Genomic DNA, 47,689 nt, shown 5'->3' on the forward strand with positions numbered 1-47,689 from the left:
GGGAGCTGGCTTGCCTGCGATGCAGACAACTCGGTCTCTCAGGTACACCGAGGTGAGGCCATCGCAGGCAAGCCAGCTCCCACATTTGACCGTGCCCGCTGTAGATTTTGATCTTGATGTTGCCTTTGCTTCACACCACTCAAGCCGGCCTGTAGGCCGCTGTGCTGTTGATCTGCTTTTGATCTTGATCTTAGGCGCCCCGTTAAACCACGCTGGCCGAACGCAGGTAGTACGGAGCGGGTAAACCGGCAGGACGCCGGTTTAGCCGCGACGGGGCAGGGACGCCCCGTCGCGGCGGCCCGCTTCGTGCTGCCGGAGTGAGGGCACACCGAGCATTAGCGAGGTGCCGAGTGGTGGGGCAAGAGCCCTTTTGGTTACTTTTGGGGCTCTTTTCCAAAAGTGACCCGCTGTAAGAGCGGAACCCATATCAGCCCCGACCGCAACACCGGATATGTACTCCAGCAGGTCAGAAATTCTGCCCCATGGAGAACTGGAACACCTGCCTGGTCGCATTCTCCGGTGTGCGAACCGGCAGCGCCAGGTTGATACTCAACGGCCCCAGCGGGCTGTACCACGTAGCCCCGACACCCACAGAAGCGCCCAGCTGACTAAGGTCAACCCCGTTGCACCCCTGGGTAGTACTCAGGGCGCACTTGTTCGAGTAAACGTTGCCCACATCCCAGAACACCGAAGTACGCACCGATTTGTTGTCCTTGAGAAACGGCATCGGAAACAGATACTCCGCCCCGCCTGTGATCAGGATATTGCCCCCCAGCGCCTCAGCATCCCGGTCGGTGTAGTACTGCTGCCCCGCACTGGCATACGCGCCAGTGGCTGGCGTACTGCGCGGCCCAAGCGTGCCACTCTCAAACCCACGCACCGAACCCTCGCCCCCAGCGGTGTAGTTTTCATAAAACGGCAATCCGTCAGTCGAGCCATATCCGTTGGCATAACCCAGCTTGGTATGAAAACGCAGCGTAGTAGAGGTAGTGACCGGCACGAACGTCTGCCCGGAGTAGTCGAGTTTGTAGAAGCTCAAGTCACTGCCCGGAAGCGTCACCGTCAGGTTCAAATTCTGCGAGTAGCCACGGGTCGGCATCACGCCTTTGTTCAACGTCGACTCCGACCACCCCAGGTTCGCCTTGAAGTTGGTGAACTCGCTGCCTTCACGCTGCAGAAAGTCGTAGATCTCATCAGAGCTGTAGATCCCCGGGTCGATGCTGTCGTGTTGCACGGTCAGGCCGAAACTCAACCGCGAGGTTTCATTGATCGGGTAGCCGATCGTGGCACCGAGGCCGTAGCTGTTGATGGAGTAGTAGGAAACCCCGCTGCCATCGTCGTAGTAGTTGTTGTAATCGGTGGCGCTGTAGAACGCGTTATAGCCCAGGCTCACCCCGTCCGGTGTGAAGTAGGGGTTGGTAAAACCGATGTTGTACTTGCTTTGATACTGCGAGCGGGTCAAGCCCAGGCTGGCGTAATTCCCGGTGCCCAGGAAGTTGTTCTGGGTGATCGAACCGCCGAGGATCAGCCCGGCATCCTGGGCAAACCCGACGCTGGCGGTGATCGAACCGGACGCCTGTTCTTCGACGGCGTAGTTCACATCCAGCTGGTCATCGACACCCGCCACGGCCGGGGTTTCGACGTTGACCTCTTTAAAGAAGCCCAGGCGCTCCAGGCGAACCTTGGACTGGTCGATCAGGTAGGTCGAGGCCCAGCCGCCTTCCATCTGGCGCATTTCCCGGCGCAGTACCTGGTCGTCGGTCTTGGTGTTGCCCCGGAAGTTGATGCGGTTCACGTAGGCGCGCTTGCCCGGGTCGACGTTAAAGGTGATGTCCACGGTGTGGTCGTCATCGTGGGGCGTGGGCACGCCGTTGACGTTGGCGAAGGTGTAGCCGTCGTTACCCAGGCGCCGGGTGATCAGGTCGGAGGTGGTGGTCATCAGCTTGCGCGAGAACACCTGGCCTTTCTGCACCAGCAGCAGGGACTGGACCTGGTCCTGGGGCACTTTCAAGTCGCCGCTGAGTTTCACCTCACGCACGGTGTACTTCTCGCCCTCGTTGACGTTGACGGTGATGTAGACGTGCTTCTTGTCCGGAGTAATGGACACCTGGGTCGAGGTGATGTCCATGTTGATATAGCCACGGTCCAGGTAATAGGAGCGCAGGCGCTCCAGGTCGCCGGTGAGTTTTTCACGGGCGTACTTGTCATCGTTGGTGAAGAACGACAACCAGTTGCTGGTCTTGAGGGTGAAGGTCGTGGCCAGTTCCTTGTCGGTAAACACCGTGTTGCCCACCACGTTGATGTGCTGGATCGCCGCCACCGCGCCTTCGTCGATCTTGATCTTCAGGCCCACGCGGTTACGCGGCTGTGGCAGCACTTCGGTGTCGACGGTCGCCGCGTAGCGACCCTGGGCCACGTACTGGCGCTGCAGCTCGTTGCGCATGCCTTCGAGGGTGGCGCGCTGGAAGATCTCGCCCTCGGCCAGGCCCGACTGCTTCATGCCTTTGAGCAGGTCTTCGGTGGAGATAGCCTTGTTGCCTTCGAACTCGATGCTGGACACCGACGGGCGCTCGACCACATTGATGATCAATACATCGCCGTCGCGGCTCAGCTGGATGTCCTGGAAGAAGCCGGTCTTGAACAACGCGCGGGTGGAATCCACCAGCCGTCGATCATCCGCCTCGTCCCCCACGTTCAGCGGCAAGGCACCAAACACGCTGCCCGCAGAGACCCGTTGCAGACCGTTGATACGGATATCCGAGATTTTGAAGGCTTCAGCGTGTGCAAGTGTGACATTGAGCAGCAGCGCAACCGAGCAGAGCAGGCGCGAAAAATTCATCAAGATCTTTTCCAGAACACATCGACAAGCAGCGCAAGCGCGCACGGATGACTCGCCGCAGGCGGGTCACCACGACGCGGCCAGACGGGTGGACGGCAAGCATAAGAGCGCCGGGGGTTTGGTGCGGTTAACCAAGTGTCAAGTTAGGTAAAGGTTGGCCCCGGGGCGGTGACGCTGGGCGATACTGTGGCCAGACCCCTTCACGAGCTCGCCATGATCCGCGTATTGCTAGTCGACGATGACCAGGAACTGACTGAAATGCTCGGCCAATACCTGGAGCATGAAGGCTTTGAGGCGACCTGCGTGCACACCGGCGAGGAGGGTGAAGTTGAGGCGTTGTCGGGGCGCTACAGCATTGTGGTACTGGACGTGATGCTGCCCAGGCTGTCGGGCATAGAAGTGCTCAGGCGCATCCGCGCCAGCAGCCAGGTGCCGGTGGTGTTGCTCACCGCCCGTGGCGACAACATCGACCGCATCACCGGGCTGGAGCTTGGCGCGGACGATTACGTGCCCAAGCCCAGTTCCCCGGGTGAACTGGTGGCGCGCCTGCGCGCGATCATGCGCCGGGTGCAACCCGTGGGCCAGCCGACCGGGGAGGTCATAACGACCGGCGCCCTGATGCTGTGGCCCGGCAAACGCCAGGCCCGTTGGAACGGTTGCGAGCTGGGGCTGACCAGTACCGAATTCAGCCTGCTTGAAGTGCTGGCCCGGTGCGCCGGCCAGGTGGTGAGCAAAAAGGACCTGTCCCTCAATGCCCTGGGCTGCCCGTTGACCCGTTACGACCGACGCATCGACGTGCACATCAGCAGCATTCGCCAGAAGTTGGGCCCGCGTCCGGATGCCAAGGCCTGGATCCAGAGCGTGCGCGGCCTCGGTTACCTGTTGATCGCCGAATGATGAAGCCCAGCCGGCTGTTCTGGAAGCTGTTCCTGGCCTTTTGGCTGGCCACCAGCCTGACGTTCCTGGTGGGGTTGAGCATTCTCGTGGCGGGCAGCCTTGGCCCCGGGGATCACCATCTGGATGCGATCCTGGCCAGCGAAGAACAGTTGCTGGAACAGTACGGTGTCGAGTCGGGCCGCCAGCTCCTGGCGGTGTGGCAGCCACCCCACGGCCAAGCCATTGGCGTGTATGACAGTGCCGGTCAATTGCTGGCCGGCACGCCGGTCTCGCAGGCGGCCTATGAAAAGTCGCTGATCAGCAAGGACGGGGCCGCGCTGTCGCTCAGGTCTTCCCAGCCTCCCCACGAACCCGGGCGGCTGGGTCATTGGATTCCGTTGATCATCGGCACCGTAATGAGTGCGCTGTTCAGCGGGTACATGGCCTATTACCTGGCGTGGCCGCTGGCGTACCTGCGGCGGGCGATGGGCGACGTGGCCCGGGGACACTTCGAAACCCGGGTGCGGCCGATGATGGGCAAGCGCCGTGATGAAATCGTCGACCTGGCCGAAGACTGCGACCGAATGGCCAACCAGCTCAAACTGCTGGTGGAGGCCCAGCAACAGCTGCTGCACGACATCTCCCACGAACTGCGCTCGCCGTTGACGCGCATGCAAGTGGCCATCGGGCTGCTGCTGCAAGACCCGGCACGCCAGGAAATGCTCGGGCGCATCCAGCGTGAATCGGCGCGCATGGACACGCTGATCGAGGCGCTGTTGACCCTGGCGCGCGTGCAGGGCCGCCCCGAAAGTATCGAGCGCGAGCCGGTGGATATCATCGAGCTGCTGGCCGTGATTGTCGAAGACGCGCAGTTCGAGGCGGGCATCAAAGGCTGTCGTGTCAGCTTGCAGGCGTGCCCTGACTTTGTCAGTCGTGCCAGCGGCGAGCTGTTGTATCGGTGTTTCGAAAATATCGTTCGAAATGCGGTGCGCTACACGCGACCGGATACGACGGTGCTGGTCACGGCGCAGATCAACCCCTACACACCCTGGCTGAGGGTCTTGATCAGTGACCAGGGGCCGGGGGTTGAACCGCTGCGGTTGCCGCGTATTTTCTGGCCCTTCGAGCGCGGCCCGAATGACGCCGATAGCGGTTTCGGACTGGGCCTGGCGATCGCCTTGCGGGCCGTGGAAATGCATGGCGGCACCATCGTGGCGTACAACCAGCCACCCGGCGGGTTGACCGTGGAGATCAACCTGCCCCGGGTGGGATCTTTACACGATATTACATTGGCTTGACCGCCCTGTACGCCCTGCGCCTTTAGACTTTTCCTCTGCGTAAGCTGATGTTCAGTGACGCCATTGGCGTGGAGGTGGCGATGTTTCAGGTGCATAAAAAAGGCTTCGTGGCCGGCAAGAAAATGGTCGATGGCCTGGTGCCTTACGATTTCTTCTGCGAAGACAGCCCGGCGATCAACCTGTTCGTGTTTACCGGCTCTGCCGCCCTCGGCGAAACGGTGGAGGAGCAGACACTGTGGGGCTTTACCCGGCTGGAACGGTTTGAAGCCATGACCGGCGCCCTGGTGGCGAACCGCAAGAACGACGGCTGGTTTCAAAGTGTCAGCGTGCTCACCGGGCCCAACCAGAACGGCACCCAAAGCGTGAAATTCCAGCGGGTGCTGAAAATCATCCGGCATGTCACCGCCAGCAAGTTTGAATACGAGATCCATACGGATGAAGGCGACACCTACTTCACCCGTCGACCCGCTGCACCCGACAGCGCACAAACCGTCATTTATGCAGCGGATCAATAGCCGCACGCCGGCCCGGGGGCTCAGGCCGGCAGCACCTGCGGGCTGCCACTCTCCACCACAAACTGCTTGAGGGTCGAGACCGTGGCATTCGGGTCCAGCCGATCCGAGATCGCCTGCATCCGCACCTCCAGCCGTTCCGGCGTCAGCTCCAGTGACAGGTACCCGCGCGGGCGGCTGTCGTAGAAGCGAATCTGCGGGTTGTCCGGCAGGATCGATTGCACCGCTTCATAGCTGGGCCCGTTGGAGGTGATGGAGGTGCCGACAAATTCCGCGGCCACCAGCCGTGAGTCGGGGTCTTCAGGCCGTTCGTAGAGGTGGTTGGCCCAGAAGGAGTGGTAGTCGCCGCTGAGCACCACCGGATTGGCCGCGCGGCTGTCCCACAGGTTGTCAATCAGGCGGCCCCGCGCGGCCTGGAAACCATCCCAACTGTCGGTCCAGTAACGGGCGTCATCGCTGCCGGGTTTTTGCGCCCGCAGCGGGGCCACCAGCAGGTCCTGGGCCAGCAGGTTCCAGCGGCTGTCGCTGCGGCGCAGGCCGTCATACAGCCAGCGCTCCTGCTCGAAACCCAGCAGGGTGCGCCTGGGGTCGGCGAGGTCGACGCAACGGCTCAATTCCATATGGCCCTTGCCGAAGTTCGGTGCCTGGTAGCACGGCTGGCGCGAGCGATATTGTCGGCCATCGAGCACCGGGATGGCCGCCAGGTCGCCGTAGGTAAACCGCCGGTAAATCTGCGGGCTGCCATTGCTGCCTATGGGCGGGCGACGCACCGGCATGTTTTCCAGGAACACTTGATATGCCGCCGCTCGCCGTTGCTGGAACGCGGCCACAGTGACGCTTGGGTCCTGGGAGGAAAGGCCCGAGTAGTCGTCCTGTACTTCATGGTCGTCCCAGGTGGCGATCCACGGCGCGGCGGCGTGCAGTTGTTGCAGGTCCGGGTCGGTCTTGTGCAGCGCGTAGCGATAGCGGTAGCCGGCGAGGTCGGTGGCCTCCGGCGCCCCATAGCTGCGGGCCAGGCCCGGGGTGCCGGGCTTGTTGGTGTATTCGTAGATGTAGTCGCCGAGAAACAGCACCAGGTCGGGCCGTTCATTGGCCATGTGCCGATAGGCGCTGAACAGGCCACGCTCGTAATGCGCGCAGGAGGCCACGCCGAGTTTCAGGCGGTCGACCCTGGCGTTGAGCGCCGGCAGCGTCAGCGCGCGGCCCGTCGGACCGCGTTCGCCCAGCGCGATAAAGCGGTACCAGTATTCTCGCCCCGGCTGCAGGCCGTGCAGTTCCACATGCACGGCGTGGCCATTGATCGCCAGGGCCTGGGTGCGACCGCGCTGGGCGATGCGGCTGAAGTTTTCGTCCAGGCCCACTTCCCAGTCCACCGGGATGCTCGCCGGTAACGCGTACTCGTTGCCGGGGAACAGCGGCAGGGTGCTCAGGCGGGTCCAGATGACAAAGCCGTCCGGCCAGGGATCGCCGCTGGCGACCCCCAGGGTAAACGGCGTGGCCACGCCGGCCAAAGCACTGCCGTAGCGCAGGATTAGCGGGGCGGCAGCCGCTCCGGCCAACAGGCGCAAGGCCTGTCGGCGATTGAGATCAAACGTCATGACAGGTCCTCAGAATGTGTAGCTGGCCTGGACGCCCACGGTGCGTGGCTCACCCGGCGTGGCGATCTGTGCGTTGGACAGGAACGAGCCGTGGTACAGGTCGTACTGCTTGTCGAACACGTTGCGGGCCCACAAGGCACCCGACCAGTGACTGCCTTTGGGCGTGATGCCCAGGCGCGCATTCGCCAGCCAGTATTTCTGGGTGGTGGTGCCGTTGCTGCCGACGATGCGGTCGTGGAACGAGTAATCGCTCTCGGCACTGAAGGTGAAGCCGCCGACGTCCCACACATATTGCAGTTGGCCGCCGTAACTGATTTTCGGGAAGTTGGTCAGGCTGGAGCCGGAGAAGTCGGTGTACACCGGATAGGCAAAGCCCACGGCCCGCGTGGCGGTGCTATCAAGGCCCTTGTAGTCGAGGTATTTGCCCTTTTTGGTGCCGAAGTATTGGCCCAGCGTCAGGCCTGGCAGCGGCTCCCATTGCAGCTCGAATTCATAGCCGTAGATTTTCGATTTGGGAATATTCACCAGTCGCCCGACGTTGCCGATCTGCTGGCTGATCCACACTTGGGATTGGTACTGCTGGTCGCGGTAGTCGTAGTAGAACGCCGAGCCGTTGATGCGCAGGGTGTCGCTCAAGTCGCTTTTGAAGCCCAGCTCATACGCCAGCAGTTTCTCCGGTTTGACCGGCGCGATCTGCTCGGCGTAGCTGGAGTTGTAGGCGGTGAAACCGCCGGATTTGATCCCGCGGCTGACCGTGGAATACAGCAGGGTCGAAGGTGTGACCTGGTATTCCAGGCCCAGCTTCCACGAGGTGGAGTTGCTGTCGAGGTCGCTGTCGGCGGCCGGGAAACTCAGTTGGCCCAGGCTGTAGACGCCGCTGTTTACCAGGATCCGCTGGGTGCTGAAGTCTTGCAGTTCGCGGTGTTCTTTTTCCTGGCGCAGGCCGACGATCAGTTTCCAGTCGTCGGTCAGCTGATAGTCGCCCTGGGCGAAGGCACTGTAGGTGTTCGACTTCTGGGTGTACGAGGTGTAGGTGCCGTAGCCGAGGTTGGCGCTGAAGTCCGAATAGAAGTTTTCGTCGAGGCGGTCCTGGGCGAAATACAGGCCGGTCTGCCAGTTGAAGCGCTCGTTGTCGTGGGACGCCAGGCGCAATTCCTGGGAGAACACCTCGATTTTCGAGTCGAAATATTCGTCGGATTGCGGGATCACCGAGGCGTCCCAGTCGATGTATTCACGCCGGCGGAAACGGTCGGAGGCGGTGATGCTGGTGACACTCAAATGGTCGTTGAGGTCGAAGGTGCCGGTGAGGGCGAAGCCGGTGTTGTCGTTGTCGCGATGGGGTTTGTCACCGACCGACAGGCCCGTGAGCCTGGCAAAACCCGGGGTCAGGCCCCAGCCGGTTTTGCTTGGGTCGCTCTCGGCACCAATGGCCGAGTAGCCCCGGCCATTGGTCGCATTGGGTTTGAGGCCCTGATACAGGTAGGAGCCCAGGCTGTCGGACTTGTCCTGGCCGGCATGCAGGGTCAGGTTGAAATTGATATCCGGGGTGGCGTCCCAGTCGAACTGGCCGCGCACCGAGGTGTTGTCCTTGTCCCCGAGGCTCTGCCCGGTCACGCGGTTTTCTTGCCAGGCGCCGCCTTGTTCGGTGATGAAGGCGAGGCGGGCGCGCAAGGTGTCGGTCAGCGGGCCGGAGAGAAAGCCTTCGACGTTGCTGGCGTTGTAGGAGCCGTAGTTGGTGGTCAGCCCGCCGTGGAATTCCCGGGTGGGTTTGTTGGTGATGAAGTTGATCGCGCCGGCGGTGCTGTTGCGCCCGTACAGCGTGCCCTGGGGGCCGCGCAAGACTTCCACGCGCTCCAGGTCGAAGAGTTGGCCCTGGGTCTGGATCGGGTAGGGCAACGCCACCTGGTCGAGGTACACGCCGACGGTGGAGGTGTTGTTGCTGCCGTAGTCCTTGAGGCCCACACCGCGTATGCGGAACAGCGGGTTGCCGCCGCCGTACTGGGGTGCGATGTCGAGGTTGGGCACGTAGTTTTGCAGGTCGTTGACCTTGGTCACGCCCTTGTCTTGCAGGTCCTGGCCGCTGAGGGCAGTGAGGGCGATACCCACGTCCTGGGCAGATTCTTCGTGGCGTTGGGCGGTGACCGTAACCTGGGGCAGGGCGGTGGTGACAGGTTGTTCCGCGCCTAAGGCGTCCCCCGCCAGCAGGACCATGAACGGCGCACTGGCGAGGATGAATGGGCGCGTGGGTTTGGTGGGGCGCGGGTAACGGAGCAGAGGGTGCATGGCAAGGTCCCTTAAGAAATTCGATTCTTGAGCGTGGGGCCGGCGGGGTGCCGTCCCGTCACGCAGGGGCCGCTCTTTGAAGAGTAAGCTGAAGGGTTGATAGCAAGCTATATGCCATCATTTTGTCATAATTAAGTATTTGATTTTATTGATGAATTTTTTGGTGGTGCGAGAGGTTCGCTGAAAAAGCAACAATCAGAAGGCAGGTTGTTCGGGAATCAACAGGGTGCGTACCCGCTACTTGAATAACGGATACGCACCGGCACTGGCGGCCTTTACCGATGCTGAAACCTCGGTAACGCAGCAATCCGCATCTTCGGCTCCTGCAACCTGGCCAGGTCACTGGCAATCTGTGCCCGCCAAAAATGCGCGCCGGCCAACTGCGCATCCACCCACGCCTGGCGCAGCAGCACCTTGGCCTTGTCCACCGCGCCGTACTGCGCCTGGCGCAGAATCAGCTGCGCCTTGATCCGCAGCATCTGCGGCACGAACCAGCGCTCATGCCGGCCCAGGGCCAATTGCAGGGTGTCTTCCAGCACTTCCAGCGCCAGTTTCTCCAGCCCCAGCCGTGCCAGGCCCAGGGCGTATTCGCAGCGCAACAGGCTATACAGCTGGCTATCGCCCTGCCCATGCAAGTGGTGCAACGCCTCACCCAACAGCGGCACGCCTTCCTCGGGCGAGCCCTGGCGGATCAGCAGGATGCTCTCGAAACACAGGCGAAACTGACGCCAAATGTGCAGGTCTTGCTGCGTCGTGCTGTCTTGCAGCAGCCCCAGGTAATAGCGCACCTTGGGCAGGTTGGACGCCAGCAATGCCAGCGGAATCGCCCCCAGGCACAGGGTGTACCAGAGGGTTGCCGGATGATCGAGGGTGATGGATTCATCGACGCAACTGCCGATCAAGCGCAGCGCCGGGTCAACATCGCCCTCCAGCAACTGCACCTGCGCCTTGAGGCAGCGGGCGGCGATGCGCTGGTCAAAATGCACGTCGATAATGTGCGAACGCGGTGCCGAGGGTGACCCCAGCGCCTCGTCGATATTCTGCCGGGCACCGGCCAGGTCGCCCATGTGGAACAACGCCAGGGCGCGCATGCGTTTGCCCAGCAGTTGCTGGTTGCCGCTGTGGCTCAGGGTGATGTAGCGCTCGGCCAGTTCCAGCGCCTCGGCGTATTGGTTGCAGCCGCAACGGTCGCTCCACAGGCCCCACAGCGCCCGCAGCTTGTGTTCGGCGTCGCCCAGGTCGCGGGCATCTTCGCGCACCTGGCGCCAGGCTTCACGCATTGGGCCGCCGGTGCCGTAGGTCAGCATCAGCACGCTGGCCAGGGCGGTTTGCAGCAGCATGCGCTGGCGCAACGGCAGCGGGGTAGTGGCGGCGCTGGCCAGGCCTTTGTCGACCCAGGTGCGGCACTCGCTGACCAGCGACAGGCGCAGCCACAACGGCACGCCGCCCAGGGTCAGTTCGATGCCGGTGGGCAGGTCGCCCGAGGGTGAAAAGGCCCACTCCAGCGCCGCGCGGACCGTGTTGATTTCCGGGCCGTAGAGGCCGACCCAGGTCTCGGGGGAAAGCCCGTCGAGGGTCTGCCCGGCTTCCTGCAAAACCCCGAGGGCAAACAGTGCATGGCGCTGGCGGGTGGCATCGGCTTCGCCGTGTTCGTTGAGTTTCTCCAGGGCGTAGGCGCGGGTGGTTTCCAGCAGGCGGTAGCGCTTGAGCAACCGGGATTCACCGGCGATCAGCAGCGACTTGTCCATCAGGCTTTCGAGCAAGGGCAGGGCGTTGCGCCCATCGAGGGTGCTGCTGGCGGTCATGGCCTTGACCGCGTCCAGGGTGAAGGAACCGGTAAACACCGCCAGTTGGCGCAACATCGCCTGTTCGTCGCCGGAGAGCATCGAGTAGGTCCAGTCCAGGGTCGCGCTCAGTGAACGGTGGCGCGCCAGGGCGGTACGCCGGCCGGTCATTTGCAGGCGGAAGCTGCCGTCGAGCAAACCCACCAGGTCCTGAATGCCGAAGGTACGCACCCGCGCCGCAGCGATTTCGATGGCCAGGGCATTGCTGTCGAGCTTGCGGCAGATGGCGCTGGCAGCGGCGACGTCGGCGTCCTTGAACACGAAGCCGGGGTCGAGGGCCTTGACCCGTTCGATAAACAACGCGATGCCGGACCAGGTCATGGCTTGCTCGGCACTCAGGCTGGCGTCTTCATCCGGCACCAGCAGCGGTGCCAGGTCGTGCACCCGTTCGCCGTCGGCCCGCAGCGGTTCGCGGCTGGTGGTCAGCACGCAACACTGGGGCGCGCAGCGCAGCAGCACTTCGACCGCGTCGGCAGTGGCTTGCAGTACGTGCTCGCAGTTGTCGAGCACCAGCAGCAGCGGGCTGTTGGCGAGCACCGAGGCCACGCTTTGCAGCGGCTCGTCACTTACGCTCTGGATGCCCAGCGCGCTGGCGAGCATGCCGGCCACCCATTGGCCGCTGGTGGCGGGGGCCAGGTCGACGAAGCACATGCCCTGGGGAAAGCGACCCTGCAGCAGTTGCGCCACGGCCAGGGCGACGGTGGTCTTGCCGATGCCGCCGGGGCCGGTGATGGTCACGAAGCGCTGGCTCAGGACCTGGTCGGCAAGGCTCAGTATCAGTTGCTCACGGCCAATCACCGTGCCCGGCGTCGCCGGTTGCAGGTTAGGTACGTCTGCCGTCGGGGCCGGCACCAGGGCTTGGGGCACTGCGTTTTCACTCACTGCCTGCATCGTTACCGGTGCGACAAACCGGTAGCCCCGGCCCGGCACGGTGACGATGTAGCTGAAGTTGCCGTCATCCCCCAGCGCCCTGCGCAGCGCCACGATCTGCGCGCGCAGGTTGCATTCCTCCACCACCACCTTGGGCCAGGCGAAAGAGATCAGCTCGGACTTTTCCAGCAACTCGCCAGCCCGGCTGGCGAGGGCGATCAGCAAGTATAAGGCGCGGCTGCCGAGGGTCACCGGCTCGCCGTTGCGCAGCAATACATGCTGGCGCGCCAACAAGAGAAAGGGGCCAAAACCGATAGCGTTCTCGGTGTGGTCCGGGGCCTGGGGGGCGAGGTCCATAAAGGACGCTGCGGGGTATTTGCTCGAACTCATCAATTTGTCCTTTTTTGTAGTCGGGCTTGTTATTGGCGATCAGGCCATTCGCCCTTTTGGGTGCTTACGTGCGGCAGCAGGCTTGGAGAGTTGAAGTCGATCAAAAGGTGAGAATTGCCGCCCTCCTTTGGGGCATGGACATTGTTATAGGGCGCGGGGCCGTAGGGTTTCAGGCGATGAGACTGTTTCAGATTCGAAACATTTTATTACTAGAAAACCTGATGTAGCAGAATGTATGCCAGTTGGCATGTAACAAAGATGACAACAACCGTATGAAATTTATGGGGATTTCTGAGGTCGTCGGCGGCGAAGGAAGGAAGATGTTCGGAAAGGCGAATATTTCTAATTGTGTCGTTCGGGAAGCCGAATAAAACGGCGGTGGTCTGCGGCGAGCGGGCTTGTTGTGGTGAGCGGGCTTGCCCCGCGCTGGGGCGCGAAGCGGCCCTGAAATCGGCTGTCGCGTGTTGTCTGTTGATAGGCGGTGGTTCTCTATTGGGGGGGCTGCTTCGCAGCCCAGCGCGGGGCAAGCCCGCTCACCACAACAGCCCGGCTCACCACAACGTTGGCTGTGTATCAGACTGTGTCTCAGCACCCACCTGATACACCGGCATGAATAGAAGGCGGGAACGCGACACAGACGGGATACACGCCTGGCTTTAAATCTGTCTACCAGATGGCGCAGGTGGTCACCCACCGCACAAGCGCCCTGGCCACATTCAGTCAAGCCAGGAGTTCCACACCATGAAGCGCCACTACGCGGCCCTTGCCGCCACCCTCGCACTGTCCCTCGGTGCCTTCGCCGCCACCGCCCATGCCGATGAGGCCAAGCCCCAGGAAAAATGCTTCGGCGTGTCCCTCGCCGGTGCCAACGATTGCGCCGCCGGTGCCGGGACTTCCTGTGCCGGTACCGCCAAGGCGGATTACCAGGGCAACGCCTGGGTGCTGGTGGACAAAGGCACCTGCACCCAGATCAAGACCCCCAAAGGCTTCGGCAGCCTGACGGAACAACCATGATTGCCCTGGCCCCTGCGGTGCTCAAGCGTGTGCTGCCTGAGGCGCTGCTGTTGCTGGTGGCTCGCGTGGGTATCGCTTCGGTGTTTTTCCTCTCGGGCCGCACCAAGGTGACCGGTTTCCTGCAGCTCAAGCCGTCGACCTACACCTTGTTTCGCTCGGAATACGCCTTGCCGCTGGTGCCGCCGGATTGGGCGGCACACCTGGCGACCTACGCCGAGCATCTGTTCCCGCTGTTGCTGGTGCTGGGCCTGCTGACCCGCCCGGCAGCCGCTGCGCTGTTGGGCATGACCCTGGTGATCGAGGTGTTTGTGTACCCCGACGCCTGGCCAACCCACCTGACCTGGGCGGGGCTGCTGTTGCCGCTGCTGGCGTATGGCGGCGGGGCCTGGTCGCTGGACCGCGTGTTGTCCGGCCAACGCCGTTAACCCTTTCACAACAATGATCAGGCCCCAAGGCCTGTGGAGAGTCGCATGCGTATTCTTTCTTCCCTGGCGATCGCCATGGCACTCGCTACACCGTTAGTGGCCTCGGCCGCCGATGCAGCCAAGCCTCAGCCGGGCAACGGTAAAAGCGTGGTGATCGTGCCCGGTTCCTTCGTCGACGGCTCCGGCTGGCGAGTGGTGCACGACATCCTGATTCACAAGGGCTACAAGGTCACCGTGGTGCATCAGGGCCATGAAAGCCTTGCCGCCGATGTGGCCGAAGCCCGCGAAGTGCTGGAGCAACAGGTCGGCCCGGTGGTGCTGGTGGGTCACAGTTCCGGCGGCGGGGTGATCTCGATTGCCGGTGACCGCGACAAGGTCAAGTCGATGGTCTATGTCTCTGCCCTGCAACCGGAAGTCGGCGAGAACATGAGCCAGTTGCTGTCGTCGATGCCGGCGCCGAGCAATGACGTCAAGCAGACCCGCGACGGGCATCTGTTCTTTGACCGCACCAAGTTCAACGCCGATTTCGCCGCCGACCTGACCACCAACCGCACCGACTTCATGGCCGCCTCCCAAGTGCCGGCCACCACCGCGCTGTTCGGCGGCACCGTGTGGGCCGCGGCCTGGCACAAGAAACCGACCTACGCCGTGGTGTCCACCGAAGACCGTGCCCTGAGCCCGGATCTGCAGCGCTGGATGTACAAGCGCGCCGGCTCCAAGGTCACCGAAATCAAGGCCAGCCATTCGGTGTACATCTCCCAGCCTGAGGCTGTGGCGAAGGTCATCGAAGACGCTGCATCCGTCATCAAATAAACCCCACCCCGAGGAGTAACACCCATGAGTACGTCCATCAAATCCCGCTTGAGCCTTGCCACTGCTGCCGCCCTGATCGCCATGGCGTCGGCCTCTTTCGCCGCTGCCGCGAGCGCCGCCGACCAGCCGGAGCAGCCAGGCCGCTGCTACGGCGTGAACAACTGCAAGGGCGAAAGCCTGTGCGCCACGGCCAAGAACGATTGCAAGGGCCTCAACAGCTGCAAGGGCCAGGGCGTGGTCGTGAAGACCCCGTCCGAGTGCCTGAAGCTGGGCGGCACCACCACTGAGCCGAAGTAAGGTCGTAATGAACACGCGGGGTGCCTGCGCCCCGCGTTGTTCTCCGGTTTTTCGCGAGCAAGCTCGCCCCCACAGTTTTATAACGGAGACCCCAAGATGCCGACATCCAACCCGCGTTTCCCGGGCTATGGCCTGGGGCTGCGCAAGGAGCACTACAGCGAGTTCCTGGAGGCGCCGGTGGCGGTGGATTTCGTTGAAGTGATCTCCGAGAACTTCATGGTCGCGGGCGGCCAGCCCCGGCATATCCTGCGCCAGATTCGTGAGCGGTATCCGGTGGCGCTGCACGGGGTGTCGATGTCTATCGGCACGGCCGAGGGCCTCGATCGCGATTACCTGAAGCGCCTCAAGTCGCTGGTGGACGAGATCGAACCGCTGTTTGTGTCCGACCACCTGAGCTGGTCCCGCAGTGGCGGCTTCAACTCCCATGACCTGCTGCCAGTGCCTTATACCGACGAGGCACTGGACCGGGTCTGCGCCAATATCGACATGGCTCAAGAGGTGTTGGGCCGCACGATGCTGTTTGAAAACCCGTCCAGCTACCTGGCCTTTGAAGGCGCCTCCATGAGCGAGTGGGAGTTTATCGCCGCCATGTCCCGGCGCACCGGCTGCGAGCTGTTGCTGGACGTCAATAATGTGTTTGTCAGCGCCAGCAACCACGGCTTTGACGCCCTGGCGTTTCTTCACGGAATTCCCGCCGAGCAGGTCCGGCAGATTCACCTGGCCGGCCACAGCCAGGGCCGCGAATTGCTGATCGACAGCCATGACAGCCCGGTGTGTGACGGGGTCTGGGATGTGTATGCCAAGGCCATTGCGTTGCTCGGCCCGGTCGCCACGATGATCGAGCGCGACGACGAGATTCCCCCCTTGGCTGAGCTGCTGGAGGAACTGTCGATCGCCCGGATGCTGGGCGCTTCCGAGGCCTTCAAGCGTGCGCAGGTGCGCCCATGAACCTCGCGCAATGGCAGCAGGCCTTTCACACCTGGCTGGTGAGTGCATCGGCCGAATCCGCCCAAGTGCTCGGCAACAACACCGCCGGGCTGGCGGTTTACCAGAACAACTACCGCGCACAACTGGTGGGGTGCCTGGAGCAGGCCTTTCCCAACCTGCGGCGTTGGGTTGGGGATGAGGCGTTTCTGGCCGCAGCCATCAGCCATATCGACCGGCATCCGCCCCATGCCTGGACGCTGGACGTCTATCCCGAAGGCTTTCACCTGACCCTGGGTGAACTGTTCCCCAACAACCCCGACGTGCATGAGCTGGCGTGGATTGAGTCGTCGCTCAATGAGGCATTTGTGGCCGCCGATGCGAGCCCGTTGCCCATGGACGTATTGGCGGCGGTGGATTGGGACACCGCACACCTGCAGCTCACGCCATCGTTGCGATGCCATGGGCTGACCACCAATGCCGAGGCGATCTGGTCGGCGTTGTGGCAGCAAACCCCGGCACCCGAGGCGGTGATGCTGGCCGAGGCCGGCGGGCTGCTGGTGTGGCGTCGGCAATTCACTTCGCGTTTGCGCCAAGTCGATGCCTTGGAGTACCAGGCGCTGGTGCACCTGCAAGCCGACGGCAGTTTTGTCGGGCTGTGCGACTTTCTGGTGGAGCGCCTGGGGGTAGAGGAGGGCGTGGAAAAGGCCGGTGAATGGCTGGCCGGCTGGATCGGCAGTGAGTTGATTGTGGGGGTCGTTGACGACCTGCCTGTGTCACATTTTTCGGAGCTATAACCGCATGTCTTATTTCAATCGCCGTCGTTTTTTGATTTCCACCGCCATGGCTTCAGTCGTGCTTTCACTGCCGGTAATGGCGGCGCCCGCGAGCCGGCAGATCCGCCAGGTCAGCACCGACCTGCTGGACATCGGCTACTACGAAGCCGGCCCGGAGGAGGGCCGGCCGATCATTTTGCTGCATGGCGCGGACGGTGATCTGGAACGCTTCGCCGGGGTCGCGTCGCAGCTGGTGTCTCTGGGCTTTCGGGTGGTCGCGCCGTACCTGCGGGGCCATGGCACCACCACGCAACTGGACAAGGCTGCACCCGCCAGCACTCAGGAAGTGGTGCTCGGCCAGGACGTGCTGGACCTGATGAACGCCTTGCACATCCCCGAGGCGGTGCTCGCCGGGTTCGACCTCGGTGGCCGCGCCGTCACGGCAGCCGCCACCTTGCGGCCCACCCGTTGTGTGGCGCTGGTCACCGTCAACAGTGCGCCGCAGCCCGCCCTGGCCGAGGTGCTGGTGCAAATGGCGCGGATGGGCACCTGGCGTACCTGAACATGAATATTTGGACAGCCGCGCATTTGTCCGCTGAAAAAAAAGGCCACAGCCCTTACTCTTAAGGCCTTTGCCACGTGTGCGGATTGTCCATGTCTTCTGTAGCTGATGGGTTGGCCAGTGATAAACGTTTAGCGGCGGTGGTCGCGATTTCCCTGGGGATCGGCATGGCGACCCTCGACACGGCCATCGTCAACACGGCGTTGCCGACCCTGGCTGAAGGCATCGGCACCGATTCGGCCTCGGTGATCTGGGTGGTCAACGCCTACCAGTTGGCGACCATTGCCGCCGTGCTGCCCTTTGCCTCCCTGAGTGATGTGGTCGGCCACCGCCGGGTGTTCCTCGGCGGCTTGCTGGTGTTTGTGGTGGCGTCACTGTTTTGCGGCCTGGCCTGGTCGCTGCCGACGCTGACCGCCGCCCGGGTGGTTCAGGGCCTGGGCGCAGCGGCGATCATGAGCGTCAACATTGCGCTGTTGCGGCACATCTACCCGGCAAAAATACTCGGCCGGGGGCTGGGGTATAACTCGCTGGTGGTGGGGCTGGCCTTTACGTTGGGCCCCACCGCCGCGTCGGCGATTCTGTCGGTGGCCACCTGGCACTGGTTGTACCTGATCAACCTGCCCCTGGGCGCTTTGGCCTTGTGGCTGGGGGGGCGTGCGATTCCGGTGATCCCGATTACCGGGCATGCCTTCGACCGGCTGGCAGCAATTCTTTGCGCCGGGTTGTTCGCCCTGCTGGTACTGGGGCTGGGGTCGGCGGTGCACGGTGCGCAGGCGGTGTTGACCCTGGGGCTGATCGCCGTGGCGCTGCTGTGTGGCGTGCTGCTGATCCGGCGTCAGGCCGGGCACCCGGCGCCGATGCTGGCGGTGGATCTGTTCAAGCGCCCGCTGTTCACCCTGTCGGCGCTCACCGCGATTTGCGCGTTCAGCGCCCAGGGCCTGGCGTTTGTGTCGCTGCCCTTCCTGTTGCAAACCGTGCTGGGCCACAGCCAGGTGGCCACCGGTTTCCTGATGACGCCATGGCCGGCGGTAGTCGCGGTGATGGCGTTGATTGCCGGGCGCCTGGCGGATCGCATCTCGCTGGCGTTGCTGTGTGGCATCGGCCTGGTGATGTTGAGCGCAGGCATGGCGTCGCTGGCGACCCTGGGCAATGACGCGTCGACCTTTGATATCGGTTGGCGCATGGCCTTGTGTGGCGCCGGGTTCGGTTTCTTCCAGTCGCCCAACCTCAAGGCGATCATGACCAGCGCGCCCATCGCCCGCAGTGGCGGGGCCAGCGGAATTGTGGCCACCTCGCGGTTGATGGGGCAGACGCTGGGGGCTTCGCTGGTGGCGCTGTGTTTCCACCTGTCCCTGAGCAGCGGCCCGCAGTACGCGTTGTGGCTGGGGTGCGGGTTTGCCCTGGTGGGCGCGGTGGCCAGCGGTTTGCGCCTGATGCAGGACGGCGCCAAGGTTTAATCATTCGGGCCTTGTAAAACAGGGCGGTAGACGGCTACCGTGGCCGTCTAAATAATTCTGAATGTTTCAGCTTTTATGTCTGATCTGGCCCAACGCAGTGCTGATGCCCACTCCCGCCGTGCTGCGCTGACCCTCGGCCTGTGCCTGCCCAGCGACGTGTTGCTGTACCTGGTACTGCCAATGGAGTCCCAGGCGTTCGGTATCACCCTGGCCCAGGCCGGGGTGCTGCTGGCAGCCAACCGCCTGGTGCGGATCTTCGGCTACAAGCATGTTCTGAACTTCTACGCCCGTAACGGCGATCGTCTGACCTGCTCCATCGCCGCCGGTGCGGCGGCGGTGTGTGCCCTGGGCAACTCGATGTTGTCCGGCTTTGCCGCCTTGCTCGGGCTGCGGCTGATTTGGGGCCTGTGTTTTGCCGCGTTGAACCTTTCCACTCAAGTGTTGGCCACCTCCGAACCGCTGGGTGCGGCGCGGCGGGCGGGGCGCTCACGGGCGTTGATCGCCCTGGGGCCGATGCTGGCCTTACCGCTGGGGGGATGGCTGACATTGCATGTCGGCCCGCGTCCGATTTTCCTGATTCTGGCGGGGTGTTGCCTGGTGGGATTATGGATGGCGCGGGGGCTGCCCACTGCCGGTCATAATTTGCACGGCACGCCGGGGCGACGCTTCCGGTTGCCCGACAGTGTGGCGACCTGGTCGTTTATCGAAGGTGTGGCGCTGGACGGGCTGTTTATCTTCGGCCTGTCGATTCAGGCGCAGAAGATCCTCGGTGGCAACGCGGTGCTGATTGCGGGCGGCTTGATGGCCCTGCGGTATGTCTCGGAACTGCTCCTGAGCCCGCTGGGTGGCCGGGCGGCGCAGCAGTTTGGTGCCACGTCGATGTTGTTGCTGTTTTCCTTTCTCAGTGCGTTGGCGCTGGGGGCGTTTGGCAGCCACTGGGTGATTGCGGGCGCCGCGGCGGTGCTGGTGTTGCGGGCGTTGCAACTGCCGTTGGTGACGACGCTGGTGGCGGAGCGCAACCCGGGGGCGATGCGGGTCTCGGCGTTGGCCTCGAATGCGGTATGGCGTGATGTGGGCGCGGGGCTTGGGCCGTTGTTGGCGGGGTTGCTGCTGCCAGTGGCGTCGGCGCCCTGGGTGTTTGGTGTGGCCGGGGCGGCGATTGCGGTCAGTGCGGTGTTCTGCTGGCGGGCGAAGATTTCGACGTGATGATGTGAGGCTGGTTGTGTCCCTTGACGAACATTTTGTGCGTTTGCTGGATGAGGCTTACCGGCATTGGACCGGGCAGGGGTTGCCGGCGCCCGAGGGGTTGGGGGGTGAGCAGCGGCTGACGTGGTTGCATGAGCAGGCGCCCTACAGCTTGCTGGCCCATGACGGGGCGGTTGATCCGCGTTTTACCTATGTGAATGAGTGTGCCTTGCGCTGCTTCAAGTATCCGCGTGAGGATTTTATCGGGATGCCTTCGCGGTTCAGTGCCTCGGAGCTGGATCGGCCGGCGCGGCAGGTGTTGATGGAGCAGGTTGGGGCCAAGGGGATTGCTCATGGCTACAGCGGGTGGCGGGTGGATGCGCAGAATCAGCCGTTCATGATTCATGACGGGGTGGTTTGGAATTTGTTGGGCGGGGTGGGGCAGGCGGCTTTGTTTTGGTTGGATGAGGGGGGGCTGAGTACATATCCGTTTCTTCGGTAACGGCGGCTTATGGTTTCGCTCTTACAGCGACTCACTTTGGAAAAGCCCCAAAGTAAGCAAAAGGCTCTGCCCCGCCTGTCGGCACCTCGCCTAGGCTCGGTGTTCCCTCACTCCGGCGCTGCTCCGCGGGCCGCCGCGATGGGCCATCCTTGGCCCAGCGCGGCTAAACCGGCGTCCTGCCGGTTTACCCGCTCCGCACCACCTGCGTTCGGCCTCGGGCTTATTGGGGCAGTCAGATCAAGATCAAAAGCAAGAGCACAGCGGCCTACAGGCCGGCTGGAGTGGTAGAAGCCAGATCAAAAGCGAAAGCCAAATCTGAAACGGATGCAGCTCTGCTTTTCTGTGGGAGCTGGCTTGCCTGCGATGCAGACAACTCGGTCTCTCAGGTGCTCCGAGGCGATGCCATCGCAGGCAAGCCAGCTCCCACATTTGGACCGTGCCCGCTGTAGATTTTGATCTTGATGTTGCCTTTGCTTCACACCACTCAAGCCGGCCTGTAGGCCGCTGTGCTCTTGATCTGCTGTTGATCTTGATCTTAGGCGCCCCGTTAAACCACGCTGGCCGAACGCAGGCTTTGGAGCGTGGGTAACCCGGCAGGACGCCGGGTTAGCCGCGCTGGGCCAAGGATGGCCCATCGCGGCGGCCCACGGTCCAAAGCCGGAGTGAGGGCACACCGAGCCTGAGCGAGGTGCCGAGTGGTGGGGCAAGAGCCTTTTGGTTACTTTTGGGCTCTTTTCCAAAGTGACCCGCTGTAAGAGCGGAACCCATCGAAGCCATCACCCAAATAACGGATATCCCCCCAATCAGCGAGCCTTCACCGCCTCAACCCACCCCGGATCCAACCGCGTCTGGTCAGGTTCAATCCCCAACCCCCGCATCCTCTCCAGGTGCTCATCAACCTCGCGCACCAACTGCGCCTGAGCGCTCGAGTTGGCGTCCAGTTCGTGCATCTGCATCAACCCAAGGTGATAAAACCGCAGCAATTTGATCGCCACCGGATCATTCGCTTTCACCCGGTCAGTCACCTTGTGCATCACATTCGTCACACTCATCAAACTGCGCTTGAGCTGCCAGCCATACACCGCCGGCGCCAGCCAGGCCTGGTTCCAGAACGGCCCCCGCACCAGCGCCAGTGTGATCAATACCCCGGCAAACACCCCGCCCACATTAAAGCGAAAGTTATCGCCCCCAGGCGTACCAAACACCATCACCGCCAGGCTGGACAGCCCCATCGCCAGCGCCACGAACAGCACCGCGACTATCAGCGTGCTGCGTCGCGTCTGCTGGCGAAAAACAATCGGGTCGCACGGTTTAAGCTCAAACATCCGGGTGCAGTCTCCATGGGCTGAGTAGGGGTATAACGCCGGCCGGCATCTTCTCATGGTTCGCCCGTCGGAGTGACGGTAATCCGGTTGAACGATGGCCCACCGCGTTTTCTCTAAACCTCGTAGGCAATCGACCCCAAGTGAGGTGAACCATGACCCGGTACCAGCAACAGCCGCCCGGCACACCCAACCCCGACCGCACGCCCGGCGAAGAGGAGCGCGACAACGACGCCCTGCGCCCCAACGACCCTGCCGAGCGCGAGCACAACGAGGAGCGGGTCGAGGAAGACCTGGAAAACCTGCACGACAAGGCCCGCCCGCTGTAACCGGCGCGCGAAGGAGGCAGTGATGAGTAACAGTAAGAGTGGCCCGCATTCATCGGAACATTCCAGCGGCAAGGACGAATTGGGTTTCGACCCCGATTCCCCCGATGTTTCAGACCCGCAGGTCGACCCGGTAGGCCCTGCGATTGCCCCGTTGGACAAGCCGGAAAAAACCGGCAAGAAGCCGGCCTATGATCCCCTGGGGGATCTGAAGCAGTGAAACAAGCCCCGCCGTTGTGCGGGGCTTTTTTTCAGCCAAGCCGTTTCGGGGCAGTCCATGTCACCTCAGTGATGCCAAATTTCTCCGCCCAGGGCCGAGTGGTCTTTTTCACCCGCTCATGACCCGGTCGGCCAATGCGCCCCACATGGGCAATGTCGGCGTCAACGGCCGCCCAATGCCAGGCTTCGGCGTTGTTCATGATCTCGGCACGCACCACAAAGGTTTTCGGTTCGCCGTGTAGCAAGTAGTGGATGGTGTAGATCGTCGCGGTACTCATGATGCCTCCCTGTCTTGTAGTGAATGGATATGAAACCGTTCAGAAAGGTTCAGAAAGTTTCTGCATTACAGGGCTTGTGTTTGATTCAAATCACAATTGGCAAACAACCGCCTTCGGGGTATTAGTGATGTCTTTGCCACCCACGCCAGGATTGCGTCATGCCAGAGCTGACCCACAGCCTTTTGTACCTGCAACGTTTGGGCTACGACACGCCGCCACCGCCGACCCTGCAAACCCTGCAGGATTTGCAGTTGCGCCACGTCAGCACCTTCGCGTTCGAAAGCCTGTCGACCCTGCTGCATGCCCCGGTGCCGATCGACTTGCCGAGCGTCGAGCAGAAAGTCCTGTTCGACGGGCGGGGTGGTTATTGCTACGAGCTAAACCAGATGTTCCTGGCCTTGCTGCAGGAGTTGGGCTTCGACGCGCGGGGCATTACCGGCCGCGTGGTGATGGGCGGCCCGCCGGATGCACTGACGGCGCGCACCCATCGCCTGAGCCTGGTGACGCTGGACGGTGTGCGTTACATCAGCGATGTCGGCTTTGGTGGCATGGTGCCCACCAGCCCGCTGCAACTGGACACCGACGCCACCCAGGCCACCGCCCATGAGCCCTATCGCCTGAGCCTTAGCGAAGGCAGTTACACCCTGTGGGCGCAGGTCGCCGGTGAGTGGCGCGGCTTGTATGTGTTCGACCTGCAGGTGCAGTCACGTTTCGACTACGAAATCGGTAACTGGTACGTCTCCACCCACCCCGATTCGCCATTCCTCGGCCAGTTGAAAGTCGCACTGATTGGCCCGGGATTTCGCCGCACGCTGAACAATGGCCAGTACGCGATTCACTACCTGGACCGGGCCAGTGAAAAGCGTGCAATCGCGGACGTGGATGAGCTGCTGGGCCTGTTGCAGGCCAGCTTTGGCATTCGGCTGCCGGAGCACTCACAGTTGCGGCCCATTCTCGAGCGTTTGCTGGCTCCCGTTCAAGAGGCTTGATATAGAGCCTTCGCTGAACCGTTTTACCTCGAAAAAAGGTGCAAATTAATTCGAACCTTTCGCCAAAGCGAGGGTTCGAACCGTTTCCTGAATAATTTGCCACCTACAATGGAGACGTAAAACGATGTCCAAACTATTCGGAAAAATCCTCAAGAATTCTTCGGTCCTGGCCCTGATCGCGGCACCGGGTGTGGTGTTCGCGGCGGCGCCGACTGACCCGATTTCCACCTTCGGGATCCTTGGCAGCTACAACGACTTCAAGCTGGAAGGCGGTAGCGAAAGCGACAAGGACCACATGCCTGAAGCCGGTCTGTTCTACAACTTCGGCAACAAGCTGACGGCCGAGTCGGGCTTTATCTATCAGGCCGGTATCGAAGCCAAGTACGGCGAAAAGAGTGACAACAAGCTCAAGGAAGGCCAGGCCGACCTCGACCTCGGCTGGCGTGCCGCGCTGGATGCGCGCAACTTCGTCGACGTGCTGGTGGGCGGCGGCTACAGCTGGACCCGCTACGAGCCGGACTCGGGCGACTACGACATGAAGCTCACCAACAAATCGCCGTTCGCCAAGGCTGCACTGGGTTACAACCACCAGTTCGATGACATGACCATGCGCGTTGAACTGGGCGCCCGCCATACCATTGATGGCCGCGCCAAGCTCAAGGTCGACGGCATCGGCAGCGACACCGTGGACCTCAAGGACCGCACCAACCCGTACGCCGAAGTCAGCCTGTTGATGAACCAGAAAGGCGACCTGCCGGTGATGGCGGGCCTGTACTACACCCGCACCGAGTACAAACTCGACGGCGACTCCTACGTGGCCGACAACACCAAGCTCAAGCGTGACGAGTATGGGTTCAAGGTCGGTATAGCGTTCTAACACCTGTTGCGCGGGTGGGGGGCCAACCCCCACCTTTGACTGTCCGCCCAAGCCCCCCTTTCTGTCCCCCAATACCCTCAACGCCGCGCCCTGGCTGCCTTAGTGTGGATCACGCTTTCACACAATAAGAGAGAGGGTGGCTATGCGGGCAATCAACCCCCGTCGCATCAGTCTGCTGCTGGCCGTGACCTGCCTGCTGACAGCCTGCGGCGACAAACCGAAACATCCCCCCGAACGCGCCACGGCGGCCAATGCCATGCCCGGCGACGCAGCCCTGGCCCAGGTCTACGACACCAGTTGCAAGCTGTGCCACGCCAACCCGGCCTCCGGCGCGCCGCTGACCGGTGACGGCCCGGCCTGGAACCCGCGCATCGCCCAGGGCCCGGACACCCTGCTGGACCACACCATCAACGGTTACAACGGCATGCCACCCATGGGCCTGTGCGTGCAGTGCTCCGAAGAGCAATTCCTGGGGCTGATCAGTTTTATGTCGGGTCAACACATCCAATAAGAATAACGGGGTAGGCGATGGGGCTTTCACGGCGAGAATTATTGCAACGCGGCGCGGTAGCCGGCGCGTTCATGGCATTGACCAGTAACCCGGTGCTGGCCCAACTGGCCCGGGCACCGCGGCTGATTCCCTGGCGCAACTGGTCGGGGGCGCAAACCTGCCTGCCCCTGGCGCGGCTGGCACCCAAGACCCTCGACGAACTGGTGCAGGTCATCGGCCAGGCTCCGGGAAAAGTGCGGCCGGTGGGCTCGGGCCATTCGTTCAGTGCCCTGGTGCCCACCGACGGCACGCTGCTGTCCCTGAGCTATTTCAACGGCCTGCTGGAGCATGACCCGCACACCTTGCAGGCGACCTTCGCCGCCGGCACACCGATGTCGCGCATGGGCCAGGCCTTGAAAGACGTCGGCCAGGCGCTGCCGAACATGGCGGATATCGATTACCAGACCTTGGCCGGGGCGATCTCCACCTCTACCCATGGCACCGGCGTGGGCTTCACCTCTTATTCCGGTTGCGTCACCGGCGTGCAACTGGTGACGGCCCAGGGCGAGGTTCTGGACTGTGACGCCCACCGTCACCCTGAAGTGTTCAGCGCCGCCCGGGTATCCCTCGGCGCCCTCGGCGTGGCCACCCGGGTACGTTTGCAAAACCGCACGCCGTACCGCCTGCGGGAGCGCCAGTGGATCGCCAAGACCGAAGAATTGCTGGAGGACGTAGGGAAAAATACCCGGGAAAACCAGCACTGGGAAATGCTCGTGGTGACCCATTCCGACTACGCGCTGTCCATCGCCCTGAATGAAACCACCGACCCCGAAACCCCGCCCGTCGACCCGGCCGAGGCGGGCGGCAACGAGTTTGTGTCGATCATCGAAAAGCTCGACAAGTACGGCAGTGATTTCCCCGACGCCCGGCGCACCTTGCTCAACAGCCTGCGGTTTTTCGCCAGCTTCGAAGACCGCGTCGCCGAGTCGTACCAGGTGTACGCCAACGTGCGCAATGTGCGCTTCAACGAGATGGAATATTCGGTGCCCGCCGAACACGGTCCGGCCTGCCTGCGGGAAATCCTCAAGTTGATCAACGACAAGGACCTGCGTACCTGGTTTCCCATCGAGTACCGCTACGTCAAGGCCGACGACATTCCGCTGAGCATGTTCGAGGGCCGCGACAGCTGTTCGATCTCCGTGCACCAGCACTACACCATGGACCACCACAACTTCTTCGCCGCCGTGGAACCGATCTTCTGGAAATACGCCGGCCGCCCGCACTGGGGCAAGTTGCACACCCTCAATGCGCGCACCCTGCAGCCGTTGTACCCGCGCTGGGAAGAGTTTACCCGGGTGCGCCGCGAGCTGGACCCCAGCGGCAAATTCCTTAATGCGCACCTGTCATCGATTCTGGGAGTGGCCTGATGAACCGCAGACATTTCATGCTCGGCACCGGTGTGTTGCTGGTAGGCGGTGCCATGCTGCTAAGACCGGGCGACCGGGGCAGCCCGTACACCGAGTACTTTCGCAGCCTGAATCAGGAACTCAAGGCCCATGGCCCGATGCGCCCGGTGATGCTGATTGACCTCGACCGGCTGGACCACAACATCGATGTGGTGATGCAGTCAGTACAACGTGGCGGCAAACACCTGCGGCTGGTGGAGAAATCTTTGCCCTCGCCAGGGCTGCTGGCCTACATCGCCAAGCGTGCCGGCACCCAACGCCTGATGTCGTTTCACCAGCCGTTTCTGAACCACGATGCCCAGGTCTTTCCCGACGCCGATATCCTGCTGGGCAAGCCGTTGCCGGTGCGTTCGGCCGAGCTGTTTTACCAAACCCACAAAGGCCCGTTCGACCCGTCCCGGCAGTTGCAATGGCTGCTGGACACCCCCGAACGCTTGCAGCAATACCTGGCGCTGGCTAAGGGCCTGGGCACGAAGCTGCGGGTCAATATCGAGCTGGATGTGGGCCTGCATCGCGGCGGCATCAGCGACAACGCGGTGCTGGGGCAGATGCTGACGCTGATCAGCGCGCATCCGCAGCAGCTGGAATTCAGCGGCTTCATGGGGTACGACCCGTTTGTGGGCATGGGAGTACCGGGCATTCTGGGTTCGCCCCAGGATCTGTTCGAGAAGGTCATGCAGCGCTACAACGGCCATGTGGACTACACCCGCCAGCACTTTGCGCCGCTGTGGCATGACGGGCTCACATTGAACACGGCGGGCAGCCCGAGTTATCGCATTCACGAGCAGGAAAAACTCAGCAGCGAGGTGTCGGTGGGCACGGCGTTGCTCAAGCCGACCCACTATGACTTGCCGTCGCTGAGTGAACACCTGCCGGCGGCTTATATCGCCACGCCCGTATTGAAAAGCACCGGGGCGGTGGATATTCCGGCGCTGGATGGCAAGTCGCGGTTGTTCTCGTGGTGGGATGCAAACCAGCGCGCCACGTTCTTTATCTACGGGGGCAACTGGATGGCTGAATTTGAATCGCCCAAGGGATTGCAGAGTAATGACCAGTACGGGCGCAGCTCCAATCAGGAGATGGTCAATGGTTCGCCCAAGGTGGGGCTGAACGTGGAAGACCAAGTGTTTCTGCGCCCGACCCAGAGTGAGTTTGTGCTGTTGCAGTTCGGCGATTTGCTGGCGGTGCGCGGCGGAAAAATCGTCGATACCTGGCCGGTCTACAGCTGAAGAAACCCGATCAACATGTGGGAGCTGGCTTGCCTGCGATAGCATCACCTCGGTATCACTGAAAACCGAGTTGCCTGCATCGCAGGCAAGCCAGCTCCCACATTTTCAATCGGGTTTACAGGGCAAACGGAATCGTCAGCTTCGCCCACAACATGTCGCCTTCCGGCCGGTTCTGCACATCAAATTCCTTGGCCCAGCGCACTTCCGCACTGGCGTACTTGAGGAAGGTGAAATACACCGCAGGACCTATCGCAAACACCTGGCCCTTGACCCCGTCGTCGACGTCTTCACCGTAGATATTCACCACCGTGTGCCCGTACTGCTTATCGTCGGTGGTCTGCTTGAGGTAGTAGCCGTTGACCCCCAGGCTGAGGTTGTCGGTGACCTTGTAGCTGGCGGAATAATCGAAGTGGAAAATCTGCCCCGAACGGTAATGGGTGTCGGGGTTTTCCTTGTTGAAGCTGTAGGTGGTCTTGATCGACAGCTCGGTGCGTTCGTTGGGCATCCAGGTCGCCGACACCAGCGGCTTGTAGGTGTAGAAATTGTTGCTGGTATTGGCCAGGCGCGAGGCGTCGTATTCGCCGGTGGGCAGGGTGATTTCCAGGGCGGTACCCACGGTCAGGTTCGTGCCCAGGTCCCAGAGAATGATCGGCGCCACCGTGGTGTCGCCCATGCTCTCGCGGGTGTCGGACATGCCGAACAGCGACACCTGTTGCTTCAGGTACGGCTGGGCGATGTAACCCCCCAGGCGCCCGCCGAATACCCGCAGCGGGCTGAGGTAGTCCAGGCGCGGGATGATCGCGTCGGACTTGATCTTCACATCCGGCACCTTGCCGCCCAGGGAGCTGATATCGAGCTTTTTGGCTTCGTAATGGTTGTAGTAAATGTTGAAGGCGAACATATGGTCCGGCAGGTTGTTCACGTCCAGCGGCAGGATATAGAAGCCGTCGGTACCGGGGCCGATGTTGTCGACACCGCCTTCGGTGGCCAGGGCCGGCAGGCTGATGAGGGTCAACAGGGCGAGTTGCACGGGGTAAAACGCACGGGTCGTGTTCATGTCTGGGCTCATTATTATTATCAGGACGACGCTGCCTATAGAAATAAGCCCTGAGCGCCCGGCGGGGCAGGGTATTAACGGCCATATAGGGGGACTTTGGCGGACAGCTTTCATCCAGAGTGCAGCGCCTCTTGCAAGCGCCTATGATTGTCAGGATGTTTCAAAAACAAGAACTGAAGCACTCAGTCGGGAATCGAAGATCCATGCAAAGGAAAGCCGTTGATCCGCACTATGACCTGGCCCTGGTCTCGCCATTTTTGCTGCAAACCCTCGGACAAGTGGTCGCGCAAAAGGGCGCGAGTGCCGAGCACCTGTGCCGTGGCCTGGGGTTTACCCTGGCTGACCTGGACGACCCGGCCCAGCGGATTTCCTATCGCCAGGCGGTCGCGATGATCCAGCGTGCCCTCAAGGTGTTGCCCGATCAGGGGCTGGGCCTGTGGGTGGGCCATCAGAACGTACTCGGCACCCTGGGCCTGCTCGGGCATGTGATTTCACTGTGCAAGACCCTGCGCGATGCCTTTGCCATTGGCGAACGCCATCAGCACACCTCCGGCGGCATCGCCACCTCACGCACCCATGAGGGCGCCCAGGAAGTTTTCGTCGATATCGAATGCCTGCTGCCCTACGCCGAAGTACAGGTGTTTGCCGCAGAGGAATTCTTCGCCAGCCTGATGGTGTATGGCCGGGCCTTGGTGGGCGAGGGCTTCATGCCGCTGCGCGTCGAATTTATCCACGCTGCGCCCACCTATGTCGCCGACTATCACCAGCTGTTTGGCGCGGATGTGCGCTTTGGCTGCCTGCATAACCGTATGGTCCTGGCCAGTCACTGGCTGGACGTGCGCTTGCCCAATCACCATGCCCTGGCCTTGCGCCAGGCCCTGGAATTACTCGAGCTGGAAAGCGCCCAACTGCACCAGAAAATGGATTTGATCCAGGCGGTGGAGCGCGCGATTTCCCGCGATCTGCAAGGCAGCCAGCTGGAAAAGGTCGCCGGTGACTTGAACATGAGCGGGCGCACCTTGCGGCGGCGGCTGACCGAGCACGGGCTGACGTTTGAAGGTTTGCTGGAGCAGGTACGGCGGGCACGAACCATGGGGTTGCTGAGCAATCCGGGGTTGTCCATCGAGCGTATTACCGAGGAAGTGGGCTATAGCGATGTGCGCAGTTTTCGGCGGGCATTCAAGCGCTGGACCGGGCTGAGCCCCAGTGCGTTTCGGGGGGAGGGAGGCGGGCTGGCGTGATCCCTGGGGTGGTCCCTTCAGGACGCCATGGAGGTGTTGATTACGCGTCTGAGCGAGCGCGCAAAGGTTTGCTTTTCGGCGAATCAAAAAGCGCGCCGATCGCCTGACGCGCCCGCGACAACCGGCTCATTACGGTGCCGATCGGCAATTCGAGCATTTCGGCGGCTTCCTTGTAGCTGAAGCGTTCCACGCCCACCAGCAACATCACCTCGCGCTGGCCTTCGGGCAGCTTGTGCACGGCCTCGAGAATCTGCCGGTGCATCAGGTCGGACTCCGGGTTGGGGGCCTCGGGGTCGCTGACGGTTTCGAGGAACTCGTCGTTCCAGTCCATGCGCGAGCGGCTGCGCACCTTGCGTGAACGCAGTTCATTGATCCAGGTGGAGTGGACAATCGAAAACATCCAGCTCAACACCGAGGTGTCGGGCTGCAATTGATGGGAGCGTTCCAAGGCACGCACACAGGCAAGCTGGACCAGATCCTCGGCATCGTGTTTGTCGCCCGAAATCCGCAATGCGAACGCCCACAGGCGCGGCAGCAGTTCTGGCAGCAGTGCGGGTAAATCTGCACCGGTGATCGACATATTTCCTCTTATTATTTCGTGATGCCTAAAATGGAGCGGTCAGGCTACGAGGTCATGCCGTAGCGGATGCCAATGTCTGGGCGTCCTTTGCGTTGCTGAGGATCCTGGAAAGCGCGTGCGGGATAGCGATATTTGGAGCATTAGCACAAAGCGGGCCAACAAATTATTGTGCCATTGTCACGGGAAAGATACAGACACAAGATGAAACATATAATATTTAAACGACCGAGGGAATATTTTCGAATTCCAAGTGTTGTCTTAGAGTATTTGCTCCTGTTTTAAAGTATTTTCGGTTTGCCTTTTAGTGTTTCCAGTTGTTGCAACGCGATGATTGATATCAATATGATGGCTTCTAGCTACCCGCTGACCAGCCGCATTGGCCCACAAGGCCGAGATCACGTAACGTAGTCATGATGAATAAATGGAGTGATGACCCAATGGTAGCGGACGATGCCCTGCTTATGGCCTATGTTGACGGCGAACTGACGCCGCAACAGAACCAGGAGCTTGAGCGGCTTATGGACGCTTCGCCGGATTTGGCCCAGCGCGTCTCCCGGTTGATGGCTTCCTGCCTGCCTTATGAGGAAGCGTTTGCCCGGCAGAAACTGCCGCCGGTGCCCGAGAGCCTGAAGCTCAATATTGCGGCCCTGGCGGCTCAGCATTCGGCTGCCCAGACCACCGCGCCGGCGTCTGCCCCCGTGGCTGCTAGAAAAGACAGCGTTTTTGCCCGCTTGTTCGGCCAGTCCCGACCTAAATTTGCATGGATGGCCCTGACCTTCGCCGCCGGTGCCGCCTGCTATGCGCTGGTGCTGCAAGTGGGTGTGCTCAATGGCGTGCTCAAGCCCGGTTTTGACGCCACCGCGCCGGCCGTTGCCCAGACCTTGCCATGGGTTCAGCAGGCGGCTGCCTATCAGCATCTTTATACCCGTGAGACCGTGGACTACGGCGCCCAGCCGACCGATGTGGTGACCAAGACCCTGGCCGATATTCGCGAGGTCGACGGCCTTGCGCTGCGCGTGCCGGACCTGAGTTCCGCCGGGCTGACCTTCAAACGTGTGCAACGCCTGCGCTTCAACAACAAGGCGCTGATCCAGCTGGTCTACCTGCCCGAGAACGGTGCACCGGTTGCCCTCTGCGTGATGAAGGAACCCAAGCCTGACCAGTCCCTGACGCAGCAAAGCGTGGCACAAATGAACGTTGTTACCTGGCGCCAGTCTGAGCTGGGCTACGCGCTGATCGGCGAGCCAGAAGGCGTGGACCTCAAGGCTGTGGCGCGGCTTGTCGCAGACCGCACGGCCGGCCAGTTGTTCGCGGTTTCCCGCGCACCACTGTGGGTCGCTGATATCCAGAAATGACAGTACCGGGATCGAGCATTGGATCCCAATGCTGCGGTTCCAGGTAGTTTGATGAAAAAGCGCCATCGTCTGATGTTCCCCCTCGCAGCTGTCACCCTTGCCCTCGGTACCTGGGGCTATCACGCGGGGTGGCTGGCCTCCACGTTTTCGCCGTCACCCACTGCCGCACAAATCGTCGATGAGATGGAAGCGGCGGCCGGTCGGGCCCATCCCGGATTCCGGCGCAACCATGCCAAGGGCTTGTGCATCACCGGCAGGTTTGACGGCAGTGGTCAGGCGGTAGAGATCTCCAGCGCCCAGGTGTTACAGCGCGGCAGCGTACCGGTGCTCGGCCGGCTGTCTGCTGCCGGGGGCGACCCGGCCCAGGCCGATGCCCATGGCATGATCCGCAGCATGGCCCTGAGCCTCACCGGCGCCGACGGCCAAACCTGGTACACCGCGATGAATTCGGTGCCGGTGTTCCCGGTCAACACGCCCGAAGGCCTCTACGAGCAGTTGCGGGCCTCGATGCCGGAGTACGGCGGCAGCGGCCCCGACCCGCAGAAGATGAACGCCTTCAAACAGGCGCATCCGGAGATTCAGCCGTTCGAAGCCTGGCTGGCGGACCATCCTGCGTCGTCCGGTTTCGACAACACCGCGTTCTATAGCGTGAATGCGTTCCGCATGACCAACGCCCGGGGCCAGGTGCGGTTTGTGCGCTGGAGCATGGTGCCCGAGACGGCCTACACACCGATGACCGCCGCCGAGGGCAGCGACCCGGACTTCCTGGCGTTTGGTTTTGCCCATCGGGTCGCGCAGTCGCCGGCGCGCTGGCACCTGATGATCACCCTGGCGGAACCCGGCGACCCCACCACCGACGCCACCCTGCGCTGGCCCGAAGAGCAGCGTCGGCAGATCGACGCCGGCGTGCTGGTGATCGACCGCCAACAACCGCAGATCGACGGCGCCTGCCGCGATATCGACTTCAACCCGCTGGAATTGCCGGCAGGGATCGAACCCTCCGACGACCCTTTGCTGCTGGCCCGCGAGGCCGCGTATGCCGAGTCCCACAAGCGGCGGGTCGCGGAGCAGGCCGGGCACTGAGATTGGCTACCTGATCTTCCCCCGGATTGGCTATTTGTCCGACGCGCCCGGCTCACTACTCTAGACACCAATCCCCACTGCTCTGGAGTACCACCATGCAAACTCGCACCGACTTCTACACCGCCTCCCCGGACGCCATGAAAGCCATGCTCGCCCTGGAAGGCGCCGTCGGCAAACTGTCCATCGAACTGCCGCTGCTGGAGCTGGTGCGCCTGCGCGTCTCACAGATCAACGGCTGCGCCTTCTGCCTCGACATGCACACCGCCGACGCCCGCAAGGGGGGTGAAACCGAGCGTCGCCTGTACACCGTCTCGGCCTGGCGTGAAACGCCGTTCTTCACCCCCCGTGAACGCGCCGCGCTGGCCTGGGCTGAAAGCCTGACCCTGATCAGCCACACCCACGCGCCGGATGAAGACTTCACCGAACTGGCTGCCCATTTCAGCGCCCAGGAGCAAGTCGACCTGAGCGTGGCGATTGCCACCATCAACAGCTGGAACCGCCTGGCGGTGGGCTTTCGCAAGATGCCCAAGTAGTTAGAAGTTAACTGTTGCACTCAAGCGCGCCGTCAACGGCGCGCCCTGGAACAGGTAGTCATCCCCCAGGTATTCGCCGGTATCGCGCCAGTAACGCTTGTCGAACAGGTTGTCGACGCTCAGGCGGAACACCGTTTCATAACCATCGAGTCTGGTGGTGTAGCGGCTACCGACATTGACGATGGCGTAGTCGCCCACTTCCACATCACCGGTGCGATTGGCGTACTTGCTGGCGCTGTATTGCACGCCGCCCAGCAACGCCAGGCCGTCGACCCAGGGCAGGGCGTAATCGGCATACACACTCGCCCGCAGCTTCGGCACGTTGATCGCCTGATGGCCTTCGTATTCCGGTGTGCCGCTGCCCGTCACCCGTGCGCGAATTGCTGCGACGCTGGCGGCAATCTGCAAGCGTTGGGTGGCCCAGCCGTTAGCCGATAATTCCAGGCCGGTGTTTTTCTGTTCGCCTTGTTGCACGTAGGTGAACGTTCCCGCGTCGTCGGGCCTGGCGTATTGATAGGCCTGGCGCGTCTGGAAGAGGGCGGCGGCGAAGCTGATGCGGCGCCAGTCGTATTTCACACCGGCTTCGATCTGGCGAGAGACCGTTGGGGCGAGGGTTTCACCGTTGTTCAGCGCGAACCAAGGCGCTTGCCCACCCAGGGACAGGCCTTTGCTATAGCTGGTGTAGAGCGACAGGTTTTCGATCGGTTTGTAGATCAGCGCCGCCTGGGGCAGGAACACATACTGCTGAGTGTGGCGCGATTCATTGCCCTGATCATCGAAGGCCTTTTCGTCCAGGCGTACTTCGCGGCCGCCCACGATGGTCTGCCATTGTTCGTTGAAGCTGATGCGATCAGTGACAAACAGGCCGTATTGGCGGCTGTCGAGGTTGCGGTGGCTGTCGTTCAGCGCACCTGCGTAACGCGGAAAATTCTCGGGCTGCTGATTGATGTTGCCTGTGCCGATCCACTCATTGATCGACTCGCGTTTGTCGATCACGCGACGAAACGCGCTCGTGCCAAACGTCAGCTCATGCCCAAGGCCACCGGTATTGAACAGCCCCGTCATCGCCGCCTGGATTTCATCATCGCGCCGGGTGTCATCCGGGCTGCGGAAGTCGTAGATGCCATAGTCGCCTTCCGGGCTGAAGTAGTTCTGGTTGCCGGCAGTGTCGCCACCCCACGCAAACGAACTGTAATCATCAATCACCACCTTGCTGCGCGCCGCGCTCACGCTGCCTTTCCATTGGTCATTGAAGCGGTACTCAAACTTGCCATTGAGGTTCAGCGAATCGATCCCCACCTGGTTCGCGCCGCTCTGATGCCCCAGCAGTTTCTTCGGCGATGCGTTGTGCGGCACCTCGGTCCCGCCCAGTAACTGATAGCCCGGCACCGAGCGCTGCTGCTTGTTCTGATACTCCGCATCCAGTTGCAAGACCGCGTCGGGGCTGATGTTCCAGTCGAACGCCAGGGACAGGAAGTCCCGGTGGCCATTGGCATGTTCGACATAGGAGTTGAGGTCTTCATGGGCCACGTTGGCGCGCAGGCCGAACTGCTGCTCGCTGCCGAACCAGCCGCCCACGTCGGTGGCCAGGTAACCACTGCCACGGTCATCGGTGGACACCGTCACCGAGCGCACATCCTCCGGGCGCTTGGTCACGTAATTGATCACGCCACTGGGCTCGGAAATCCCGCTTTGCAGACCCGACAATCCCTTGAGCAGCTCCACGCGCTGCTTGTTTTCCAGGGCAACGTTCTGCTCGCCGGTGATGGTGCGGCCGTTGATCTTGTAGCTGCTGGCGGCATTCAGCGAGAAGCCGCGCACCACGAAGTTTTCGTAGTAGCCGATGGGCGCGTAGCTGTCGCCCACCGAGGCGTCGTTGCGCAGCACTTCGCTGAGCAAGCGCGCCTGTTGATCCTTGATCAGCGACTCGTTGAACACCGCGATCGAGGCGGGCGTGTCGAGCAACGGCGCCTCGTTGAAACCGCCCACCGACGCGGTGTCGGTGTTATAGCCGGACTCATCCTGGCCCTGAACCTTCACCTCCGGCAGTTCAATGTCAGCCGCCTGGCTGCTACCGATACCTGCGCTGAGCAGCAGGCCTAGGGCGAAACGTGAAGGGACAGCGGGGCGAAGACGCAAAACCATGGGGGAAGGCCTGAGAGCGCAGAGCGGAGGGCGCATAAGCTAGGCATAACGGCGACGTTTTACAAGTTTTCGAGAATGATTCGCTTTGAGACATCCCGTCTCAGCCCGCACACCGATCCTGCTGCCGCTCGACAGCCGTGCCTGGCACCTGCGATAGACAAGGCTTCTCTCACCGTTGAAGGAGATTGTCATGAGTATTGCTGGAAAAGTTGCGCTGGTGACCGGCGCCGGGCAGGGCATCGGCCGGGCCATCGCCCTGCGCCTGGCACGGGACGGCGCCGACATCGCGTTGGTGGACATCAACAGCGCCAAGATCGAAGCGGTGGCGGCCGAGGTCGTGGCACTGGGGCGCAAGGCCTCGGTGTTTGTCGCCGATGTCTCGCAGCTGGAGCAGGTGGTCGCGGCGGTCGAACACGCCCACCAGACCCTGGGCGGCTTCGACATCATCATCAACAACGCCGGCGTCGCGCAAATCGACGCGCTGCTGGACGTGACCCCGGAACAGGTCGACCGCACGTTGCGTATCAATGTGCAGGGCACCCTCTGGGGCATCCAGGCCGCCGGCAAGAAATTCAAGGCCCTTAAGCAGAAGGGCAAGATCATCAATGCCTGCTCGATTGCCGGCCATGAAGGCTTTGCCTTGCTCGGGGTGTACTCGGCCACCAAGTTTGCCGTGCGCGCACTGACCCAGGCGGCGGCCAGGGAATTGGCCAGTGACGGGATTACCGTCAACGCCTATTGCCCGGGCGTGGTGGGCACGGACATGTGGGTCGAGATCGACAAGCGCATGGCCGAGATTACCGGCGCCGAGGTGGGGGCGACGTACAAGAAGTATGTGGATGGGATTGCCTTGGGCCGGGCGGAAACGCCGGAGGACGTGGCGGGGTTGGTGTCGTACCTGGCGGGGCCGGATTCGGATTACATGACCGGGCAAGCGCCGTTGATTGATGGCGGGATTCTGTACCGCTGAGCCAAATGTGGGAGCTGGCTTGCCTGCGATAGCGGTGCAACAGTCGCCAGATGTATCGACTGAAACACTGCAATCGCAGGCAAGCCAGCTCCTACATTTGAAGGTGTTGGGTCAGTGCTTCCCGGGCATATCGATCCCCAGCTGGTTAACCCGCCGATACAACGTCGCCCTGGAAATCCCCAGCGCCTGCGCCGCCGCCAGCGGCTTCCAGCGATGCCGAATCAGTGCATCCAGCACCCACTGCCGCTCCGGGCTGACGCTCTCCGATGCTTCAGCCACTACTGCCTCACCGCGAACCTCCACCGGCAAATCCGCCAACTGCACCGTCCCTCCGTCACACACCGCACACGCATACGCCAGCACATGCCGCAGCTGCCGCACATTCCCCGGCCAGGCGTAACCCAGCAGCAACTCCAGCGCGGCGGATGTGATCCCTACCGAAGTGCCGCTGTGCCGCGCTTCCTGCGCCAGCAGCCGGTTGATCAACGCCAGCTTGTCCGTCCGCTCCCGCAATGGTGGTACGCAGAACCGCGCACAACCCAGTCGGAAATACAGGTCCTCACGAAAGCTTCCGGCACTCACCAGCGCCGACAAATCCCGATGGCTGGCGCAGATCACCTGGATGTCCACCGCGCGGGTTTTTGCCCCGCCCAGCGGTGCCACTTCACCTTCGGCCATCACCCGCAGCAGGCGTGTCTGCAAGGCCAGGGGCATGTCGCCGATCTCGTCGAGAAACAACGTGCCGCCATCGGCCTGCAACAGCAACCCGGTCATGCCCTTGCTGGAGGCTCCGGTAAATGCCCCGGCCACGTAGCCGAACAGCTCGCTTTCAATCAGGTTCTCCGGAATTGCCGCGCAGTTCACTGCTACAAACGGCCCGTCACGGCGGGCGCTGCGTTCATGCAACTGACGGGCAAAAACCTCTTTGCCAGCGCCGGTCTCGCCCTGCACCAGCACCGGCAGGTTGCGGTCCTTGACCCGCACGGCCAGGCGCAGGTGCTCTTCCACACGCGGGTCTGTCTGTTGACTCAAAGAAGCCGCCGCAGGCGCCGCTTTACGCCGTGGCGCACTGACCCGCACCTGCAGCGCGCCGGGCTCGCCGAGCCAGTGCAGCTGTTGCGTCGATTGGTCGGTCACGGCGCGCAACGCGTCCAGGTCAAACACTTCACGGATATGCTCCGGCAATTGCCCGAAGCGCAATCGCAGCGCCTGCCGGGCCTTGCTGTTCAAGGCTTGCAGCCGCCCGTCCTGATCCCATGCCAGCAGCATGTCTGGCTGGCTATCGACGTATCCCGGCGTGCTGTGAGCCTGCAACACCCAATGTTGCCGGGCGCTGTGCATGAAAAACGCGTTCTCGATGGCCCGCGCGCTCTGCGCCACCATCTGCCGTACCAGGTGCTGGCTGCGCCGGTCATCCGGGGACTTGAGGGCCGACGCGTCCATCACGCCGAGCAGGTTGCCCTGGGGATCGAAAATCGGGGCGGCGGAGCAGGTCAGGCCGATAAACGCCGCGCGAAAGTGGTCGCGCTTGTGCACGGTGACCGCCGCCTTGCTGGTCAGCACCGTGGCCACGCCGCAGGTGCCTTCCTCGGCTTCCGACCAGCAGGTGCCGAGGTACAGGCCGGCTTTGCGGCAATCATTGCGAATGCCGGCGTCCACACGGTGGTCGATGGTCTGGCCCTGGGCGTCGGTGAGCATCACGCAGTAATCGGCGTGCCGTACCCGGTTGTGAATCTGCCCGACTTCCTCGCTGGCGATGCGCATGAACAGCTCGGCGCGTTCGCGGCATTCCTTGAGCAGGGTGCTGGTGAGGATGCGCGGCCCTTGCAGGGAACCGGGGTCGAGGTGGTGCTGCTCCATGGAGCGGCGCCAGGAATCAAATATCAGCGACGGCACCGGGGCCTGGGGCAGGCGGTCGGCATTGCGTACCACGCGGCTGACACAGTCGACATGGTCCTTGGAGTTCACGGCGAGCATTGAAGCCTCCGGTTCTCGATCCTTGTTGTTATGCCCGCCATTAAGCGCCCATGGGCCGGGACGGACAAGGGCGGCCTGACCAACTGCCCGGGGTGAGACGCAGCGTCTCATCGTGCCTGAGACGCTGCGGGCAGGTTGCAACGGCGCGTCTCATTGAATGGGCCATGGTGGCCTGGCCGCGACTGCGGGCAGCTGCTCTGGATCAAGGCTTTGCCGGGTTTATCGACAGATTGGCACAGGCCGTGCTGAGAGCCTTGCAGCTGGCCTGATCCAGCCTTTTGTGTGTCGAGACAACCTGGAGAACAACAAGATGTCCACTCACCTGTCCACCGATCAACTGCTTCATGCCTACACCGTGATGCGCACCATCCGTGATTTCGAAGAACGCCTGCACGTGGAATTCGCCACCGGCGAGATCCCTGGTTTCGTGCATTTGTATGCCGGCCAGGAAGCCAGTGCCGCCGGGGTCATGGCCCACCTCAACGATGAAGATTGCATCGCCTCCAACCACCGTGGCCACGGGCATTGCATCGCCAAGGGCGTGGATGTGTTCGGCATGATGGCCGAGATCTACGGCAAGAAAACCGGAGTGTGCGGCGGCAAGGGCGGCTCCATGCACATCGCCGACCAGGAGAAGGGCATGCTCGGCGCCAACGGCATTGTCGGCGCCGGTGCACCGTTGGCAGCCGGCGCGGCCCTGGCGGCCAAGCTCAAGGGCAGCGCGGGCGTGGCGGTCGCATTTTTTGGCGACGGCGGCTCCAACGAGGGCGCGGTGTTTGAAGCGATGAACCTGGCATCGATCATGAACCTGCCGTGCCTGTTCGTGGCCGAGAACAACGGCTATGCCGAAGCCACCGGGTCAGGCTGGTCGGTGGCCTGCAAGGACATTGCCGAGCGCGCCGTGGGCTTTGGGATGCCGGGGGTGATCGTCGATGGCAACGATTTCTTCGCCGTGCACCAAGCCCTTGGCGTCGCCGTAGAGCGGGCCCGCAGCGGCAGAGGGCCGACCTTGGTGGAAGTCAAACTGAGCCGCTTCTATGGCCACTTCGAAGGTGATGCGCAAACCTATCGCGGCCCGGATGAAGTGAAAAACCTGCGGGAAACCGGCGACTGCCTGAGCCTGTTTCGCCAGCGCTGCACCGCAGAAGGCTGGCTGGACGCGGCGCAGTTCGAGCGCATCGACGCCGAAGTCGCGCTATTGATCGAAGACGCCGTGCGCCTGGCCAAGTCCGATCCCAAACCCCAGGCCGCCGACCTGCTCAGCGACGTCTACGTCGCCTACCGCTAATCGCCACCCACTACAAAAACAATCCGTGGAGAAGTCATCATGGCTCGAAAAATCAGCTATCAGCAGGCAATCAACGAAGCCCTGGCCCAGGAAATGCGCCGCGACCAGAGCGTGTTCATCATCGGCCAGGACGTGTCCGGCGGCACCGGCTCGCCGGGTGAGCAGGACGCCTGGGGCGGCGTGCTGGGTGTCACCAAAGGCCTGTACCCGGAATTCCCCGACCGCGTGCTGGACGCGCCACTTTCCGAAGTCGGCTACGTGGGCATGGCCGTCGGCGCGGCCACCCGCGGCATGCGCCCGGTGTGCGAGTTGATGTTCGTCGACTTTATCGGCTGCTGCCTCGACCAGTTGCTCAACCAGGCGGCGAAGTTTCGCTACATGTTCGGCGGCAAGACCACCACGCCGTTGGTGGTGCGCGCCATGTACGGCGCCGGCCTGCGTGCGGCGGCCCAGCATTCGCAGATGCTCACCTCGATGTGGACCCATATCCCCGGGCTCAAGGTGGTGTGCCCGGCCACGCCCTATGACGCCAAGGGCATGCTGATCCAGGCGATCCGCGACAACGACCCGGTGATTTTCCTCGAACACAAAATGCTCTACAGCCTCCAGGGCGACGTGCCGGAAGAGCTGTACACCGTGCCGTTCGGCGAGGCCAATTTCGTGCGCGAAGGCAACGACGTGACCCTGGTGACCTACGGGCGCATGGTGCATGTCGCCCTGGAAGCGGCGGCCAGCCTGGCGCGCCAAGGCATCGACTGCGAAGTGTTGGACCTGCGCACCACCAGCCCGCTGGACGAAGACAGCATCCTCGAAAGCGTGGAAAAAACCGGGCGCCTGGTGGTGATCGACGAGTCCAACCCGCGCTGCTCCATCGCCACGGATATCAGTGCGTTGGTGGCGCAACGGGGGTTCCGCTTCCTGCGCGCACCGATCGAAATGGTCACCGCGCCCCACACGCCGGTGCCGTTCTCTGATGCCCTGGAAGACCTGTACATCCCCAACGCAGCGAAGATCGAAGCGGCCGTGCTGAAGATCGCCGACAAGAGGAACGCCGCATGATCCACACACTGACCATGCCCAAGTGGGGCCTGTCGATGACCGAAGGCCGGGTTGATGTCTGGCTCAAGCAGCCGGGCGACCGGGTGGAGAAGGGCGAAGAAGTGCTGGATGTCGAGACTGACAAGATCTCCAGCAGCGTCGAGGCGCCGTTCAGCGGGGTGCTGCGGCGGGTGTTGGCCCACAGCGATGAGACCTTGCCGATAGGGGCATTGCTGGCAATCGTGGTGGAGGGCGAGGCCAGCGAGGCCGAGATTGATGCGGTGATCGAGACGTTCCAGGCCGGGTTCGTTTCCAGTGCCGCCGAGGCGCAAGCCAGCGGCCCGTCGGCGCAAAAGGTCGAAGTGGGCGGGCGCCTGCTGCGCTATCTGGAGTTGGGGGAGGGCGGCACACCGCTGGTGCTGGTGCATGGTTTTGGTGGCGACCTGAATAACTGGCTGTTCAACCACCCGGCGCTCGCGGCTGAACGGCGGGTGGTTGCCCTGGATTTGCCGGGGCATGGCGAGTCGGGCAAGTCCCTGCAAACCGGTGATCTTGATGAGCTGAGCCAGGCGGTATTGGCGCTGCTGGATCACCTGAAGATTGACCGCGTGCACCTCGCCGGGCATTCCATGGGTGGGTTGGTCTCCCTGAACATCGCCCGCGTGGCACCGCAGCGTGTGGCTTCCCTGACCTTGATCGCCAGTGCCGGGTTGGGGGCGCAAATCAACGCTGATTACCTGCAAGGCTTTATCGAGGCGAGCAACCGCAATGCGCTCAAGCCGCAGCTGGTCCAACTGTTCAGCGACCCGGCGCTGGTCACCCGGCAGATGCTGGAGGACATGCTCAAGTTCAAGCGGCTGGAGGGTGTGGATCAGGCACTGCGCCAGATCACCGGGACGTTGTTCAGCGGTGGTCGGCAGTTGGTGGATCTGCGCAGTGTGGTGGGGCAGCAGCCGAGCCTGGTGATCTGGGGCAGTAAGGATGCAATCATCCCGGCGGGCCATGCCCAAGGGTTGGAGGCTCAAGTGGAGATACTGCCGGGGCAGGGGCATATGGTGCAGTTGGAGGCGGCGGAGCGGGTGAATCAGTTGATGCTGGCGTTTCTCAAAAAATATTCCTGAAAAATAAGGGCGCTTTTGTGGCGAGGGGGCTTGTCCCCCGTTGGAGTGCGAAGCGCTCCCGCTTTTTTTTGGGGCCGCTTCGCAGCCCAACGGGGGACAAGCCCCCTCGCCACAGAAATCCCATCATCAGAAGGTCAGCGGTGTTTTTGGTGGCGCTTCAGGGTCTCGCTCGGCAACTCCTGAAACAACGCCCGGTAACTGTTGGAAAACCGCCCCAAATGCCAGAACGACCAGTTCATCGCCACCTCGGCCACGGTGGTGTCCGCTGACGGTGGGTTCAGCAACTCCCGCCGTGCACTGTTCAGCCGGCGCAACCTCAACCACTGCGCCGGACTCATCCCGGTATACGTCTTGAACCCATGCTGCAACTGGCGCAACGGCACCCCGGCGATGCGCGCCAGTTCCAGCAGGTTGACCGTTTCATCCGGCACATCCGCCGCCCATTCGCCAATGCGCGCCATGAGGGTTCGCTCCTCGGTACGCCGCTGCAATGAGCCCTGGTCCAGGCACACGCAGGCGTTGTCGAGGATGAACAGGCAATCGTCCAGCAACTGTTGAGTGAGGGCATCGCGGCTCGGCGGGTCAAGCGTCGCCGACAGTCGCGTCAGCGTGCCGCTGAGCCAGCGGCTGAACAACGGGTTTTGCAGGGAGTTGAGCGGGGCCATGAACAACCCCTCCAGCTTTGCCACGTCCAGGCCATGGCGCTGGACAAACTGCGGCCCGAATACCACGGCCACTTCGCGGTAGTTCTCCGGGGTGATCCAGGTGTTGCGGCTCTCGCCATTGAGCACATACAGCGCGTTATCGCTGCCATCGAAACAGAACGCCAGGGAGCCCGGCGGCGCATTGAAATTCTGCTCCACCCGGGTGTTCATCCGCTCTTCATACACCTCGACACCTTGCAGGTCGAGGTAGCGAATCTGCCCGGCAAAATGCCCCGGGGACATCTGCTGGTACTGCTGCACCCAACCGGGTGTCGCACTGCATTGAGCGACCACATCACCGGTGGTGAAGGCCTGTACGCGCAAAGCTGTTGCCTGTGTCATGGGTAACCTGGGCGCACTCTATTGGTGCGTTGTGGTTGGTACAAAGTGGATAGATGCCGTTGGACGGCTGGCCCAAGATAGACCTCAATGCGCCGCGAGGGAAGCCCGTCGGCGCATCATCCAACCCATGACGAGGTCCTTATGAACGCCCCCTTCGATCAGCTGTCCGCCTGGCTGAAAGAACACAAGATTACCGAAGTCGAATGCGTGATCAGCGATTTGACTGGCATCGCACGCGGCAAGATTTCGCCCACCAACAAGTTCCTGCATGAGCGAGGCATGCGCCTGCCGGAAAGTGTGTTGCTGCAAACGGTAACCGGGGACTTTGTCGACGATGACATCTACTACGACCTGCTGGACCCGGCCGACATCGACATGATCTGCCGCCCGGTGTCCAACGCCACCTACGTGGTGCCGTGGGCCATCGAGCCCACCGCCATCGTGATCCACGACACCTTCGACAAGCAGGGCAACCCCATCGAATTGTCGCCGCGCAACGTGCTGAAAAAGGTCCTGCAGCTCTACACCGACCAAGGCTGGCAGCCGATTGTCGCACCGGAAATGGAGTTCTACCTGACCCAGCGCTGCGAAGACCCGGACCTGCCGCTGAAGACCCCGCTGGGCCGTTCCGGCCGTGCCGAAAGTGGACGCCAGTCGTTCTCCATCGACGCCGCCAACGAATTCGACCCGCTGTTCGAAGACGTCTACGACTGGTGCGAAGCCCAGGGCCTGGACCTCGACACGCTGATCCACGAAGACGGCCCGGCGCAGATGGAAATCAACTTCCGCCACGGCGATGCCCTGGACCTCGCCGACCAGATCACCGTGTTCAAACGCACCCTGCGCGAGGCGGCGCTCAAGCACAACGTGGCGGCCACCTTCATGGCCAAGCCCGTGGCCGACGAGCCCGGCAGCGCCATGCACCTGCACCAGAGCGTGGTGGAGATCGCCACCGGCAAGCAGGTGTTTGTCGATGAGCACGGCAACAAGAGCCAACTGTTCCTGAACCACATCGGCGGCTTGCAGAAGTACATCCCCAAGCTGTTGCCGATGTTTGCGCCCAACGTGAACTCATTCCGCCGCTTCCTGCCGGACACCTCGGCACCGGTCAACGTCGAGTGGGGCGAAGAAAACCGCACCGTCGGCCTGCGGGTGCCGAGTTCCAGCCCCGACGCCATGCGCGTGGAAAACCGCCTGCCGGGCGCCGACGCCAACCCTTACCTGGCCATTGCCGCGAGCCTGCTGTGCGGCTACCTCGGCATGATCGAAAAGGTCGAGCCCAGTGCGCCGGTGGAAGGCCGTGCCTATGAGCGCCGCAACCTGCGCCTGCCGATCACCATCGAAGACGCCCTGGCGCGCATGGAAGAGTGCGACACCGTCAAGCAGTACCTGGGGGACAAGTTTGTACGCGGCTACGTCGCGGTCAAGCGGGCCGAACACGAGAATTTCAAGCGGGTGATCAGTTCCTGGGAGCGTGAGTTCCTGTTGCTGAGCGTCTGAGAAACCACACTAAAAAAACCAAAGGGGTGTCGATATGCGTCTGGTGAAAAAGCTTCTCCCGCTGGCCTTGGCGGCGTTGTTCAGCAGCGCGGGCCACGCCGCGCAGACGGTCAGTGTGTACAACTGGACCGACTACATCGGTGAGACCACCTTGGCCGATTTCCAGGCCAAGACCGGGATCAAGGTGATCTATGACGTGTTCGACTCCAACGAAACCCTGGAGGGCAAGCTGCTGGCCGGCCGCACCGGCTACGACGTGGTAGTGCCGTCCAACCACTTCCTGGCACGCCAGGTCAAGGCCGGGGCATTCCTGAAACTGGACCGCTCGCAGTTGCCCAACTTCAAGAACCTCGACCCCAAACTGCTCAAGCTGCTGGAGAAAAACGACCCGGGCAACGAGCACTCGGTGCCGTACCTGTGGGGCACCAACGGCATCGGCTACAACGTCGACAAGGTCAAGCAGGTGCTGGGCATCGACCATATCGACTCCTGGGCGGTGCTGTTTGAACCGGAGAACATCAAGAAGCTGCATGAGTGCGGTGTAGCGTTCCTCGACTCGGCGGACGAACTGTTCCCGGCGATCCTCAACTACATGGGCAAGGACCCGCGCAGCGAGAATCCCGAAGACTACAAACAGGCTGAAGCCAAGCTGCTGACCTTGCGGCCGTACATCACCTACTTCCATTCCTCCAAGTACATCTCGGACCTGGCCAACGGTGACATCTGCGTGGCCTTCGGTTATTCCGGCGATGTCTTCCAGGCCGCCAACCGCGCCAAGGAAGCCAAGAACGGCGTGAACATCGCCTACTCGATCCCCAAGGAAGGCAGCAACCTGTGGTTCGACCTGCTGGCCATCCCGGCAGACGCCGCCAACCCGAAAGCGGCCCACGCCTTTATCAACTACTTGCTGGACCCTGAAGTGATCGCCAAGGTCAGCGCCAGCGTCGGCTACGCCAATCCGAACCCGGCGGCCAAGGCCTTCATGGCGCCGGAACTGGTGAACAACCCCGAGATCTACCCGTCCCAGGAAGTGCTCGACAAACTCTACATTTCCACCACCCCGACGCCTGCCGTCATGCGCTTGATGACGCGGTCCTGGAGCAAAGTGAAGACCAACAAATGAACCGTTCCCCGTCCGACCACGCCCGTTCCTATTACCTGGCTTCGGCCAACGCCATGCCCCGGCGCCCAGCGCTGGGGGCTGACCTGACGGCCGATGTGTGTGTGATCGGCGGTGGATTCACCGGGGTCAACACCGCCATTGAATTGGCCCAGCGCGGGCTGTCGGTGGTCCTGCTGGAGGCCCGTCGCATCGGCTGGGGCGCCAGCGGGCGCAATGGCGGGCAGTTGATTCGCGGGATCGGGCATGACGTGTCGGGCTTTGCCAAATACGTGGGCGAGGAGGGTGTGCGTTACCTGCAACAGGCCGGGATTGATTCGGTGGTGCTGGTGGGCGAGCGGATCCGCGAGCACGGGATTGACTGCGACCTGCGCTGGGGGTTTTGTGAGTTGGCAAATACGCCGGCGCAGTTCGCGGCGTTTCAGGGGGAGCTGGAGAGCCTGGCTGCCTTGGGGTATGCGCCTGAAACGCGGTTGGTGGCACCGCAGGATATGGCGCAGGTCGTGGGCTCAAGTGTGTATGCCGGTGGCCTGGTGGACATGGGCTCCGGGCATTTGCACCCGCTGAACCTGGTATTGGGGGAGGCGGCGGTAGCCGAATCACTCTGTGTGCGGATCTTTGAAGACAGCCCGGTGCTGGAGTTGATTCATGGTGAGACGGTGCAGGTGCGCTGCGCGTCTGGCACCGTGCGGGCCGGGAGCCTGGTGCTGGCGTGTAATGCGCATCTGGAGGAGCTGGAGCCGAAGTTGAGTGGCAAGGTGTTGCCGGCGGGGAGCTACATCATTGCGACTGAGCCGCTGCCGGTGGAGGTGGCCAACCAGTTGATCCCGCAAAATCTTGCTTTGTGTGATCAGAAAGTGGGGCTGGATTACTACCGGCTTTCGGCGGATCGGCGGTTGTTGTTTGGCGGGGCTTGTCATTATTCGGGGCGTGATCCGGTGGATATCGCGGGGTATATGCGGCCGAAGATGCTCAAGGTTTTTCCGCAACTGGTGGATACGGCGATTGAGTTTCAGTGGGGGGGGAAGATTGGGATTACGGCTAACCGGTTTCCGCAGGTGGGGCGGTTGAAGCAGCATCCGAATGTGTTTTATGCCCAGGGGTATTCGGGGCATGGGCTTAACGTGACGCATTGGTGTGCGCGGTTGTTGGCGGAGGGGATTCAGGTGGGGCAGAGCCGTGGGCTGGATATTTTCAGCCAGGTGCCGCATATGACTTTCCCGGGGGGGAAGGTATTGCGTTCGCCGCTGCTGGCGTTGGGGATGTTGTGGTATCGGGTGCGGGAGATGGTGGGGTGATTGATTGTGTACATATCCGTTTCTTCGGTAACGGCGGCTTATGGTTTCGCTCTTACAGCGACTCACTTTGGAAGAGCCCCAAAGTAAGCAAAGGGCTCTGCCCCGCCTGTCGGCACCTCGCCCAGGCTCGGTGTTCCCTCACTCCGGCATTGCTCCGCGGGCCGCCGCGACGGGGCGTCCCTGCCCCGTCGCGGCTAAACCGGCGTCCTGCCGGTTTACCCGCTCCTCAATCCCTGCGTTCGGCCTCGGGCTTATTGGGGCAGTCAGAGCCAGATCAAGATCAAAAGCAAAAGCACAGCGGCCTACAGGCCGGCTTGAGTGGTAGAAGCCGGATCAAAAGCCAAAGCGAAAACAGAGCTGCTTTTCTGTGGGAGCTGGCTTGCCTGCGATGCAGACACCTCGGTTTTTCAGGTACACCGAGGCGATGCTATCGCAGGCAAGCCAGCTCCCACATTTGACCGTGCCCGCTGTAGATTTTGATTTTGATCTTGCCTTTGCTTCACACCACTCAAGCCGGCCTGTAGGCCGCTGTGCTGTTGATCTGCTTTTGATCTTGATCTTGGGCGCCCCGTTAAACCACGCTGGCCGAACGCAGGTAGTACGGAGCGGGTAAACCGGCAGGACGCCGGTTTAGCCGCGACGGGGCAGGGACGCCCCGTCGCGGCGGCCCGCGGAG

Annotated in this window: 41 protein-coding genes and 1 pseudogene; 31 read left to right on the forward strand and 11 right to left on the reverse strand. The window is 62.3% G+C overall.

All coding sequences use genetic code 11. The features are described 5' to 3' along the window. Positions 1 to 466: 466 nt before the first annotated feature. Positions 467 to 2,839 (reverse strand): outer membrane protein assembly factor BamA, encoded by a 2,373-nt coding sequence (gene bamA / locus P3C29_RS29360; RefSeq protein ID WP_169387729.1) that lies wholly within the window; start codon positions 2,837 to 2,839, stop codon positions 467 to 469. A 213-nt stretch (positions 2,840 to 3,052) separates the two neighbouring features. Here bamA and P3C29_RS29365 point away from each other — a divergent pair, with 213 nt between their 5' ends. The 3 genes from P3C29_RS29365 to P3C29_RS29375 all read left to right on the forward strand — a co-directional run bounded on the left by P3C29_RS29365 (position 3,053) and on the right by P3C29_RS29375 (position 5,528). Continuing rightward, positions 3,053 to 3,736: a response regulator transcription factor gene (locus tag P3C29_RS29365; protein ID WP_008430480.1), complete on the forward strand. Its 684-nt coding sequence runs from the start codon at positions 3,053 to 3,055 to the stop codon at positions 3,734 to 3,736. Next, positions 3,733 to 5,013, forward strand: coding sequence for a HAMP domain-containing sensor histidine kinase (locus P3C29_RS29370; protein WP_275966096.1), 1,281 nt, complete (start codon positions 3,733 to 3,735; stop codon positions 5,011 to 5,013). The genes P3C29_RS29365 and P3C29_RS29370 overlap by 4 nt, the downstream gene beginning before the upstream one ends. 80 nt (positions 5,014 to 5,093) lie before the next feature. Further along, the gene (locus tag P3C29_RS29375; protein ID WP_029616091.1) at positions 5,094 to 5,528 is read left to right on the forward strand and encodes a hypothetical protein; all 435 of its coding nucleotides are present in this window, start codon (positions 5,094 to 5,096) and stop codon (positions 5,526 to 5,528) included. A 20-nt stretch (positions 5,529 to 5,548) separates the two neighbouring features. On the opposite strand, the gene P3C29_RS29380 is transcribed toward P3C29_RS29375, so the two are convergent. From P3C29_RS29380 to P3C29_RS29390, 3 genes are all read right to left on the reverse strand, one after another. Then, entirely contained in the window at positions 5,549 to 7,123 is a 1,575-nt protein-coding gene (locus P3C29_RS29380) for an alkaline phosphatase D family protein (protein WP_275966097.1), read from the reverse strand. Positions 7,124 to 7,132: 9 nt separating this feature from the next. Continuing rightward, positions 7,133 to 9,406: a TonB-dependent receptor gene (locus P3C29_RS29385; protein ID WP_010175354.1), complete on the reverse strand. Its 2,274-nt coding sequence runs from the start codon at positions 9,404 to 9,406 to the stop codon at positions 7,133 to 7,135. A 275-nt stretch (positions 9,407 to 9,681) separates the two neighbouring features. Beyond that, complete coding sequence (locus P3C29_RS29390; RefSeq protein WP_275966098.1) at positions 9,682 to 12,510, reverse strand: winged helix-turn-helix domain-containing protein; 2,829 nt, start codon at positions 12,508 to 12,510, stop codon at positions 9,682 to 9,684. A 741-nt stretch (positions 12,511 to 13,251) separates the two neighbouring features. On the opposite strand from P3C29_RS29390, the gene P3C29_RS29395 reads away from it, so the two are divergent. The 10 genes from P3C29_RS29395 (at position 13,252) to P3C29_RS29440 (ending at position 20,465) form a co-directional block, all read left to right on the forward strand. Then, the gene (locus P3C29_RS29395; protein ID WP_169387734.1) at positions 13,252 to 13,524 is read left to right on the forward strand and encodes a DUF2282 domain-containing protein; all 273 of its coding nucleotides are present in this window, start codon (positions 13,252 to 13,254) and stop codon (positions 13,522 to 13,524) included. Beyond that, on the forward strand, positions 13,521 to 13,949 hold the full coding sequence (locus P3C29_RS29400; RefSeq protein WP_010175348.1) for a DoxX family protein: 429 nt from the start codon (positions 13,521 to 13,523) through the stop codon (positions 13,947 to 13,949). Before P3C29_RS29395 ends, P3C29_RS29400 begins: the two co-directional genes overlap by 4 nt. A 45-nt stretch (positions 13,950 to 13,994) precedes the next feature. Next, the gene (locus tag P3C29_RS29405) at positions 13,995 to 14,762 is read left to right on the forward strand and encodes an alpha/beta hydrolase (protein WP_275966099.1); all 768 of its coding nucleotides are present in this window, start codon (positions 13,995 to 13,997) and stop codon (positions 14,760 to 14,762) included. 24 nt (positions 14,763 to 14,786) lie between these two features. Then, complete coding sequence (locus P3C29_RS29410; protein ID WP_003211275.1) at positions 14,787 to 15,059, forward strand: hypothetical protein; 273 nt, start codon at positions 14,787 to 14,789, stop codon at positions 15,057 to 15,059. A 96-nt stretch (positions 15,060 to 15,155) separates the two neighbouring features. Next, positions 15,156 to 16,007, forward strand: a complete 852-nt coding sequence (locus tag P3C29_RS29415; protein ID WP_275966100.1) for a DUF692 domain-containing protein — start codon at positions 15,156 to 15,158, stop codon at positions 16,005 to 16,007. Next, the gene (locus tag P3C29_RS29420) at positions 16,004 to 16,780 is read left to right on the forward strand and encodes a DNA-binding domain-containing protein (protein ID WP_275966101.1); all 777 of its coding nucleotides are present in this window, start codon (positions 16,004 to 16,006) and stop codon (positions 16,778 to 16,780) included. Before P3C29_RS29415 ends, P3C29_RS29420 begins: the two co-directional genes overlap by 4 nt. Before the next feature lie 4 nt (positions 16,781 to 16,784). Continuing rightward, positions 16,785 to 17,321: an alpha/beta hydrolase gene (locus tag P3C29_RS29425; RefSeq protein ID WP_275966102.1), complete on the forward strand. Its 537-nt coding sequence runs from the start codon at positions 16,785 to 16,787 to the stop codon at positions 17,319 to 17,321. 92 nt (positions 17,322 to 17,413) lie between these two features. Beyond that, positions 17,414 to 18,778, forward strand: a complete 1,365-nt coding sequence (locus P3C29_RS29430) for an MFS transporter (RefSeq protein ID WP_275966103.1) — start codon at positions 17,414 to 17,416, stop codon at positions 18,776 to 18,778. Between the two features lie 75 nt (positions 18,779 to 18,853). Next, entirely contained in the window at positions 18,854 to 19,984 is a 1,131-nt protein-coding gene (locus tag P3C29_RS29435) for an MFS transporter (protein ID WP_010175336.1), read from the forward strand. Between the two features lie 43 nt (positions 19,985 to 20,027). Beyond that, positions 20,028 to 20,465, forward strand: coding sequence for an MEKHLA domain-containing protein (locus tag P3C29_RS29440; protein WP_275966113.1), 438 nt, complete (start codon positions 20,028 to 20,030; stop codon positions 20,463 to 20,465). 803 nt (positions 20,466 to 21,268) lie between these two features. Here P3C29_RS29440 and P3C29_RS29445 read toward each other — a convergent pair. Further along, a complete protein-coding gene (locus P3C29_RS29445; protein WP_010175324.1) occupies positions 21,269 to 21,790 on the reverse strand; it encodes a DUF3087 family protein in 522 nt (173 codons plus the stop codon). A 152-nt stretch (positions 21,791 to 21,942) separates the two neighbouring features. Between P3C29_RS29445 and P3C29_RS29450 the strand changes: the two genes are divergently transcribed. Together P3C29_RS29450 and P3C29_RS29455 are read left to right on the forward strand one after the other, a co-directional pair. Then, positions 21,943 to 22,116 carry a hypothetical protein gene (locus tag P3C29_RS29450; protein ID WP_010175322.1) on the forward strand — a complete coding sequence of 58 codons (174 nt, stop codon included), beginning with the start codon at positions 21,943 to 21,945 and terminating at the stop codon, positions 22,114 to 22,116. Between the two features lie 22 nt (positions 22,117 to 22,138). Next, entirely contained in the window at positions 22,139 to 22,333 is a 195-nt protein-coding gene (locus P3C29_RS29455) for a DUF6021 family protein (protein ID WP_010175321.1), read from the forward strand. A 31-nt stretch (positions 22,334 to 22,364) separates the two neighbouring features. Here P3C29_RS29455 and P3C29_RS29460 read toward each other — a convergent pair whose 3' ends face one another. After that, positions 22,365 to 22,610, reverse strand: coding sequence for a DUF6555 family protein (locus tag P3C29_RS29460; RefSeq protein ID WP_010175320.1), 246 nt, complete (start codon positions 22,608 to 22,610; stop codon positions 22,365 to 22,367). Positions 22,611 to 22,768: 158 nt separating this feature from the next. Between P3C29_RS29460 and P3C29_RS29465 the strand changes: the two genes are divergently transcribed. The 5 genes from P3C29_RS29465 (at position 22,769) to P3C29_RS29485 (ending at position 27,661) form a co-directional block, all read left to right on the forward strand. Beyond that, the gene (locus P3C29_RS29465) at positions 22,769 to 23,599 is read left to right on the forward strand and encodes an arylamine N-acetyltransferase (protein ID WP_275966104.1); all 831 of its coding nucleotides are present in this window, start codon (positions 22,769 to 22,771) and stop codon (positions 23,597 to 23,599) included. Positions 23,600 to 23,723: 124 nt separating this feature from the next. Continuing rightward, the gene (locus P3C29_RS29470; RefSeq protein ID WP_177045869.1) at positions 23,724 to 24,476 is read left to right on the forward strand and encodes an outer membrane beta-barrel protein; all 753 of its coding nucleotides are present in this window, start codon (positions 23,724 to 23,726) and stop codon (positions 24,474 to 24,476) included. A 142-nt stretch (positions 24,477 to 24,618) separates the two neighbouring features. Further along, positions 24,619 to 24,987, forward strand: coding sequence for a cytochrome c5 family protein (locus P3C29_RS29475; protein WP_201122968.1), 369 nt, complete (start codon positions 24,619 to 24,621; stop codon positions 24,985 to 24,987). A 77-nt stretch (positions 24,988 to 25,064) separates the two neighbouring features. Beyond that, positions 25,065 to 26,393, forward strand: a complete 1,329-nt coding sequence (locus P3C29_RS29480) for a D-arabinono-1,4-lactone oxidase (protein WP_275966114.1) — start codon at positions 25,065 to 25,067, stop codon at positions 26,391 to 26,393. A gap of 53 nt (positions 26,394 to 26,446) precedes the next feature. Then, complete coding sequence (locus P3C29_RS29485; RefSeq protein ID WP_275966115.1) at positions 26,447 to 27,661, forward strand: DSD1 family PLP-dependent enzyme; 1,215 nt, start codon at positions 26,447 to 26,449, stop codon at positions 27,659 to 27,661. A 115-nt stretch (positions 27,662 to 27,776) separates the two neighbouring features. On the opposite strand, the gene P3C29_RS29490 is transcribed toward P3C29_RS29485, so the two are convergent. Beyond that, positions 27,777 to 28,718, reverse strand: a complete 942-nt coding sequence (locus P3C29_RS29490) for a transporter (RefSeq protein ID WP_201122971.1) — start codon at positions 28,716 to 28,718, stop codon at positions 27,777 to 27,779. 203 nt (positions 28,719 to 28,921) lie between these two features. On the opposite strand from P3C29_RS29490, the gene P3C29_RS29495 reads away from it, so the two are divergent. Continuing rightward, complete coding sequence (locus P3C29_RS29495; protein WP_275966105.1) at positions 28,922 to 29,959, forward strand: AraC family transcriptional regulator ligand-binding domain-containing protein; 1,038 nt, start codon at positions 28,922 to 28,924, stop codon at positions 29,957 to 29,959. Between the two features lie 40 nt (positions 29,960 to 29,999). On the opposite strand, the gene P3C29_RS29500 is transcribed toward P3C29_RS29495, so the two are convergent. After that, positions 30,000 to 30,539 carry an RNA polymerase sigma factor gene (locus tag P3C29_RS29500; RefSeq protein WP_010175305.1) on the reverse strand — a complete coding sequence of 180 codons (540 nt, stop codon included), beginning with the start codon at positions 30,537 to 30,539 and terminating at the stop codon, positions 30,000 to 30,002. A 437-nt stretch (positions 30,540 to 30,976) separates the two neighbouring features. Here P3C29_RS29500 and P3C29_RS29505 point away from each other — a divergent pair, with 437 nt between their 5' ends. The 3 genes from P3C29_RS29505 to P3C29_RS29515 all read left to right on the forward strand — a co-directional run bounded on the left by P3C29_RS29505 (position 30,977) and on the right by P3C29_RS29515 (position 33,510). After that, a complete protein-coding gene (locus P3C29_RS29505; RefSeq protein WP_242487039.1) occupies positions 30,977 to 31,894 on the forward strand; it encodes an anti-sigma factor in 918 nt (305 codons plus the stop codon). A gap of 51 nt (positions 31,895 to 31,945) precedes the next feature. After that, entirely contained in the window at positions 31,946 to 32,977 is a 1,032-nt protein-coding gene (locus P3C29_RS29510) for a catalase family peroxidase (RefSeq protein ID WP_275966106.1), read from the forward strand. A 95-nt stretch (positions 32,978 to 33,072) separates the two neighbouring features. Continuing rightward, positions 33,073 to 33,510, forward strand: a complete 438-nt coding sequence (locus tag P3C29_RS29515) for a carboxymuconolactone decarboxylase family protein (RefSeq protein ID WP_275966107.1) — start codon at positions 33,073 to 33,075, stop codon at positions 33,508 to 33,510. Here the strand turns inward: P3C29_RS29515 and P3C29_RS29520 are convergent, their stop codons facing one another. After that, entirely contained in the window at positions 33,511 to 35,655 is a 2,145-nt protein-coding gene (locus P3C29_RS29520; RefSeq protein ID WP_275966108.1) for a TonB-dependent siderophore receptor, read from the reverse strand. Positions 35,656 to 35,845: 190 nt separating this feature from the next. Here P3C29_RS29520 and P3C29_RS29525 point away from each other — a divergent pair, with 190 nt between their 5' ends. Beyond that, positions 35,846 to 36,625, forward strand: coding sequence for an acetoin reductase (locus tag P3C29_RS29525; RefSeq protein WP_010175295.1), 780 nt, complete (start codon positions 35,846 to 35,848; stop codon positions 36,623 to 36,625). A 111-nt stretch (positions 36,626 to 36,736) separates the two neighbouring features. Here the strand turns inward: P3C29_RS29525 and P3C29_RS29530 are convergent, their stop codons facing one another. After that, positions 36,737 to 38,602 (reverse strand): sigma-54-dependent Fis family transcriptional regulator, encoded by a 1,866-nt coding sequence (locus P3C29_RS29530; RefSeq protein ID WP_275966109.1) that lies wholly within the window; start codon positions 38,600 to 38,602, stop codon positions 36,737 to 36,739. A 310-nt stretch (positions 38,603 to 38,912) separates the two neighbouring features. Between P3C29_RS29530 and P3C29_RS29535 the strand changes: the two genes are divergently transcribed. From P3C29_RS29535 to P3C29_RS29545, 3 genes are read left to right on the forward strand one after another with little or no spacing between them, the layout of a single operon-like run. Next, positions 38,913 to 39,890 (forward strand): thiamine pyrophosphate-dependent dehydrogenase E1 component subunit alpha, encoded by a 978-nt coding sequence (locus P3C29_RS29535; RefSeq protein ID WP_275966110.1) that lies wholly within the window; start codon positions 38,913 to 38,915, stop codon positions 39,888 to 39,890. Positions 39,891 to 39,929: 39 nt separating this feature from the next. Continuing rightward, positions 39,930 to 40,949 (forward strand): alpha-ketoacid dehydrogenase subunit beta, encoded by a 1,020-nt coding sequence (locus P3C29_RS29540; RefSeq protein WP_275966111.1) that lies wholly within the window; start codon positions 39,930 to 39,932, stop codon positions 40,947 to 40,949. Beyond that, the gene (locus P3C29_RS29545) at positions 40,946 to 42,049 is read left to right on the forward strand and encodes an acetoin dehydrogenase dihydrolipoyllysine-residue acetyltransferase subunit (RefSeq protein ID WP_275966112.1); all 1,104 of its coding nucleotides are present in this window, start codon (positions 40,946 to 40,948) and stop codon (positions 42,047 to 42,049) included. Before P3C29_RS29540 ends, P3C29_RS29545 begins: the two co-directional genes overlap by 4 nt. Positions 42,050 to 42,183: 134 nt before the next feature. Here the strand turns inward: P3C29_RS29545 and P3C29_RS29550 are convergent, their stop codons facing one another. Further along, positions 42,184 to 43,095, reverse strand: a complete 912-nt coding sequence (locus tag P3C29_RS29550; RefSeq protein WP_029616086.1) for a helix-turn-helix domain-containing protein — start codon at positions 43,093 to 43,095, stop codon at positions 42,184 to 42,186. Between the two features lie 141 nt (positions 43,096 to 43,236). Between P3C29_RS29550 and P3C29_RS29555 the strand changes: the two genes are divergently transcribed. The 3 genes and pseudogenes from P3C29_RS29555 to P3C29_RS29565 form a co-directional block, all read left to right on the forward strand. Beyond that, complete coding sequence (locus P3C29_RS29555; protein WP_003219154.1) at positions 43,237 to 44,595, forward strand: glutamine synthetase family protein; 1,359 nt, start codon at positions 43,237 to 43,239, stop codon at positions 44,593 to 44,595. 34 nt (positions 44,596 to 44,629) lie between these two features. After that, positions 44,630 to 45,718, forward strand: a complete 1,089-nt coding sequence (locus tag P3C29_RS29560; protein WP_003219153.1) for a polyamine ABC transporter substrate-binding protein — start codon at positions 44,630 to 44,632, stop codon at positions 45,716 to 45,718. Beyond that, positions 45,649 to 47,013 (forward strand): annotated as a pseudogene (locus tag P3C29_RS29565) (FAD-binding oxidoreductase); the annotation flags it as partial. The gene P3C29_RS29560 and the pseudogene P3C29_RS29565, both read left to right, overlap by 70 nt. Positions 47,014 to 47,689: the final 676 nt, after the last annotated feature.

The sequence above is a fragment of the Pseudomonas sp. 1912-s genome, assembly GCF_029269205.1.
Classification (GTDB): Bacteria; Pseudomonadota; Gammaproteobacteria; order Pseudomonadales; family Pseudomonadaceae; genus Aquipseudomonas.

Coding starts and splice junctions, on each gene's coding strand:
- bamA (WP_169387729.1), bottom strand. CDS start 2,839: ATGAATTTTTCGCGCCTGCTCTGCTCGGTTGCGCTGCTGCTCAATGTC.
- P3C29_RS29365 (WP_008430480.1), top strand. CDS start 3,053: ATGATCCGCGTATTGCTAGTCGACGATGACCAGGAACTGACTGAAATG.
- P3C29_RS29370 (WP_275966096.1), top strand. CDS start 3,733: ATGATGAAGCCCAGCCGGCTGTTCTGGAAGCTGTTCCTGGCCTTTTGG.
- P3C29_RS29375 (WP_029616091.1), top strand. CDS start 5,094: ATGTTTCAGGTGCATAAAAAAGGCTTCGTGGCCGGCAAGAAAATGGTC.
- P3C29_RS29380 (WP_275966097.1), bottom strand. CDS start 7,123: ATGACGTTTGATCTCAATCGCCGACAGGCCTTGCGCCTGTTGGCCGGA.
- P3C29_RS29385 (WP_010175354.1), bottom strand. CDS start 9,406: ATGCACCCTCTGCTCCGTTACCCGCGCCCCACCAAACCCACGCGCCCA.
- P3C29_RS29390 (WP_275966098.1), bottom strand. CDS start 12,510: ATGAGTTCGAGCAAATACCCCGCAGCGTCCTTTATGGACCTCGCCCCC.
- P3C29_RS29395 (WP_169387734.1), top strand. CDS start 13,252: ATGAAGCGCCACTACGCGGCCCTTGCCGCCACCCTCGCACTGTCCCTC.
- P3C29_RS29400 (WP_010175348.1), top strand. CDS start 13,521: ATGATTGCCCTGGCCCCTGCGGTGCTCAAGCGTGTGCTGCCTGAGGCG.
- P3C29_RS29405 (WP_275966099.1), top strand. CDS start 13,995: ATGCGTATTCTTTCTTCCCTGGCGATCGCCATGGCACTCGCTACACCG.
- P3C29_RS29410 (WP_003211275.1), top strand. CDS start 14,787: ATGAGTACGTCCATCAAATCCCGCTTGAGCCTTGCCACTGCTGCCGCC.
- P3C29_RS29415 (WP_275966100.1), top strand. CDS start 15,156: ATGCCGACATCCAACCCGCGTTTCCCGGGCTATGGCCTGGGGCTGCGC.
- P3C29_RS29420 (WP_275966101.1), top strand. CDS start 16,004: ATGAACCTCGCGCAATGGCAGCAGGCCTTTCACACCTGGCTGGTGAGT.
- P3C29_RS29425 (WP_275966102.1), top strand. CDS start 16,785: ATGTCTTATTTCAATCGCCGTCGTTTTTTGATTTCCACCGCCATGGCT.
- P3C29_RS29430 (WP_275966103.1), top strand. CDS start 17,414: ATGTCTTCTGTAGCTGATGGGTTGGCCAGTGATAAACGTTTAGCGGCG.
- P3C29_RS29435 (WP_010175336.1), top strand. CDS start 18,854: ATGTCTGATCTGGCCCAACGCAGTGCTGATGCCCACTCCCGCCGTGCT.
- P3C29_RS29445 (WP_010175324.1), bottom strand. CDS start 21,790: ATGTTTGAGCTTAAACCGTGCGACCCGATTGTTTTTCGCCAGCAGACG.
- P3C29_RS29450 (WP_010175322.1), top strand. CDS start 21,943: ATGACCCGGTACCAGCAACAGCCGCCCGGCACACCCAACCCCGACCGC.
- P3C29_RS29455 (WP_010175321.1), top strand. CDS start 22,139: ATGAGTAACAGTAAGAGTGGCCCGCATTCATCGGAACATTCCAGCGGC.
- P3C29_RS29460 (WP_010175320.1), bottom strand. CDS start 22,610: ATGAGTACCGCGACGATCTACACCATCCACTACTTGCTACACGGCGAA.
- P3C29_RS29465 (WP_275966104.1), top strand. CDS start 22,769: ATGCCAGAGCTGACCCACAGCCTTTTGTACCTGCAACGTTTGGGCTAC.
- P3C29_RS29470 (WP_177045869.1), top strand. CDS start 23,724: ATGTCCAAACTATTCGGAAAAATCCTCAAGAATTCTTCGGTCCTGGCC.
- P3C29_RS29475 (WP_201122968.1), top strand. CDS start 24,619: ATGCGGGCAATCAACCCCCGTCGCATCAGTCTGCTGCTGGCCGTGACC.
- P3C29_RS29485 (WP_275966115.1), top strand. CDS start 26,447: ATGCTGCTAAGACCGGGCGACCGGGGCAGCCCGTACACCGAGTACTTT.
- P3C29_RS29490 (WP_201122971.1), bottom strand. CDS start 28,718: ATGAACACGACCCGTGCGTTTTACCCCGTGCAACTCGCCCTGTTGACC.
- P3C29_RS29495 (WP_275966105.1), top strand. CDS start 28,922: ATGCAAAGGAAAGCCGTTGATCCGCACTATGACCTGGCCCTGGTCTCG.
- P3C29_RS29500 (WP_010175305.1), bottom strand. CDS start 30,539: ATGTCGATCACCGGTGCAGATTTACCCGCACTGCTGCCAGAACTGCTG.
- P3C29_RS29505 (WP_242487039.1), top strand. CDS start 30,977: ATGGTAGCGGACGATGCCCTGCTTATGGCCTATGTTGACGGCGAACTG.
- P3C29_RS29510 (WP_275966106.1), top strand. CDS start 31,946: ATGAAAAAGCGCCATCGTCTGATGTTCCCCCTCGCAGCTGTCACCCTT.
- P3C29_RS29515 (WP_275966107.1), top strand. CDS start 33,073: ATGCAAACTCGCACCGACTTCTACACCGCCTCCCCGGACGCCATGAAA.
- P3C29_RS29520 (WP_275966108.1), bottom strand. CDS start 35,655: ATGGTTTTGCGTCTTCGCCCCGCTGTCCCTTCACGTTTCGCCCTAGGC.
- P3C29_RS29525 (WP_010175295.1), top strand. CDS start 35,846: ATGAGTATTGCTGGAAAAGTTGCGCTGGTGACCGGCGCCGGGCAGGGC.
- P3C29_RS29530 (WP_275966109.1), bottom strand. CDS start 38,602: ATGCTCGCCGTGAACTCCAAGGACCATGTCGACTGTGTCAGCCGCGTG.
- P3C29_RS29535 (WP_275966110.1), top strand. CDS start 38,913: ATGTCCACTCACCTGTCCACCGATCAACTGCTTCATGCCTACACCGTG.
- P3C29_RS29540 (WP_275966111.1), top strand. CDS start 39,930: ATGGCTCGAAAAATCAGCTATCAGCAGGCAATCAACGAAGCCCTGGCC.
- P3C29_RS29545 (WP_275966112.1), top strand. CDS start 40,946: ATGATCCACACACTGACCATGCCCAAGTGGGGCCTGTCGATGACCGAA.
- P3C29_RS29550 (WP_029616086.1), bottom strand. CDS start 43,095: ATGACACAGGCAACAGCTTTGCGCGTACAGGCCTTCACCACCGGTGAT.
- P3C29_RS29555 (WP_003219154.1), top strand. CDS start 43,237: ATGAACGCCCCCTTCGATCAGCTGTCCGCCTGGCTGAAAGAACACAAG.
- P3C29_RS29560 (WP_003219153.1), top strand. CDS start 44,630: ATGCGTCTGGTGAAAAAGCTTCTCCCGCTGGCCTTGGCGGCGTTGTTC.